Origin of the sequence: Lachnotalea sp. AF33-28 (assembly GCF_003477885.1) — a bacterium.
Taxonomy (GTDB): Bacteria; Bacillota; Clostridia; order Lachnospirales; family Lachnospiraceae; genus AF33-28.
This window is the reverse complement of sequence record NZ_QUEE01000006.1, coordinates 230,686-281,216: the sequence shown is the minus strand read 5'-3', so window position 1 is coordinate 281,216 and position 50,531 is coordinate 230,686. Positions and strand designations below refer to the sequence as shown.

The 50,531-nt window shown below is 51.8% G+C and carries 39 protein-coding genes, 1 pseudogene, 2 riboswitches and 2 other annotated features (1 of these 44 running past the window's edge); of the genes and pseudogenes, 7 read left to right on the top strand and 33 right to left on the bottom strand.

The genetic code is table 11. From position 1 onward, the window contains the following. Window positions 1-58 precede the first annotated feature (58 nt). Together DWZ56_RS10865 and DWZ56_RS10860 are read left to right on the top strand one after the other, a co-directional pair. Complete coding sequence (locus tag DWZ56_RS10865; RefSeq protein ID WP_118556657.1) at window positions 59-1,213, top strand: glycoside hydrolase family 88 protein; 1,155 nt, start codon at window positions 59-61, stop codon at window positions 1,211-1,213. Window positions 1,214-1,323: 110 nt separating this feature from the next. Next, window positions 1,324-1,638, top strand: coding sequence for a DUF1540 domain-containing protein (locus DWZ56_RS10860; RefSeq protein ID WP_118556656.1), 315 nt, complete (start codon window positions 1,324-1,326; stop codon window positions 1,636-1,638). A gap of 79 nt (window positions 1,639-1,717) precedes the next feature. Here the strand turns inward: DWZ56_RS10860 and thrS are convergent, their stop codons facing one another. The 10 genes from thrS to DWZ56_RS10810 form a co-directional block, all read right to left on the bottom strand. Continuing rightward, complete coding sequence (gene thrS / locus DWZ56_RS10855; protein ID WP_118556655.1) at window positions 1,718-3,676, bottom strand: threonine--tRNA ligase; 1,959 nt, start codon at window positions 3,674-3,676, stop codon at window positions 1,718-1,720. A 69-nt stretch (window positions 3,677-3,745) separates the two neighbouring features. Further along, window positions 3,746-3,947 (bottom strand) — a binding site (T-box leader). A gap of 68 nt (window positions 3,948-4,015) precedes the next feature. Next, complete coding sequence (locus DWZ56_RS10850) at window positions 4,016-7,615, bottom strand: hypothetical protein (protein WP_118556654.1); 3,600 nt, start codon at window positions 7,613-7,615, stop codon at window positions 4,016-4,018. Continuing rightward, the gene (locus DWZ56_RS10845; RefSeq protein WP_118556653.1) at window positions 7,612-7,878 is read right to left on the bottom strand and encodes a hypothetical protein; all 267 of its coding nucleotides are present in this window, start codon (window positions 7,876-7,878) and stop codon (window positions 7,612-7,614) included. The genes DWZ56_RS10850 and DWZ56_RS10845 overlap by 4 nt, the downstream gene beginning before the upstream one ends. A gap of 70 nt (window positions 7,879-7,948) precedes the next feature. Beyond that, complete coding sequence (locus DWZ56_RS10840) at window positions 7,949-9,955, bottom strand: serine/threonine-protein kinase (protein ID WP_118556652.1); 2,007 nt, start codon at window positions 9,953-9,955, stop codon at window positions 7,949-7,951. 56 nt (window positions 9,956-10,011) lie between these two features. Next, window positions 10,012-10,827, bottom strand: coding sequence for a PP2C family protein-serine/threonine phosphatase (locus tag DWZ56_RS10835; protein ID WP_118556651.1), 816 nt, complete (start codon window positions 10,825-10,827; stop codon window positions 10,012-10,014). Beyond that, window positions 10,824-11,843: an FHA domain-containing protein gene (locus tag DWZ56_RS10830; protein WP_118556650.1), complete on the bottom strand. Its 1,020-nt coding sequence runs from the start codon at window positions 11,841-11,843 to the stop codon at window positions 10,824-10,826. Before DWZ56_RS10830 ends, DWZ56_RS10835 begins: the two co-directional genes overlap by 4 nt. Window positions 11,844-11,876: 33 nt before the next feature. Next, the gene (locus DWZ56_RS10825) at window positions 11,877-12,170 is read right to left on the bottom strand and encodes a WXG100 family type VII secretion target (protein ID WP_118556649.1); all 294 of its coding nucleotides are present in this window, start codon (window positions 12,168-12,170) and stop codon (window positions 11,877-11,879) included. A gap of 38 nt (window positions 12,171-12,208) precedes the next feature. Beyond that, window positions 12,209-12,508, bottom strand: coding sequence for a WXG100 family type VII secretion target (locus DWZ56_RS10820; RefSeq protein ID WP_118556648.1), 300 nt, complete (start codon window positions 12,506-12,508; stop codon window positions 12,209-12,211). A gap of 18 nt (window positions 12,509-12,526) precedes the next feature. Beyond that, window positions 12,527-12,799 (bottom strand): hypothetical protein, encoded by a 273-nt coding sequence (locus tag DWZ56_RS10815; RefSeq protein WP_118556647.1) that lies wholly within the window; start codon window positions 12,797-12,799, stop codon window positions 12,527-12,529. 25 nt (window positions 12,800-12,824) lie between these two features. After that, on the bottom strand, window positions 12,825-17,231 hold the full coding sequence (locus DWZ56_RS10810; RefSeq protein WP_158584537.1) for an FtsK/SpoIIIE domain-containing protein: 4,407 nt from the start codon (window positions 17,229-17,231) through the stop codon (window positions 12,825-12,827). A gap of 671 nt (window positions 17,232-17,902) precedes the next feature. Here DWZ56_RS10810 and DWZ56_RS10805 point away from each other — a divergent pair. Next, window positions 17,903-19,045: a hypothetical protein gene (locus tag DWZ56_RS10805; protein ID WP_199679579.1), complete on the top strand. Its 1,143-nt coding sequence runs from the start codon at window positions 17,903-17,905 to the stop codon at window positions 19,043-19,045. Here DWZ56_RS10805 and DWZ56_RS10800 read toward each other — a convergent pair. The 4 genes from DWZ56_RS10800 to DWZ56_RS10785 all read right to left on the bottom strand — a co-directional run bounded on the left by DWZ56_RS10800 (window position 19,042) and on the right by DWZ56_RS10785 (window position 26,459). Continuing rightward, on the bottom strand, window positions 19,042-20,439 hold the full coding sequence (locus DWZ56_RS10800; protein WP_118556645.1) for an NAD(P)/FAD-dependent oxidoreductase: 1,398 nt from the start codon (window positions 20,437-20,439) through the stop codon (window positions 19,042-19,044). The genes DWZ56_RS10805 and DWZ56_RS10800 overlap by 4 nt on opposite strands. Window positions 20,440-20,503: 64 nt before the next feature. Then, window positions 20,504-20,599, bottom strand: a riboswitch (purine riboswitch). A 113-nt stretch (window positions 20,600-20,712) separates the two neighbouring features. Further along, complete coding sequence (locus DWZ56_RS10795) at window positions 20,713-21,576, bottom strand: helix-turn-helix domain-containing protein (RefSeq protein ID WP_158584536.1); 864 nt, start codon at window positions 21,574-21,576, stop codon at window positions 20,713-20,715. Window positions 21,577-21,951: 375 nt separating this feature from the next. After that, complete coding sequence (locus DWZ56_RS10790; protein ID WP_147369415.1) at window positions 21,952-24,285, bottom strand: hypothetical protein; 2,334 nt, start codon at window positions 24,283-24,285, stop codon at window positions 21,952-21,954. 62 nt (window positions 24,286-24,347) lie between these two features. After that, window positions 24,348-26,459 carry an efflux RND transporter permease subunit gene (locus DWZ56_RS10785; protein ID WP_118556642.1) on the bottom strand — a complete coding sequence of 704 codons (2,112 nt, stop codon included), beginning with the start codon at window positions 26,457-26,459 and terminating at the stop codon, window positions 24,348-24,350. A gap of 255 nt (window positions 26,460-26,714) precedes the next feature. Here DWZ56_RS10785 and DWZ56_RS10780 point away from each other — a divergent pair, with 255 nt between their 5' ends. Then, complete coding sequence (locus DWZ56_RS10780; protein WP_118556641.1) at window positions 26,715-27,320, top strand: TetR/AcrR family transcriptional regulator; 606 nt, start codon at window positions 26,715-26,717, stop codon at window positions 27,318-27,320. Between the two features lie 75 nt (window positions 27,321-27,395). On the opposite strand, the gene DWZ56_RS10775 is transcribed toward DWZ56_RS10780, so the two are convergent. The 5 genes and pseudogenes from DWZ56_RS10775 to DWZ56_RS10750 form a co-directional block, all read right to left on the bottom strand. Then, a complete protein-coding gene (locus DWZ56_RS10775; RefSeq protein WP_118556640.1) occupies window positions 27,396-28,421 on the bottom strand; it encodes an alpha/beta hydrolase in 1,026 nt (341 codons plus the stop codon). A gap of 84 nt (window positions 28,422-28,505) precedes the next feature. Further along, the gene (tyrS, locus tag DWZ56_RS10770; RefSeq protein ID WP_118556639.1) at window positions 28,506-29,711 is read right to left on the bottom strand and encodes a tyrosine--tRNA ligase; all 1,206 of its coding nucleotides are present in this window, start codon (window positions 29,709-29,711) and stop codon (window positions 28,506-28,508) included. Between the two features lie 166 nt (window positions 29,712-29,877). Continuing rightward, window positions 29,878-30,137: a binding site (T-box leader), on the bottom strand. A gap of 80 nt (window positions 30,138-30,217) precedes the next feature. Further along, entirely contained in the window at window positions 30,218-31,471 is a 1,254-nt protein-coding gene (locus DWZ56_RS10760; protein WP_118556638.1) for an HlyC/CorC family transporter, read from the bottom strand. A 93-nt stretch (window positions 31,472-31,564) separates the two neighbouring features. Next, window positions 31,565-32,428: a DUF368 domain-containing protein gene (locus DWZ56_RS10755; RefSeq protein ID WP_118556637.1), complete on the bottom strand. Its 864-nt coding sequence runs from the start codon at window positions 32,426-32,428 to the stop codon at window positions 31,565-31,567. Window positions 32,429-32,473: 45 nt separating this feature from the next. Further along, window positions 32,474-33,418, bottom strand: a pseudogene (locus tag DWZ56_RS10750) (Na/Pi cotransporter family protein); the annotation flags it as partial. Window positions 33,419-33,665: 247 nt separating this feature from the next. Here DWZ56_RS10750 and DWZ56_RS10745 point away from each other — a divergent pair. Both DWZ56_RS10745 and DWZ56_RS10740 read left to right on the top strand, forming a co-directional pair. Beyond that, complete coding sequence (locus DWZ56_RS10745) at window positions 33,666-35,210, top strand: DUF4118 domain-containing protein (protein ID WP_118556635.1); 1,545 nt, start codon at window positions 33,666-33,668, stop codon at window positions 35,208-35,210. Continuing rightward, on the top strand, window positions 35,200-35,901 hold the full coding sequence (locus DWZ56_RS10740; protein WP_118556634.1) for a response regulator: 702 nt from the start codon (window positions 35,200-35,202) through the stop codon (window positions 35,899-35,901). The genes DWZ56_RS10745 and DWZ56_RS10740 overlap by 11 nt, the downstream gene beginning before the upstream one ends. A gap of 140 nt (window positions 35,902-36,041) precedes the next feature. Here DWZ56_RS10740 and DWZ56_RS10735 read toward each other — a convergent pair whose 3' ends face one another. From DWZ56_RS10735 to DWZ56_RS10685, 11 genes are all read right to left on the bottom strand, one after another. Then, on the bottom strand, window positions 36,042-36,221 hold the full coding sequence (locus DWZ56_RS10735; protein ID WP_118556633.1) for an Arc family DNA-binding protein: 180 nt from the start codon (window positions 36,219-36,221) through the stop codon (window positions 36,042-36,044). Window positions 36,222-36,252: 31 nt separating this feature from the next. Further along, the gene (locus tag DWZ56_RS10730; RefSeq protein WP_118556632.1) at window positions 36,253-37,251 is read right to left on the bottom strand and encodes an SPFH domain-containing protein; all 999 of its coding nucleotides are present in this window, start codon (window positions 37,249-37,251) and stop codon (window positions 36,253-36,255) included. 254 nt (window positions 37,252-37,505) lie between these two features. Further along, window positions 37,506-38,921 carry a dihydrolipoyl dehydrogenase gene (gene lpdA, locus DWZ56_RS10725; RefSeq protein WP_118556631.1) on the bottom strand — a complete coding sequence of 472 codons (1,416 nt, stop codon included), beginning with the start codon at window positions 38,919-38,921 and terminating at the stop codon, window positions 37,506-37,508. Continuing rightward, window positions 38,908-39,924, bottom strand: coding sequence for a lipoate--protein ligase (locus DWZ56_RS10720; protein WP_118556630.1), 1,017 nt, complete (start codon window positions 39,922-39,924; stop codon window positions 38,908-38,910). Before DWZ56_RS10720 ends, lpdA begins: the two co-directional genes overlap by 14 nt. Further along, window positions 39,921-41,357: an aminomethyl-transferring glycine dehydrogenase subunit GcvPB gene (gene gcvPB, locus DWZ56_RS10715; protein WP_118556629.1), complete on the bottom strand. Its 1,437-nt coding sequence runs from the start codon at window positions 41,355-41,357 to the stop codon at window positions 39,921-39,923. The genes DWZ56_RS10720 and gcvPB overlap by 4 nt, the downstream gene beginning before the upstream one ends. Further along, window positions 41,354-42,688 carry an aminomethyl-transferring glycine dehydrogenase subunit GcvPA gene (gene gcvPA, locus DWZ56_RS10710; RefSeq protein ID WP_118556628.1) on the bottom strand — a complete coding sequence of 445 codons (1,335 nt, stop codon included), beginning with the start codon at window positions 42,686-42,688 and terminating at the stop codon, window positions 41,354-41,356. Before gcvPA ends, gcvPB begins: the two co-directional genes overlap by 4 nt. A gap of 61 nt (window positions 42,689-42,749) precedes the next feature. Then, window positions 42,750-43,127, bottom strand: coding sequence for a glycine cleavage system protein GcvH (gcvH, locus tag DWZ56_RS10705; protein ID WP_118556627.1), 378 nt, complete (start codon window positions 43,125-43,127; stop codon window positions 42,750-42,752). Between the two features lie 36 nt (window positions 43,128-43,163). Continuing rightward, window positions 43,164-44,252 carry a glycine cleavage system aminomethyltransferase GcvT gene (gene gcvT, locus DWZ56_RS10700; protein WP_118556626.1) on the bottom strand — a complete coding sequence of 363 codons (1,089 nt, stop codon included), beginning with the start codon at window positions 44,250-44,252 and terminating at the stop codon, window positions 43,164-43,166. A gap of 193 nt (window positions 44,253-44,445) precedes the next feature. After that, window positions 44,446-44,532: riboswitch (glycine riboswitch) on the bottom strand. Window positions 44,533-44,630: 98 nt separating this feature from the next. Continuing rightward, on the bottom strand, window positions 44,631-45,380 hold the full coding sequence (locus DWZ56_RS10695; protein ID WP_118556625.1) for a hypothetical protein: 750 nt from the start codon (window positions 45,378-45,380) through the stop codon (window positions 44,631-44,633). 35 nt (window positions 45,381-45,415) lie between these two features. Continuing rightward, window positions 45,416-46,267 (bottom strand): ABC transporter ATP-binding protein, encoded by an 852-nt coding sequence (locus tag DWZ56_RS10690; RefSeq protein ID WP_118556624.1) that lies wholly within the window; start codon window positions 46,265-46,267, stop codon window positions 45,416-45,418. Continuing rightward, window positions 46,264-46,638, bottom strand: a complete 375-nt coding sequence (locus DWZ56_RS10685) for a GntR family transcriptional regulator (protein ID WP_118556623.1) — start codon at window positions 46,636-46,638, stop codon at window positions 46,264-46,266. Before DWZ56_RS10685 ends, DWZ56_RS10690 begins: the two co-directional genes overlap by 4 nt. A gap of 394 nt (window positions 46,639-47,032) precedes the next feature. Here DWZ56_RS10685 and DWZ56_RS10680 point away from each other — a divergent pair, with 394 nt between their 5' ends. Next, window positions 47,033-48,415, top strand: coding sequence for an FAD-dependent oxidoreductase (locus tag DWZ56_RS10680; RefSeq protein ID WP_118556622.1), 1,383 nt, complete (start codon window positions 47,033-47,035; stop codon window positions 48,413-48,415). A gap of 167 nt (window positions 48,416-48,582) precedes the next feature. Here the strand turns inward: DWZ56_RS10680 and DWZ56_RS10675 are convergent, their stop codons facing one another. The 3 genes in view from DWZ56_RS10675 to DWZ56_RS10665 are tightly spaced (each overlapping or abutting the next) and all read right to left on the bottom strand, a layout consistent with a single transcriptional unit that may run on beyond the window. Next, window positions 48,583-49,995, bottom strand: a complete 1,413-nt coding sequence (locus DWZ56_RS10675) for a glycoside hydrolase family 32 protein (RefSeq protein ID WP_118556621.1) — start codon at window positions 49,993-49,995, stop codon at window positions 48,583-48,585. Further along, entirely contained in the window at window positions 49,992-50,456 is a 465-nt protein-coding gene (locus DWZ56_RS10670) for a C-GCAxxG-C-C family protein (RefSeq protein ID WP_118556620.1), read from the bottom strand. Before DWZ56_RS10670 ends, DWZ56_RS10675 begins: the two co-directional genes overlap by 4 nt. Next, window positions 50,440-50,531, bottom strand: partial view of a Gfo/Idh/MocA family protein gene (locus DWZ56_RS10665; RefSeq protein ID WP_158584535.1) — the 3' portion only. 958 nt of this gene lie beyond the right edge of the window; 92 of the gene's 1,050 nt are visible here — the last part of the coding sequence; its start codon lies beyond the right edge, outside the window — the gene reads right to left on this strand; its stop codon occupies window positions 50,440-50,442. The genes DWZ56_RS10670 and DWZ56_RS10665 overlap by 17 nt, the downstream gene beginning before the upstream one ends.

Genomic DNA, 50,531 nt, shown 5'->3' with positions numbered 1-50,531 from the left:
GAATAAGTTCATAAGCGATATTTCTTGCTTACAAACTTATTATACGAGGAGGTTCTATATGCTGAAAGAACAGGATATGCAGTGGGTAAATGAAACTGCGGACAAAATCATTCAGAAAATGGACTGGGTCAGTGATAAATCCAAACATAAGATCCCGTACACCACCGTTGACGGTGTGCATGATGACCGTTCCGATCAAAGCTGGGATATCCGCCACGATGACGGCATCGCCTGGTGGACCAACGGCTTCTGGGGCGGCATCATGTGGCAGCTCTATCATGAAACCGGCAATCAAAAATACGCGGACATCGCCCGGCATTCCGAGGAGCTTCTGGATACCTGCTTTGAACAGTTTTACGGCCTGCATCACGATTTGGGATTTATGTGGCTCCCGACCGCGGTGGCAGACTACCGTGAAACCGGCAGTGCAGATGGGCGGCGGCGCGGGCTTCATGCAGCGAATCTGCTGGCAGGACGATTCAACCCTGTGGGCCGTTTTATCCGCGCATGGAATGAACATGACAATGAGGACACCACCGGATGGGCGATCATCGACTGCATGATGAATCTGAATCTGCTTTACTGGGCCAGCGAAGAAACAAAGGATCCCCGTTTCCGCCAGATCGCGATGATGCACGCGGATACAGCGATGGCCAGCTTCATCCGCCCGGACGGTTCCACCAACCATATTGTGGAATTTGATCCTGAGACCGGCGAAAAAGTATGTACCTACGGCGGACAGGGATATGAAAACGGATCTTCCTGGACACGCGGACAGGCCTGGGCGCTGTACGGTTTTGTCTTAAGCTACATACATACCGGCAAACAGGAGTATCTGGATACGGCAAAACGCGTAGCCCACTATTTCCTGGCCAACATTCCGGACAGCGGACTGATCCCGGTGGATTTCCGGCAGCCGGCAGAGCCTTACTGGGAAGATTCCACCGCAGCGGCCATCGCCTCCTGCGGGCTGATCGAAATTGCCGGCTGCTGTAAGGAATATGAAAAGGGGCTTTATCAAAATGCTGCATTAAAGATGCTGAAAGCCCTGGAACAGGAACGCAGCCTCTGGGGAACGGAATGTGACTGCATCATACAAAACTGCACCGCCGCCTACCACGACCGGCATCATGAATTTAATATCATATACGGCGACTACTTTTTCATCGAAGCAGTCTTTAAATTAAAAGGCAGCGGCCTGTTTCTGTGGTAAAATAACGCAGCTGTACAGCCTTCTTTTCCGGTATATTCTGCGGCGGCCTGCAAATACTATCCGGGAACCCTGCGAATCTGCAAAGGCAGGAAATGAAGGAGGTATGAACCATGACCAATTTAAGATGTGATGTCACCAGCTGCATGCACAATGCAGACAAATGCTGCTGTAAGAACTCAATCCTGGTAGACGGATATGAAGCCTGTGACTGTGAGGATACAGCCTGCGCAAGCTTTGATAAAAAGAACGAAGCGCAGTTCACCAACAGCTACGAGACACCCAACACCGGCCTCACTGTGGAATGCGAAGCCTTTAACTGCGTATATAATGAAGACCGCATGTGCCGCGCACAGCGCATCGACATTATCGGCGGTCAGACATCCAAAGTGGACGGAACCGCATGCGCAACCTTTAAGATGAGGTAACAAAAAACATGCGGTTTCTGCCGCAGAGGTGAAAAAGCCTTCGGAGGTCACGCTCCGAAGGCTTTTTTCTGTTTACAGACTATTGGTTGGATACATTGATCTTTCTGATCTCTTTTGTGCGGATCTCTTTGCAGATATCATCGATAAACGATTCCAGATTCTTCTCCCCTTCATCCCCGTTAAACCTGCTTCTGACGGAAACTTTGTTCTCTTCCTCTTCCTTCTGTCCAACCACCAGCATATAAGGCACCTTATCCAGGCGGGCCTCGCGGATCTTATAACCGATCTTTTCTGAGCGTTCATCCACCGTGCTCAAAATATTGTTGGCCTTCAGCTCTGCATCCACCTTTTTCGCATACGCATGGTATTTTTCGGATATCGGCAGCACCCTGACCTGCTCCGGGCACAGCCAGGTGGGGAACAGGCCTTCATATTTTTCAATCAGGGTTGCCAGTGTGCGCTCATAGCAGCCCATGCTGGTCCTGTGAATGATAAAGGGACGCTTTTTCTCCCCGTCTTTATCCACATAATACATATCGAAACGCTCTGCCAGCGCAAAGTCCAGCTGAATCGTGATGATGGTGTCTTCTTTCCCATATACATTTTTGATCTGAATGTCGAGCTTGGGGCCATAGAAGGCAGCCTCGCCCTCCTCTTCCGTAAACTCCACCCCAAGATGTATCAGTATCTCACGCATGCGGTCCTGAGTCTTTTCCCACTGCGCCGCATCTCCCAGGTATTTGTCCTTGTTGTTCGGATCCCATTTGGAAAAGCGGTAGGTGACATCCTCCTCTATTCCAAGCGTCTTCAGACAGTATCTGGCCAGATCGAGGCATCCTGCAAATTCCTCTTCCACCTGCTCCGGAGTGACAATCAGATGTCCCTCTGAAATCGTAAACTGGCGCACGCGGGTCAGCCCATGCATTTCTCCGGAATCCTCATTGCGAAACAGTGTGGAAGTCTCCCCATACCTGCAGGGCAGATCTCTGTAAGACTTTTGGCTGGCTTTATACACATAATACTGGAACGGGCAGGTCATGGGGCGCAGCGCAAACACCTCGGACTCCGGATCGGACTCATCGCCCAGCACAAACATGCCTTCCTTATAATGGTTCCAATGATCGGAAATCTCATACAGATCCTTTTTGGCCATCAGCGGAGTTTTCGTCCTCATGTAGCCGCGGCGCTCTTCCTCATCCTCAATCCACCTCTGGAGAGTTTGGATGATTTTAGCCCCCTTTGGCATCAGAAGGGGAAGCCCCTGTCCAATCACGTCCACCGTAGTAAACAGTTCCATATCCCTGCCAAGCTTGTTGTGGTCACGCTTCTTGATATTTTCAAGATACTCCAGATACTCGTTCAGCTCCTCTTTTTTGGTAAAGGCGGTTCCGTAAATCCTGGTCAGCATCTTATTCTTCTCGCTGCCTCTCCAATAAGCGCCGGAAGACGAGATCAGTTTAAAAGCCTTGATCGGCCTGGTGCTCATCAGATGAGGGCCTGCACACAGATCCACAAACTCGCCCTGGCGGTAGAAGGAAATTACCGCATCCTCCGGCAGGTCCCGGATCAGCTCCACCTTATAGGGCTCCTGTCTGTCCTCCATAAATTTGACCGCTTCCTCCCGGGGCAGAGTAAACTTCTCCAGACGGGCGCCTTCTTTGATGATTTTCTTCATTTCCGCTTCGATTTTATCCAGATCCTCTCTGGTAAGCGGAGGCATGTCGAAATCATAATAAAAACCCGTATCAATGGAGGGGCCTATTGCCAGCTTTGCTTCCGGATACAGCCTTTTCACAGCCTCTGCCAGCACATGGCTCACCGTATGCCTGTATGCAGCTTTCCCTTTCTCATCCTGAAAAGTCAGAATGTTCAGCGCACAGTCGTCCTCCACCACGGTGCGCAGATCGGCCACGGCTCCGTCGATCTCACCGGCGCAGGCTGCTCTGGCGAGCCCTTCGCTGATATCCAGCGCAATATCGTATACAGATTTCGCCTCACCGTATTCCTTTACAGATCCATCCTTTAATGTAACTTTCATATCTAACATCCTTTCTGATTTAGTTAGCAGCAACTAAAAATCGCCCCTTTCTACATCTGCACCGATGTAAAAAGGGACGAATTTACTGCAAATCCGCGGTTCCACCCTAATTGATTCTTCCACTCATTTCAGCTGTAACGGAGCTGCCGGGCCCGATTAAGGGCCACTCGGAGATGGTTTTCGGTCAGGCGCCGGCAAGGAACTTCCAGCCTTAGGTTCCTCTCTCTGTGCCGCCAGACACTGTCCTACTCGTTCTCTTCATCGTATTGACTTAATTACAGGCGCCGGCTTGCGTTTTCCGGCCTCTGGTCTATTATTATATCACTTATACCTCTCTTGTCAAGGATTTGGCCGCGTCTTACGCGCCTGCCGGCGTGTCCGGGCCTTTATTCCAAAAAGGGCTGCCGCTCCCAGGAGCAGCAGTATCAAAGCTCCCCCTGCAAATACAACCCATCTGCGCATATCGGGCCTTCCTATATAAATCACTGCCTCCATACAGCCTTTATTGCCGGCGTAATCGCAGGCTCCGGCTGAAAGACGGCAGACTCCGCTCTCCCGGATTTCCAGCCGGATCACACCGTCTTCACCGATCTGATATGCCGGAGGGTCCAGAACTGCACCGTTTACCGAAACATAGTCCCATATGTCCGCCGTTTTATCTTTATAGATGCGCACAGACGCTCCGTCCGGATAACGTCCCCCATCCTCCACGCCGTCTATTTGTACCACCGGGGCAGACGTATCGATAATGAATTCCAGGGGGGCCATGGAATCTGTATTGCCGGCCGTGTCACACACTTCAAGCATAACTCTGTATTTGCCGTCCCGATGAAAGTCCTGCTCCGGCCACAGGACATTTCCTTCATAGCGGTACGGCGCGCTTTGACCGTTGACCAGAAAAGACAAAACCGTGATCTCATCCAGATTCGTCATACGGATTTTCGGCTGAAACCTGTGATTTAAATATGTGCCCTGGGGGTTCTGTTCCAGAAAGAAACTGGTGCCGGATTGGTTTACTGTAAAAAGCAGACTCTTCTCGGTCCGGTTCCCGGCAAGATCACAGGCCGTATATTCCAGGAGGTAACGGTCATCCTGATCGAATGTCCCAAAGGTGCAGATTTCTCTTCCCTCTACCTGACGCCACTCCCCTGCCCTTAAAGCGGTGCCGTTTACCAGTCCTTTTATGACAGCCCTGCGCGCATACCGATCCGGATGATCTTCTTCCACTTCCAACGATACCTCAACAGGCGAACTGCTCGACATCCATTCCGAAACTCCGCTTACCTTTATCGTCGGTGCGGTTGTATCCACTGCGAATACCTGCTCTAAAGGGATCATTGCATTGCCCGCCAGATCTGTTCCGGAAATCCGCACATCATACTCCCCGTCCTGCGTAAGAAGCACCTCCTTTTTCCAGGTCATACCCTCCTGTATCCAGCCGTTTTCACCCGGCCGGGTGCCTTTCACAATGCCTATCTCAAACAGGACATCTCCCTGTGAAAAATTTTGATCCGTCACCCAGACAGTCAGTCTGCCTTGCCTTGCATAGTAAGATCCGTTTCGCGCTTCACCTCCGTCATAGTAGAAACCGGCCTTGGGAGGGACCGTATCGATCCGTACTTCTAACCTTATATCCTCCGACGGATGACTCCGGTTGCCCGCCTCATCCGCCGTCCATACCGTCAGGCCGAATTCCCCATCTCCCGGAAGCTCTATCCGGTTTTGTTCCGGCTCCCATACCCGCCCGCCGTCCTCCTGCTTTGTATTGAGCTCCCATATCCTGCAGAAAACCTTCGCAGGACAGGCCCTGGCGGGCCTTTGAGCGGGCTTAATTGTTATATCGGGAATCTTTGTATACCATCCGCGTTCCCCGGGAGGGGCAAGATCCAGGGAAACATTTACCGGAAGTGTTTTCTGCACTTTAACAGCCAGCCCTTCGGAGGGTTCTCCCGGTATTCCCAGATTGCTGACTCCGCGAAAGTAATAGATCAGATTGGTGTCCGTTCCGATAGCCAAATCCGCTTTGCCTGCCTGGGCCGTGAGCAGCATCTCCGTCTGTTCTTCCCGTACACTCTGCTCTTTAGTCATGGGATGCCATTCCTCCAGGCCTGTGAGTTCTCCCTCTGCCACCGTGTATTCATATCCGCTTATACCGGCCAGTGATGCGCTGTCCTGAACGGACACCAGGACATCTTCCTTTGTCCAGGTTCCAGGCACATACCCGTTGGTATCCGCCTTAGGCGGACCGGGGACTCTGCCGTCAATAATCAGATAACCGCTCTGTTCCTCTATATAATACCCCGCTCTGTCCAATGCCCGCACTTCAGCGCGTCCCATCTGTCCCTCCTCTATCAACAGCGTCCCGGTATAGCTCCCGTCCGGCGTTCTCTGTGCAGCGATCTTTTTTTCCCAGTGAACCGGCCCGTGCAGGTCACGGCCGTCAAATTTACAAAAGAATTCCGCTATGCCCGCGGTCCTGTCATATGCGGACAGCTCAAGTGTTATGCTGTCACCGTATAATGCGTACAGCTGCAGATCTGCGTCAGGATACATTGTCCTCATATCGCAGTCAGGCTGCGGACTGACAATCTCAAGTCTCTCCGGCGCCTCAGTATCAATTATGAACTCACAGTCCTCCGGCAAAAAGGAAGAGGTATCCACAGGATTTCCCGCCTTATCCGTCCCGGTCAGCTCCAGACTGTACTTCGCATCCAAAGTAAACGCAATCACCTGTTCATATCCTGCCTCCGATTCTTTCCACTCCCCTCTCCGCATGGTATCCGGCAGCTCAACCGCGCCTCCGCTGCCATCTTCCGCCCATAGCCGCACCTCCGCCAGCGCAGGATCGAAATTTTCTTCTTTGATCGTAATATGAGCTGTCCGTACCGCATCCGTACCGGCCGCCTTAAGCTCTGCCGGTGACGCGGTGTAGATGCCGTCCGAGGACCGGCCGACGTTTTCGTAACGGATCTTTGCTACAGGAGCTTTCCGGTCAATATACACGGTCTGTTCAATTCTGGCGGAAACGCCCCCGCCCTCATTTTGCAAATAAAAGCCAAGCAGCACAGTCCCCTCTTTTGGCAGCTCAATCTTCACCCCGCTGCTTCCGTCTACCCAGCGTTCTTCCTCCCAGCTCTCATCCGGACGGTCCTTCGCAGAAAATGACAGCGCGATCCGCGCTCCCGGCTCTTTTGCCGTTATAAACGCCTGTCCTTCGTTTGTCCAGATCTGTCCCTGCCATAAGCCCGTATGGCTGATTTCATAAGCAATATCGGCTTCGTATACCGTAAAGCACGGTATATCCTCCTGCTGTCCGTCCGGATATATATAAAAATAATGTTCCGGCGCTCTGCCTCCCGAATAGCTTATGGGGTAGACGCCTGGGAGCATCCATTTGCTTTCCGCCTCGGCCTGTGCCTTTGGAAACTCCAGTGTCTTCAGAAATTCCTCATTACCGGCATCCCAATCCGCAAACCCTTTTGCACTAACGGCAATCTCCGGCGTAACCGTCCCATATTCTTTTGACAGCGGCCCTCCCGCCGCAATCAAAAGCGGACGCTTTTCCACGGTAAGTTCGATCACCCTATCCGTCACTTCACCGGCCAAGTCTCCCGAAAGCTGTTTTCTTCTTAAAAAAGTTATGCCGGTTCCTGTCGCCCAGGCTTTCCAGCAGCCCTCTTCCAGACACACGATTGCAATTTCACTGTCATCGCTGGTCCATATATATTCCCCTGGCTGCTCTCCGCCTGTCTGATCCATTGTCTGTGCCGCTTCAGGCGCCTCCTCCAGCAGAAGGAAATCCCCATAACGGGCTGTCATTGTCTCTGTAAGGCCGGCCGTATTCTCTTTGACAGGCGTGCTTTCCGCTCTGCTCACAAGGCCCATACAGACTGCGATTATCAAAAATACCGTTTTACACCAACTGATTCTGTCCGTCATGTCCGTTCCCTCCCCAATGGTATGAACTCCGTCGCAGCGGTGATCAGCACTGCCTGTCCCAATATAAATTCCTGTATATCCTTCCGTAATTCAGGCCATGCCGCCCCGTGATCTGTTTTGCAGACTGACCGCTTAAGACGCAACCGCTCTCCAACCGAACTCACCAGGGCCGGTATCCTGCAATGAAAGAACAGACAGACTGCCGCTGCCAACAGGACGGCTCCCACAGCCATTCCGCCCCAATACATCCATAGATACAGCATTTTTTCCCTCCCTTTATCCTTGTCATCAACCGCAGGTTGACGATCTGCGCACACTTTTGTATCACCTGTATCAGGTTCCGTCTGTATACGCCTCGAGCTTTTCACGCAGCACTTTCAGATTTCTGCTCTGTCCGCTGCCCGGCAGCGCCTCCGCCCTCTCACAGCAGTCTCTGGCAGTGGCGGCATCCGCCATAGCAGTCAGGGCAATGGTTCCCATTTCAGTGTACCCCTCAATACAGTCCGGAAACTCCCGGATGATCTGGCGGTATCTGCTGCATGCTTCCTGATAATCTTTCATCTCACCGCAGCAAAAGGCCGCCGCAAGCATCACTTTTTTACGCATTCCCAATGTTTCTGTCCGGTCTGCCAGGCTGTCATAAATGTGCAGTGCCTCTTTCAAAAGTTTCTGCCTGACTTCTCCCGGATCACTGTAAATTGCAGACAGACGGCAGGTCTCCCCCATCTTCAAACGGATTTCCTGCATCCATATTCTCGCGTCCCGCTCTTCAATCCTGTATTTCAGCGCGCTCTCCGCCTTCTCCAAGCTTCGCATCGCCCAGGCGAATGGGTCCTGCCCCTGCTCCAGAAGATAGCCGCGGTTAGCGAGACATACCTCCGCCAGAGACAGATAATTCTCCGCTTTTGTCCCATCATCCGCCATGCCGTCTATATAGTTTTCAAAGCCGGCCATTTCCTCAATAACCGCAGGCCAGTCAATCAGATTGGAGGGCATGCAGAGCGCCTGTGCGATTCCAAGGCAGTACTTTGCCTCCGGCACCTTACTCTGATCCGCTTTGGCGTAATACTGTGCCGCCCTTTCATAGTCCGGCTGCAGCTCATCACCGCCGGATATCCCGTGGAAATAAGCGTTAGCCGCCAGCATACAGAGCTTTCCGCTACTTCCCGCACCTTTCGGGTCACGGTTCAGGCAGGCGGTGAGCTTATCCATACCGTCCCCGATCTGCCCCATCCTTATATAATAGTAGAACATCCTCTGATAGGCTTCTTCCTCTAAGGGCAGCACCTCGATCGCACGGTCCAGCAATTCCACCGCCTCCTCTGAAAACTCGCCATCCGCTATGGAGGCAGATATACAGCTGGCTGCCTGACTGATCAGCTCACGGTAGGCAGAATGCTGTGTCCGCACCATACCCCGGCTGCCCGCCCACATTACGGCAAATGCGGCTGCGGCGCCTGCCGCCGCAAGCCCGAAAGATAGCAGGCCTTTTCTTTCCTTGTGACGGTACTCATCTTCCAATTCTTCAAAATGTGTAAGATCATATATCAGCTCTTCACAGCTCTGATAGCGTTTATCCGGATTCTGCATCGTACATTTCTGTATGATTTTCTCCAGACCTTTAGACAGTTCTGGGCGCAGCAAAGTAAGCGGGAAGCGTTCATAGGGCGGATCTGCCGGGTTATACCCGGACAGCAGATGATACATCGTCGTTCCTACGCCGTATATATCGGTCCGCGCATCGGTCTGCCCCTTTCCCCGAAACTGCTCCGGAGCAGCATAACCCAGGGTGCCCAAGGGCTGCGTATCCTCCGGTTTGCCGGGTTTATACCGTCTCGCAATTCCAAAATCCACCAGCTTCACTTTGCCGTCCATATTCACCATTAGATTCTCCGGTTTTACATCCCGGTAGATCACGGGCGGTTTCCGGCTGTGGAGATAGCAAAGCGCATCACAGACCTGCAGCATCCAGCCAATTACCTGCTCCTGGGAAAGCACTCTGTATTCGCCGATCAGCGTTTTCAGATTTTTGCCTTCCACGAAGTCCATGACGATATCCACCGTTTCTCTCTCATCATCTTCCAGGATATCCACAATTCTCGGCAGGGCCGGATGGTCCAGCTGCTTCAAAAGCTCCGCCTCTGTCAAAACGGATTTCAGTTCCAATGTCGGTGCAATAAGCTTCCCCTTAATCTCCTTCACCGCCCACTGCTTGTTAAGCCGGCGGTCTCTGGCCAGATAGACTTCGCTCATGCCGCCCCGGCCCACTAAAGCCAGAAGCTCATACTTACCGACCCACCTGGGCAGCGCCTCCGATGTTCCCATCGACTGATGTTCCACCCCATATCCCCCTTAAAACTGTCATCGGTTTCCTTTCTATGTGCTGCAAAGCTGTCTTACTGCCCTTCCGCTTCCGCGGTTCCGATCATGATGGCTGTAATATTATCCGGCTCACCCATGCGCACACATTCCTCCACTGCATCTTTGCATATCCCGGAAAAGTATGTTTCCGGCTGCCAGCTGCATTTTTCTTTCTTATCCTCAGTTCTTACAGAGCTTACGGCCACATGATTACGCACCTTTCCATCCTCCATATGATGCCAGAATCCGTCACTGCAGATCAGGAACATCCCCCCGGCCGATATGCTTCCACCATAAAATACCGGCCGGCACTTAGCGGATGCGCCTACGCACTGCAGCAGCACATTTCTTGCCGGATCCCTGTTCGCCTCTTCCTTTGTAAGCTGCCCAAGCATCATCTTGTGAACGGCTGCAGTCTGATCAACGGTCAATTGCGTCGGCATGGCTTCCATCGCATACACGCGGCAGTCGCCGACTTGCAGTATCCGATAGCTGTCCTTTGCCGCCATCATAGCCGTGACAGTGGTCCCGAGACGGCAGCCTGTGGTCTGTCCATAGGTGTAAATGGCACGGTTCAGCTCTCTGACAAGACCGCGCCATTCCGTCTCCAGCCAGTCCCAGTCCAGGCCGCGCCTGTAAAAGGTCTTAGCACCATGGGTAAACCATTCATGAAAGCCTAAGACAGCGGCAGCACTGGCCTTTTCTCCGTCAGCAAGGCCTCCCATGCCATCGCATAATACAATCTGTACCATATCACCGCCCGGATATTCAGCAAAACGAATGCTGAAACTGTCCTGATTAGGTCTTCCGCCCGCGCCGCTGCTGGTATAATACCCGCTCATAAATTTCATACCTCATTCTTCTCCTGTAAAAATTCAAATATTTCGCCAGCCAGAGACAGCTGATCCCCATTTGCCAGAGCCGTATCCTCTTGCGGTATCAGCTGCCGGCCATTTAATAAAGTTCCGTTTGTGGAATGTAAATCAGACAGCCAGCATTTCCCCTGGCTGCAGGTTATACGGGCATGCCTTCTGCTCACTCCACGGCTGCCGCCGATTACATAATCCGCGGTCCTTAAATCCGTCCCCAGATAAAAAGGCACATGATCCACCAAAATCCGTTCCCCGGTGAGAATTCGGATCAGGCTGATATGTTCTGCCAAATGCTCCTCTGCATTCTCTTCATTCCCACACATATTTTCAAGAAGGGTGGTCTTGTCCGCTTCAAGCAGAACGGTGGGGCAGTCCGTCTGCGGAGGACCGTTTGGCTGCCGGCTTTCCTCTGTCCTTCCGCAGCCGCCGGTCTGCACGGACGTTTTTCCGTTTTTTTGTTCCTGCAGATAATCCTTAAGATCCACTATGGAAAACACTTCATGTTCGTTTAGGTATCTAAGATAATCCTTTACATATTCCGTGCTCTCATAGGGGCTGAAGCTGCCGTTTAAAGCCAGGCTGAAAAATAACTGTTTCAGCGTTTCCGGCTGCTCATAATGCACAAAGGGCAGATAGATCACTCTCACCAACGCAGTTTTCGGATTTACAAAAATCCGGTCCGGACGTAAAACGATATTGCGGTAATCCAGGTTCTGATCCCGGCAGCTGCCCACGGTTTCCAGTATATGTCCGGCTATTCTCAAAAAAGTGCTGCGGCCCAGGACAGTATGTTCCAGATAATCCTTCAGGCTGACAAAATCCATCGTATAATAGACCAGGGAACCTGACTGCCTGCTGCGCCTTAAGGGGAGAAATCCGTTTATAATCCTGTCTGCGAGATAATCCCGCTCGCTTTCACATATCCGTTCCTTTCTCCCTGGTTTCACTGTAAGAACGCGCATCTCACCATGCCCTGAAAATCTGAATTTTGCCATAGTTCCCTCCGTACCGGCCAAAAGTTCATCTGTTTACAGTACCTTTTTCATCAAAGCTTCTGCTTCCCGATAGCTCATCGCCGTTCGCTCCAGAAACGCAGCATAAGCTTCCACCACTCTTTCGTAGTCATCAAATCTCTGTGAAAACTGCCGGAATCGGCTCTGCAGGGCATCTCCCGCCTCGCTCTGCCACGAACCGGCCAGCGCCTCTACCCTGTGCTTCATCTCCGCCAGCTGATCACAGAGCATGCCGTTCAGGCTGCGGATCGATCCGGCCGTTCTTTCCACCTCGTCTACCGATATAAGTATCTTTCCATCCTCTGTCATGAGTGATGCTCCCTTCTCCGGACTGTGCCAGAAATCTGTCAGTGAACAAGACGCCTTACCTGCGCCGCAATATCTTCCTGAGTTTTTCTGTAAACCGATGCGCTGCGAAACAAAAAATCCGCATAATCCCGCATGATCCCTTCCATCTGCTGAAAGTCATTCCGAAATCCTGTTATCTGCTGTGTAAATGCCACATTGTCCTTGCCCTGCCAAACCTGTTCCATCGTTTCCACTTCCGCGAAAAGCCGCTCATACAGACGCTTATACCCATCCGCTTCCTCGCCGATTTCCCTTCCCGTATGTTCCAGTACCGACGGCGTTACACTGATTGTTTTCATCCCTTACCTCCCATCTCATCAAACGATCATCAGCCTGCTTCCGTTTCTGAATACTTCATACGCCAATTTCCCACTTGGATATGGCATACCCGTATCGCGGTTCACAAGCAGGCTCCCCTCGCAGGATATATTTCCCGGATCGAGTCTCTCTACGAGTATCCCCAATTCTTTCTCCAATTCCTTCACCGTCCGGCCGGCAGGAATCCATACATCCCATTCCTGCCCGGCAGCCGGCACATATAATTCCACCAAAATCTCTTCTTCCCGCAACAACATTTTCTCCTGCAGCATCCCGTTCTCCTGCAATTTTCCCAGCTTAGCTGCTATACCAGGTATGGCAGTGGAGCACTTTTATATATGACGTTTTACCCTCACAAAGAAGATAGCCAAAGTCATCCGGGATTGGCCGGTACCACTCTGCCCTGCTTTCAGACGGCAGCAGCAGAAACTGTTCCATAAAGCCGCTGCCCAGCCAGATACCGCAGCCCTTCTTAACTCTGCTGCGATACCACTCCTCCATGCGCACGGATGTCAGTCCGTCAGTAAATCCAATCACGAAACTCCGATTTTTTCCCGCCGACAGGAGGCTTCGCCTCATTCTCTCCAGCTGCTCTTCCTTCCATTCAGCGCAGAATGCTTCCCAGTCCGGTATCAGGCATAGTCTGCGTATGACGCGTTCTTCCGCCACACATCCGCAGACAGTATCCAGCCTTTCATCCGCCCCGGCGCCACTTCCGGACATAAAAAGGGCTTCCACCTCCAGCCCATCCCATCCTGTGAGTGTCTGAACAAGTGCCTCGAAAAAATCTCTGATACACGCTGCATCTCTGCCGCATACGGGCATAATTCCGTATTTAAATGCATCCCATCCAACTGTTTTTATCGCTGCCTGGCTGACACCGGCAGGCAGAAGTCCTTGTCCTGGCATATTACCCCTCATATAAGCGGGATCCACCCGTTCCGGCATCACCTTTAAGGCAGGAGCACGCGCCCCTTCATTTTCCTTCTGGCATCTCCATACGGTTTCTTCTATCTCCCGGTCTATGCCGCGCATGCCAAAAACTGCCGTATGAAATTCCATCACCCGTTCTCTTCTTACAATACCGCGTCCCGCAAATCCGGCCGGATAAATACCGTCCGTGCTTCCGAACACTGTGGTATAATCACTTTCCTCGTTTTGCAGCAGCGAATATTTCTCCGGAAAGTACTGCGCAATTCCCCATTTTACCGTGCTTCCTGTTGCGGACATCACAAAATAAATGCCATAACGCGGGCCGCTGCGAAAAAGCCGCACCAGTTCTTCCTCTAATTCCGGAAAATTTTCCAAAAGCAGTTCACAGCTATGGATCAATGTCACTATTCTGCACCGTTCCTGTTTATCCTCCTCATTCTGCCTGTATACGAGCTCTTTTTTCAGCATTTCTATGAGCGCATGGGCTTTTTCCGTCTGTCCTGCTCCGATCAAACCGCCTACCTGAGGCGCGTCAAGCCAACAGCGCATTCCCACCGTCTCCAAATCCATCAGATAGAGATGGAGGCTTTTGCTGCCATACTGGTTTATCATAGAATAGATCAGGGTGTGAAGAAAAGTCTTTCTGCCGCTGCCGGGCCGGCCGTACAGCAGCACATTCCCCGAGTCTTCCAGGGGGACGAAAAAGGGCCGTTTACACTGGGACGCAGGGTCATCCAGCTCTCCCGCCAGAGGCGCAAGCTTTTGTGCAGTGTTCCTGCGCACTCCATACTTTTCTGCCAGCTCCTCCATCCATATCACGCCTGGCAGCGGAGGCTGCCAAAGGCAGATCGGTGTAATTTTCTCCTTAACGGCCAAATCCGCAAGATATTCAAGTACCGCATCCGCCTGTGTCGGACGGGTAGCCGGACCGGCGGTCTCACCGGCCGTATATGCAGCAACAGTGCGTCCGGACCGTTCTACCGCCCGGCAGTGCGATGCCCTTATCTGCCTGTTTAGTTCCCGGGAAGCACTGCACCGGCTCCATCCGGACTGCCCCATCTCACACAACTCCATCCCCACCTGCATATAGAATCTTCCCGCATGTTTCAGATAAGCCGCTTCGGACGTTTTGAGCACATCCATGCTATCGCTCTTCTCCTGCACTTTAAAACAGATTCGAAAGCGGCTGTTGCTCCAGATCTGATCATCCACAATGCCGGACGGCTTCTGTGTTGCTAAAATCAGATGGATTCCCAGGCTTCTGCCGATCCGGGCCGCACTGATCAGCTGTTCCATAAACTCCGGATGCTGCGTCTTTAATTCTGCGAACTCATCAGCGATAACAAACAGATGCGGGATCGGCTCCATGGCCAGCTGCTCCCGGACCATTTCCTGATACCTGTAAATATCCACCGAGCCTTCCCCGTTTCTTTGCCCCGCCTCCTTAAACAGCCGCTGCCTTCTGGTCAATTCGCTCTGCAATGATATCAGCGCCCGCTTCACGCTGGAGCCGTCCAGATTCGTCACAGTACCCGCCAGATGCGGCAGTCTCATCCCCTCCTTTTCAAAGCTCCCGGCCAGACCGCCTCCCTTATAATCAATCAATAGGACGGCTGCTTCATGCGGATGGAAATTGATTGCCAGCGATAGAATCAATGTATACAAAAATTCACTCTTTCCCGACCCTGTCATGCCGGCAATCAGGCCGTGGGGACCGTGGGCCTTTTCATGTAAATCCAGATACATAAGCTTTCCGCCCGCTCCGACCCCGATCGGTGTCTTAAGGGACAGGAAGGGACGGTTTCTGCTCCATCTCACATCCGAATTGAGATAGCTGGCCCTGTCTACAGAAAATAACTCAAAGATACTTTTTGCTTCCGGAAGCGCCTTACATGCCTGATCTGTCTCCAACTGCAGATTCGCCATGCAGACCGCCCATATTCCAGGCGTTTTACGGTCATCACCGTCATCCTCCTCATCCAGTCTGAAGATCTGCGGCCGCTTAGGACAATCTTTCAGATACAGACACCCCTGGCCGCCGTCGAGCTCCGCCGCCGCATCGCAGGACCGTGGCAGGTCCCCCCGGCTCTTCCCCAGCACAAGAACACTGACCCGCTCTTTTGCCAGCAGCGCACAGACGCTTTCTGCAGCGCCTGCAGGCAGCATCCCTGCCACAGCCAGCACATAATAAACAGGATGTTCCCGGCCGTCCTGATTGGCAATCGCTTCCGCGAGATCCGACAGCAATATCCGGTATTCACTGCCGGAAGCCAGATAGCGCCGCTCCCGCCCGCTGTCCCAGATGTGCGGCAGCAATCCGGCCCATTTCCACAGTTCTTCCTCCCCTTGCGGATACCACAGAGCAATTTTCAGCTCATCATACCCATGCAGCGTTGTGAGCTGAAGCACCAGCGTCTGAAGAAATGCCACGGATTTCTCACGCTGCGGGCATATAATGCCAAGCATGCGGTACGCCTTTAACGAACAGCAGACCGGCACTTCTTTCAGCGCCGGCGGTTCCTGAAAGAGCCTGTATACTTCCTCCGTCAGAACATCCCGTTCGACAGTGAACCTTTGTAAAGGCAGGTGAATTGTTCCCAAAAGCGGTATGCTGCCGGTCCCAAGCCGGAGGGTCAGAAACGCCTCGCCGGAAGGTTCCCGCTCCCACAGAGCCTCTGTATCCTCCATCGCTCTGCGCCGGCACTCCCTAGTATTCGGATAAAGTTCTCTAAGCCGCACTTCCTGCGCCTCGCAGTCCGCCGCAATCTCCCGCATCATCCGATCCAGATAGGCAAGATAGCTGCGCCGTCTCTCTGCTTCCTCTCTGTGCGCCCTTTTCTTCTCATAGCGCAGGCCGAACGCTGGCCACAGCATGCCTGATACCAGTATGCTGCTGGCCATAACCGCCCCCATCAAAAGCGCCCGGCCGGATGGATCTCCTTCTCCCGAGGCAGTCAGCGCCAGCATGGCAAAGGATGCTGTACCCATGGTGATTGCAGGTCCTACGGTCGATAGCAACGGAGAATTCTTCTGACTTACACAGGCCGGTGGCGCCTCAAGCGTCACTGACACCGGTTCCGGCCCTGTAAGAAAACAGGGGCTTCTGTGAAAATGGTGCAGACGCTGCCACTGTGGCAGTATGGGCTCGGTCAAATCTCCCTGGCTGTATTCATCCAGCAGCGTGATCACTTGCTCGGGCCTGTTTACAGCCAGAAAGCCAGCTCCCACTATGATCTTCATACCCATGACAAATATGCAGTCCCCGAACTCCAGAGCCTGTTGTTCACATCGTTTTCCGTTCACATAGGTTCCGTTTGCGCTGTCCAGATCCTTCATACTCCATTTGCCGCCCCCATACTGCAGCAGCAGATGCTTTCCTGATACAAGCGGGTTCGGGAAACAGATCTGATTGCTGCGGCTCCTGCCTATAGACAGCTCCTGTTTATCAGCCACCGCATATCGTTTAAATAACTGTGCATTTTCAGTTACAGTTTCCGTCAATACATAATACCGGGTATTCTGCCGGCTGTCCTTTACCTCATACAGGCATTCCGGGAACAGCATAACAGATGTTTCCCATCCGGTATGTCTGCCGCGCACAGTTTCACCGCTGCCGGCATAAAGCACCCAATGAACCCCGTCCGCCTCCGCCCGAAGCAGGCACTCCTGCGGCGCATCCAAAAGCGGATCCTGCAGCGTATACCTTCCCTGAATCCTGTCCGGAAGATGAATACAGCGCATGGAATTTCCGCCAAACAGAGTAATTTTCAAAATCTGCTCCTTCTGATCCGTGCAATCTTGATTATATTGATAACTTAAGGGGATTTGCTTCCAGGAATTTGGAAGACTTGTTGAAATGTGAAAATCAGTATAGCAGACAACTTGTAAATATGCAAGCATTTTTTAATTTTTTTCTGAGGTTTGATTAACCGCTGTAAATAACTGCTTGCTATCTAAGCCAAAGTGTGGTATTGTTAATTCACATTTCTTATCAGGAGCTTTCTCCTGAACCACGCGGCAGTTTCCAGCCGACTGATTCCCATTAAACTTGCAATACTGGTGGGGGATTTCTCAGACCTTTTAATTCTTTTAACACTTTTCCCCCTATATTGCGGCACTTAAGAGTGCACACATACTGTCTGCTTTTATCAACGTGTCAGTACACTAGTACAGCATTGCGTAAATAACTGTGCATAGTGTGCGTGATATCTGCGTCAGGTGTGCGTCTGCAAAGCGACGGCGTAGTGGACCCTACGGCTAGCTTTGCAGACATGCACCTGGCTCTTACTAAACGAATAAGCACCGGATATCAGCCGGTGAGATAAGGGGGGATCGCGATCCATCCACGAATTTTTATGGTTACTGTTCTAAGTTTAGCAGTTTTATCAGCTGCGCCCTTGCTTCATGCCCACATTTCAGGTAAAATAAAGGAGAGACTACAGATGGTCAAAGTGAACAAAAAGTATAAAGATCGGTTATTCCGCATGGTGTTTCACGAAAAGGAGGCGCTGCTTGCGCTTTATAACGCTGTTTCCGGCAGCTCCTTCACGGATCCGGACGAGGTTGAAATCGTCACATTGGACGATGTAATCTATATGGGCACCAAAAACGATGCCGCGTTTCTGATTGACGATATTTTAAATCTGTACGAACATCAGAGCACTCAAAATCCCAATATGCCCCTGCGCGGCGTGTTTTATATGGCCGATGAATACCGCAGGTATATTGACAAATACAGACTGAATGTCTACGGAAACAGCCTGATCCGCCTTCCGCTGCCGCAGTATTATGTGTTCTATAACGGGCTTAAGGAGGAGCCGGATCGGACGGAGCTTAAGATCTCGGATGCCTATTCAAAGAAATACCCCGATTTAGTACCTTGCCTGGAGTTTAAAGCCACGATGCTCAATATCAACATCGGGCACAACCAGGAGCTGATGGAGCACTGTCAGAAGCTGAAGGAATATGCGCAGTTTGTGGACGAGGTGCGAAAGAGGCTGGATGAGGGCGCGCGTCTGGAAGACGCGGCGGACGGTGCGGTGAACTGCTGTATTGAAAAGGGGATTCTTGCGGAATTTCTGATTGCACACAGAGCGGAGGTGAATGAAGTGGTCCTTACAGAATACGATGAACAGTTTCATATCGCCTGTGAGAAGGAAGAGAGCAGGCAGGAGGGCCTGGAGGAAGGGATGAAAGCTCTCGTTGAGACCTGTGCTGAGCTGGGCATTTCGAAGGCCGGAATCATCCAAAAACTGCAGGAAAAATTTGCGCTGTCTCATGAATCGGCCGAAAAGTATGCCGAGGAATGGATGCCGGTAAAGAAAGCCGGGCTCACACAGAGCGGTGAGAGCCAAACTCTTACGGAATATGACAGTCAGTTTCATATTTCCTGTGAAAAAGAAGACAGCAGGCAGGAGGTTATAAAGCAGGTCAGGGAACAGGGAATCAAAGCGTTAATTGAAGCTTATGCAGAGCTCGACATTCCCAGAGCCAGAATTGCTGAAAAAGTGGCAGAAAAGTTTTCACTGTCCAAAGATGCGGCCGAAAAGTATATGGAAACATGGTTTCAGGAGGGGCGGCATTAAATCAGCCGCCGCCCCATTAAAACGCCCATCACAGAAGCCATCATAAGGCCCCTGGTCCAGCCGCTGGAGTCACCCAGACAGTACAGACCGGGAATGTTTGTGTTGAAGTCTGAATCCATTTTCACCCGGTTGCTGTAAAATTTCAGTTCCGGTGAATACAGAAGAGTCTCCGGGCTCGCAAAGCCCGGGACTACGTGCTCCACCGCCTGTATAAAATTAATGATATTGATCATTGCCCGGTACGGCATGGCTGCCGTGATATCACCTGCCACTGCATCCGGAAGAGTGGGTTTTACATTGGAGCGTGCCAGCTCTTTCTGCCAGGTACGCTTGCCATCCAAAATATCGCCGAAGCGCTGCACCAGTATATGACCGTTGCCCAGCATATTGGTCAGCTCCCCTACTTTCTGCGCATAGGCGATCGGCTGGTTAAACGGATCGCTGAAATTGTGCGAGCACAGAATAGCCAGATTGGTATTGTTGGATTTGAGGTCTTTATAAGAGTGGCCATTGACTACAGCCAGGTCATTGTCATAATTTTCCTGGCTGACAAAGCCGCCCGGATTCTGGCAGAAGGTGCGGACTTTATTCTTAAAGGGTTTCGGATAGCCAATCAGTTTAGACTCATAAAGTACCTGATTGACAGCCTCCATCACTTCATTGCGGACTTCCACCCGGACACCGATATCCACAGTTCCCGGCTGATGGGCGATTCCATGTTCCTCACACAGCCGCTCCAGCCAATCGGCGCCGCGCCGTCCGGTGGCAACTATCGTGTGTTTAGCCAGGATCTCCAGACCCTCATTTGCATTGACGGCCTTTTCTGCGAAAACGCCCACACAGGAATCATTTTCCAGGATCAGATTCTTGCAGTTATATCCAAACAGGATCTCAACCCCCGCGTCGATCAGATAATTCTGAATCGCAAGATAGATCTCCTGTGCTTTCTCAGTACCCAGATGGCGGATCGGACAGTCAACCAGCTTTAAGCCTGCCTGTATGGCGCGCAGACGGATTCCCTTGATCTCCTCATTTTTTTCTACCCCTTCTATCCGGGTATCCGCTCCGAATTCCAGATAAATCTTGTCCGTATAATTGATCATTTCCTGGGCAAAATCTTCGCCGATCAGTTCCGGCAGAGCCCCGCCCACTTCATAGCTTAAGGACAGCTTTCCGTCAGAAAATGCGCCGGCTCCGGAAAATCCGGTGGTGATATGGCAGTAGGGCTTACAGCCCACACAGGTTTTTGTCTTGTTTTTGGGACATCTGCGTTCTTCCACCGGCCGCCCTTTTTCAACTATCACGATTTTTTTGCTGCTTTTGTTTTTCACCATCTCCAGTGCCGTAAATATACCGGCAGGCCCAGCCCCGATAATCACAACATCACAGTTCATTAAATTACCTCCTTGTTCCGTACAAAAAAAATACCAACCCCCATGCCAGCGGCTACAAGGGCCCCTGTCAAAGGGAACCGCTTATAGTCAACTATTATGGTAGTTGGTAGAAACATTCAACCGATTATGAATTTATATAAGCTCTTTCCACAATGTATAATTTAAACACATGAAACGTTTTCTGTCAAGCAAAATCACCGAAAATGTATCAACCCTGAAATGTATAAACGAAATGTATCACCGGAAATGTATCACCGAAAGCGGATAAGTGAATTACCGTGAGCGGATAGACGATATACAAAGGCAGATCACCCCTGCTGCCAGAAGGGCGCTACAGTTAATCAGCATATTCCAGAAGTTCTCCACAATATCGCTGTTCGCAAACGAGTTGCTTATCATGACAGTCGCAGCGCTGCCAAAGGCAAATGCGATGCAATACCAGCCGGCGGCCTTAAATACGCCGGGCTTAGTCTTCATGATTATCCAGGCACCGGCCCACAGAATGCAAAGCCAGATCAGCGTGATGGGCAGCGCAAGAGGCCAGAACCAATGCAGGTCCGTTCCCAGCAGCTGATTTGCCTCCCACTCTATGAAAAGGAGGTAGGGAAACAAAAGAACCGATCCGGTGAGCAGTCCGGCAAAAATCTTTTCTTTTTTAAGAAGGAAAAACGGTGTTATGACGACACCTGCCAGCAGACAGGAGGACGCTGTAATCAGCGACCATGTCAATGCCCGGCTGATTGCAAGGTCTACAATGAAACAAATCATACAGGCCAGAATCAGGGAACAGTCAAACAGCTCTGCCAGTACCTTTCCCACGCGGTGAGAACGCACTTTCATATTGGTCTGTGCATAGTTCATCGCGTTCAGAAGCATTTTTTCTTCTTTTTCCTCTTTTTCCTCTGTCTCATCCTCCATAACGAACTTCTCATCTTCGCCTTCCAGCAGTTCTCCGACAGTGATATCCAGTGCGGCAGCCAATTCCTTTATCAGACTGATGTCCGGACATCCCGCGCCTCTCTCCCACTTGGATACGGCCTTATCGGTGACTCCCAGGCGCGCCGCCAGCTCTGCCTGTGTCAAGCTCTTACTTTTTCTCTTGTCGGCTATGTAGCGGCCGATTTTCTGGTTATCCATGTTGTTCTCCTTTGGTAGTATGCGCATGATTTTCTACGGTAATTGTCCGCTCCGCGGACGAAAATCAGCGCAGGTATAATCTCTATCGATATTATGCTATGTCAGCAAGCTGACATGCCCCTCCGGGGGATGCGCATGATTTTCTACGGTAATTATCCGCTCCGCGGACGAAAATCAGCGCAGGTATAATCTCTATCGATATTATACCTTACCACACTCGAAAACTCAATCGACCTATGGATGAGTCCGCCCTTTAAAGCCGGGTAAACGCTGCGTAGAGCTGTTTTTCCAGCAAAATACGCCGCACGCAGCTCCTTTTATGGGCTGCTGTGCGGCGCTGTTTTGCTTCTCTCAAATCTCTTCTGTCTCAAACTTCTATCGAATCTCTGCTGTCTCGAATATGAACTTTACGGATCCTTCCATATCTTCACGTATTCCGCTGAAGGATTTATATTTCCCTGTATCCTCTGTAAGTGAATCCACTTTGTCTAACAGATCCTGGATATCACCGTCGAAGGTGGATTTCAGTTTCTGTATGCCGGTTTCATCGAATTCCTTCATGCCCGAAGCCAGCGTATCGGCTCCGTCCGCCAGGGCCAAAACCCCATCCCGCAGTGCGCCTGTTCCTTCTCTTAGCCGGCTGCCTCCATCTTTAAGCTGGCCGCTGGCAGCAGCCAGGCTTCCTGCCCCATCCTTCAATTTGCTGCTCTGTCCTGAAAGCTCATTTGCCCCGTCCTTTAATGCAGCGCTGTTGGAAGTGAGGGCTCCGGCTCCGTCCTTTAAAGCACCGCTGTTTTGCAGCAGCTGGTCTGCGCCGCTAAGCAGATCCGAATTATAGGACATCAGCTCATTCACACCGCTCTGCAGCTGTGTGATGGCTGCGGGCAGCTTAGATAGCCCGGGCAGCATGTTCATCAGCGGTTTTACTACCGGCAGGGCGGTTTGTAATGTGGTCAGCGCGGTTCCCAGGCTGCCAATACCGGCATTCAGGTCCGCAGCTCCGGCTTCCAGCTGCCGGCCAGCGCCCGATTCGCCCTGGATCGCGTTCATCAGACCGTTTACTCCCTGCACATAAGCCTCTGAATTTACAACTCCGTCCTTCACAGCCGGCGCTACCTGCGCCGCAATTCCCTCTGCCAGTGCCGGAACGGAACTGTTTAGCGCATCGTTAAGGCCAGCAGCCACCGCCGCTGCCTGCTCTGCGCTCAGTGTACCGCTGGTTACCAGTGTCTGCAGCACCTGGCTCACTGTGCTCTGCACCGCTCCCGGCACTGCCGATGCGATACCGGTCTCGACACCGCTCTTGATACCAGCCTCCAATCCGCTCTCCAGTCCGCCTGTCAGTTGAGTTAAACCTGCGGCCAGTCCCTGATTATACGCCTTCAGTCCGGCATCCAGATCTTTCGCACCATTTACCAGCGCTGTCAGCTGAACAGGATCAATCCCTTCCGTCAGCGCTGCCAGGCTGTTGATGGCATCCAGCTGTTCCTGGGACATTGTGAGTGCGCTGGTCTTATCCTTCAATTCACCGATCCCGCCGGCCACCTTTGATACGCCTGCCACATAGTCCTTAACACCTCCGGCAAGCTTCTGTGTGCCGTCCACATACTGATTCACACCGCCGGCCAGAGTATTGGCTCCGTCCACATACCGGTTTACGCCGTCTGCCAGGGTATTGGCCCCATCCGTATAAGCATTAACACCGTCTTTAAGCGTTCCGGCGCCGTTCTGAAGCTGATTCAGCCCGTCATTGAGCGTATCAATTCCGGAAGTGAACTCACCCGTTTTAGACTGCAGCGTATTAATGCCGTCCTTCAGTTCTTCAGAACCGTCCACCAGCTTTGCAGACGCATCCGATAATTCATCCAGCGCGTCAGTCAGCTCATCCATTCCCTCAAACTCATCCAGGTTCATATCATTTAAAAGCCCGCAGGAAGCGACGGTCATGGTCGGCCCCATTTCAAAGTCCGTCACGTTGGCAGTTATCGTAAACGAATCCGGAAAGTCAAGGTCTTCCTCGTCAATACCCAGGCTCTCTCCGAGTCCGGGAAGCCCGATGCCCACCACAATATCTGTCTTTCCGTCAGATATCAGCCGGCCGTTTTCCACCGTGATATCGCTGAAACGGTCGGACGGGAGCATTACGCCGGTCAGCATGGTGAAGGGCAGATCCGCCGCTTCATAACTCACCGTCATCTTGAAAGCCCCGCTTTTGCCGGAAAGTTCGGAAGGAGATATCTTCCTGCCGTCCAGCTCGTAGGTGATATTCATCGATACTGGAAGCTCTTGATCGGATGTACCCTGATAGTAGATGTCCGCCCCTTCTGTCTTCCAAACAAGATCCGTGCCGTTTTGTTCAAAGGTTTCATCACCCTTCACATTCTGTATTCCGGTCAGCTCCGAGACATCCTTAAGCTCCGCCTCCTTCCCGGCATTCTTCAGCCAGTCAGAAACAATAATCTTCTCCACACTGCCATCCGGCGCCATGGTTACATACACAGTTTCATCCTTATATACATCACCGGTAATTTCCTGCTCGGATTTGTTTTCCACCTCTTTCAAGGCTTCCATGATTTCCTGCCGGTTCTCATTATTACCGTCCGCCGCTGTTTCCGCATCCTGCTTTGCGAGACTGATATATCCGACAGCCATTGTACCTGCAAGCAGCACCGCAACACCTGCTGCCGTATATTTCTTCCACTTCTTCATAATTTTCTCCTCTTTTCTGTGCCGATGCACGTTCAATTCACAGCATTCCTGCAGTTTCCGCCTCAATTATGAGCAGTTTCCTGAACCGCTTTCACATTTCCATTTCTTCTTTTCGGTCCAAAACCAATAGAAGTGCTGCAGATCACTTTATCCAGTATGATAAACAGGGACGGAAGCACACAAATGACAATCACAGTGCTGATGATCGCACCCCTGGAGAGCAATGTACAGATAGAACTGATCATATCTATTTTGGAATACAGCCCCACGCCAAAGGTTGCCGCGAAGAAGCTGCATCCGCTGATCAGTATGGATTTCATGGAAGTCTCATGGGCAATTCCGATGGCTTCCTTCTTGCTCTTTCCTTTTCCCCTCTCCTTCTGATAGCGGCTGGTCATCAAAATCGCATAATCCACGGTCGCTCCAAGCTGAATTGTTCCGATCACCACGCTGGCCACGAACGGAAGTGTGGTCCCCGTATAAAACGGAATCGCCATATTCATGCAGATCGCAAATTCAATCACAGCAACCAGAATCACCGGCAGGGATATGGATTTAAACACAATCATGATGATGACAAATATTGCTGCGATGGATGCAATGCTCACATTCTTAAAATCCACCGATGTGACATCCTGAAGATCCTTGGTCAGAGGCGCTTCCCCCACCACCATGCCGCCCGGATTGTAACTTTTAACGATATCGCTTAATTCGGTAAGCTGTGTGTTCACCTCTTCCGTGGCAACCTTATAATCGGAGCACACGAACAGGATTTCATATTCATCACTTCTAACCTTATCCAGCAGTTCCTGCGGTATCATCTCCACCGGGAAGGAGGGGCCGACAAAACTGTTAATCCCCAGCGTATACTTGACGCCCTCCACGCCTTCGATTTCCCGGATCATATCGTTCTTCTCTTTATTGTCCAACCCGTTTTCCAGCATCACGATATGGATTGTGTTCATGTTGAAGTCTTCCCCCAGCTTTTTATTCGCAATGGAGCTCTCCAGCGTCTGTGGAAGTGACTGGTCAATGTTATAATAGACCTCTACGTTGTTATTTCCATAGACGGATGGGATCAGGAGCACCAGAAATACCAGGATGAATACTACGTAATGCTTCGTGATAAAGCGTGATATCATTCCCAGATCAGGAATCAGCGCCTTATGATGCAGCTTCTCGATCCATTTATCGCAGAGCAGTATCATGGAGGGCAGCAATGTGACACAGCACAGCACGCCGATCACGACTCCCTTAATCATAACAACACCGATATCCATGCCCAGCGTAAAGCTCATAAAGCAGAGCGCCGCAAAACCGGCAATAGTGGTAACAGAGCTTCCCGCCACTGATTTAAAGGTGTTGGAAATGGCATGAGCCATCGCCCTGTCCTTGTCATTTTCAAAGCGAAGCTTGTTATCCTCATAGCTGTTTAACAGGAAGATGGAGTAGTCCATCGTCACGCCAAGCTGGAGCACCGCGGCCAGCGCCTGGGTGATATAAGAGATCTCCCCGAGAAACAGGTTTGTTCCCATATTAAACAGTACAGCCACCCCGATGCTTAGCATAAACAGAAAAGGGGTGAGAAAGGATTCCATCGTCAGCATCAGCACCAGCATGGACAGAAGCACCGCAATCACTACATAGACCGGCATCTCCTGCAGAGAGAGGTTTTTGATGTCCGTCACCACTCCGCTCATGCCGCTGATATAACACTGTTTATCGCACAGCTTCCGCATCTGGCTGATGGCTTCCATCGTTTCATCGGACGATGTGGTATTGTCAAACAATGCAATCATCATCGTTGCATCCTGACTGTTAAAAGCATTTCGTATTTTTTCCGGTATCATTTCCATGGGGACAGTGATATCCATCACATCGTCATACCATATCACATCCGAAACGTGATCGATGGTTTTGATCTGGTCCTTCAGTTTAACCACATCCTTAGGCTGCATATTTTCCACAATCACCATGGAAAACGCGCCCATTCCCATCTGATCCACCATGATGTCCTGGCCTCTCATTGTCTCCAGTTCGCCTGGCAGGTAATTTAACAGGTCATAGTTCACTCTTGTACGGGCCATTCCGATTGCGGACGGAATCAGCAGAAGCATACACAGGATCACTATGAGCCGCTTATGTTTTACTATCTTCTTGGCTGCTTTTATCATGCTTCACCTACTCGCGCGGTGCGACGCGCTGTTTCTCTCTGACCGGATACGCATTTTTACCCGGCCCTTTTTCTTTTCAACCGGCGGCTGATACAAAAATGACCAACCGTCATTTCTTGCGACTGGAACTGTTATAACGCAGAAATGACCAATAGTCAATATTGTAGCCCGTAATTTTATACTTTTTTAATAATATTGACTTTTGGTCATTTTTGTTATTTAATAATATATGAGAGAGAAAGGCAGGCGTGTGCCATGAGTAAGCTGGAAGAAAATAAAAAGAAAAAAAAAGATGCCCTGTTCAGCACCGCGTTTGAACTGTTCACCACCAAGGGGATTAACAAAACCGCAATCTCCGATATAGTGGAAAAGGCAGGCGTGGCCAAGGGCACCTTCTATCTTTATTTTACGGACAAATATGATATCCGCAACAAACTGGTTTCCCATAAAGCTACGGAGCTGTTCGCCAGTGCCGAGGAAGCGATGGAGCACGCGGAAGGGGTATGTTCCTTTGAGGATAAAATGGTCTTTATCATAGACCATATTATCGACGAACTAAACAGCAATAAATCTCTGCTGGGCTTTATTTCCAAAAACCTGGGATGGGGTGTATTTAAATCCGCCCTCCATCTGCCTCCGGAAGACGACGGACCGGATTTCTATTCCAAATACCTGGCCACGGTAAAGGCGGACCAAACACAGTACCAGGACCCGGAGGTGATGCTGTTTACGATCATTGAACTGACCAGCTCCACATGTTTTAACTCCATCCTGCATGGAGAGCCGCTGTCCATCGAAGAGTATAAACCCCACCTGTACCGGAGCATCCGCGCGATCATTCGGGAATACGCGGTAAAATAGACGGCGGCAGCAACCGCACAAAAAAAGCTGAAACAGCGCATCCTCCGGCTGCTCCAGCTTTTTTATGCGGCTCTTTTAAAGAGCGGTATTTTCGATCCCCCTAAGCTGCTGATCCAGCTGATCCGCAGCATCCTTTTCCATGCCCAGCAGCCCCATGATATCCCGCAGGGTCATCCTGCTCACCAGCGACAGAAATTCTTCACTCCGTCCCATCTTTGCTGCCCTATTTTTCACCTGGCTGATCCAGGGATTTAAAATCTCCATCGCCGCCGCACTGCCCATCAGATGCTTCAGGCTGCAATCCGCCGACAGCCGGGGCTCACAGTCCCCGTTCACCCGGGCTCTGCATTTCGGCTCACTTAACACACCGTCCGCAAAATCGCCGAATATCTCCTTCAGCCACCCGATGCTGTCGTCTACCCATCGGGGAACCCGCTCACTAAAGCCGCCCAGGCTCTGTACAGAGGAGTCGCAGGTGGAAACGCCGTGGGGGCCGAAGCTGTAAATATGACTTTCAAAAGCAATGCCATGTTTTGCAAGAGCGGTCAAAAACCTGGTGGAATTATCCACTGGCACCACAGGATCCGTACGGGTTGCAAATACGAAACAGGGACAGGTCTTCGCATCCACAGCTGCGATTGCGTCGGGCGCGCTTAAATTACAGCCCTTCACATCTTCTCCCAGCACCGCGTAACCAAGCACCGCTGCGTTGGGCCTGTTATCCGCCATGGTGGCCGCACAGCCCGCCAGATGCCCTCCGGCCGAAAATCCGATCACCGCCACCTTATCCGGATAAAGCTTCCATTCTTCCTGCCTGGAACGGATCAGCGCCATAGCCTGTTCATAATCCTTCAGCGGGTTTGGCCAAACCGCATCCTGCATCACCGAATACCGCAGGATAAATACCTGGAAACCCGCTTTCAGATACGGCCAGGCCACCGGATCCGCTTCCCGGTCGGAGCACATGGAATATCCGCCTCCCGGCAGCACCAGCATGGCGGGCCGTCTGGGAATATTTCGAAATTCCCCTTCCACGTCCTGCAGGTAAGCGGTCAGTGTGACATTTCTCTCTTTGTTCAGGACAATCGTTTCTGATCTCATTGCTCTCCTCCTCACAGCCTCTGTTCACATTTGTCTAAAATATATTTTCAAGTATAACCGAGAGCCATGCCCAATGCAATGTCCCTATTTGACGATTCTCACAAAAACTTTCTTCCCGATTTTCAGCACATCCCCGTTTACCATCACCACATCCAGGTCCTCCGCCTTTTCCTGATTGATCGACACGCCGCCCTGCTTTAATACCCTCTTAAATTCACTGTTGCTGGCCGCAAAACCGTGCTCTGTAAGCAGCGGCACGATGTCCGACAGCCGGTCCTTTTCAGGATCGATCAAGAGTTCCGGGATCTGATCCGGGATCTTTTTTTGGCTGAATGCGCGGTCATAGTACTCCATGGCCTGCTGCGTCTCCTCATCACTGCTGTACAGACCGGTAATGATTGAAGCCAGGCGGTATTTCACATCTCTGGGATTTTTCCCCGTTTCCAGTTCTTTCTTTATCTCTTCGACCGTATCCGGATGTTCGTCCGTGGCCAGCTCAAAGTACCTTACAATCAGGGAATCCGGGATCTCCATCACCTTCTTGAATATAATATTGGCGGGCTCTGAAACACCGATATAATTACCCAGGCTCTTGCTCATCTTTTCCACACCGTCCAGCCCTTCCAGAAGCGGCATAAACATGGCGATCTGCGGTTCCATTCCCATGGCCTTCTGCAACGTTCTGCCCATCAGGATATTGAAAGTCTGATCGGAACCGCCCATCTCAATATCCGCCTTCAGCTCCACAGAATCATATGCCTGCATCAGAGGGTAAAAGAATTCATGCAGTCCGATAGGCACATTGCTGCGGTAGCGGTTCTGAAAATCATCCCTCTCCAGCATACGCGCGACTGTGGTCACCGAGGCCAGCCTTAAGATTTCCTCAAAATTCAGTCCGGCCAGCCACTCGCTGTTGTAACGCACAACGGTCTTCTCCTTATCCAGCACGCGGAAGATCTGCTCAAAATACGTCCTGGCATTCTCCTCAACCTGCTCTTTGGACAGCGCGTTTCTGCCCTTGGATTTGCCGCTGGGATCGCCGATCCGGCCGGTGAAATCGCCGATCACAATTACGGCAGTATGCCCCAGGTCCTGCATCTGGCGGATCTTTCTTAGGACCACCGCATGGCCCAGATGAATGTCCGGCGCGCTGGGATCCAGCCCCAGCTTTACCACCAGCCCTTTTCCTTCCTGTCTGGAGCGGATCAGTTTCTGGCGCAGCTCCTCTTCGTTTACCAGCATGTTTACGCCTTTTGTGATAATCCTCATCTCTTCATCCACTGTTTTCATTTTGATACTCTCCTTTGATTGATTTCTTCAGACAGAAAAGGATGTTGATGCCTGCGGCGGGTCGCTCTGGTGACAAAGTGCATTCCTGACGCAGTGCGATCCTAAGCGGAGTTTTTTTGTTCAATAAGCGTATGATTCTATAGAACAAAAAAACTCCCGTCCTATGCAAAAGGACGAGAGTCAGCTCCCGTGTTACCACCTTTATTTTACAGACAGCTCGCGCTGTCTGCCTCTTTGAGTACTCCATAGAAAATGGGTAATACTCTAGCACTATAACGTGTGCAGGGTTCCGTCACAGCCTACCGGGCAAGCCTTTCGGTGTGAAGCTCCAAGATGTATTCATAATCAGTATCCATGCACCTCTCATCAACCGGTCACTTTCTGTTCGGCATCCTGATCATTACTTCTTCTTTTCATCGCTTTTCTATCTCTGACGGCGGCAGCATGTCGCTGCCGCCGTTTCGCTATTCAGTTTTCTAAGATTATATCCGCTGTTCTTTCATTTGTCAAGCCGCATTTTCAGTTTCCTGAATTTTGACTAAAATCTCCTCTATGTGCTTGCTGTCCGATTTCGTTATAGTAATTTGAAGGTTTTTCCAAGTAAACTGCTCTCCCTGTGCGGGGATCCGTTCACAGAGCTTTGTGATCCAGCCTCCGACCGTGGCGGACTCTTCGTCCTCCTCCGTAACACCCAGCTCATCAAAAACCTTATCCAGGCTGGCAGCGGCCAGCACCCTGTATTCTTTGTCCGAAATTTTTACCATATCCAGAACCACCCGGTCATGTTCGTCCCAGATTTCCCCCACCAGCTCTTCAATGATATCTTCTAATGTGACAATACCCTCTGTCTGCCCGTACTCATCCAGCACAACGGCCAGATGGGATTTAGAGGCCTGTAAAAGCTTCATGAGCTTGGATATCTTGGTGGACGGAGGCACCAGCACAGGCGGCGTCATCGCATCCGCGATCCTCTTTTCGGAATGCAGCACATAATTATGAAAATCTTTTTCATGCAGGATCCCAACGATGTGATCGATATTCTGCCGGTAAACAGGGAGTCTGGAAAAGCCGGTTTCCCGAAAGATCCGTGCGACCTCCTGCTCATCCGCATCCAGCGGCACGGCCGCCACAGCGATCCGCGGGGTGATCACATCCACCACATCCAGATCCTTAAACTCGATGGCGCTGCGGATCAGCTCGCTCTCCTGTTCATTGATGCCACCGCAGTCTTCGGCCTCTTCCACCATGGTCAGCAGCTCCTCATCCGTGATAGATCTGTCATCCCCGGATTTAAAGAGTTTTGACAGCACCTTTTTCCACTGCATGAATATGTAGTTCACCGGTGATAAGAGCTTAAGCAGCACCCCCAGTATCGGGGCGGAAAACATGGCAAACCGGTCCGGCATATCCCTGGCGATGCTCTTAGGCGATATTTCCCCGAAGATCAGCACCAGAACGGTCATCACCACAGTGGATACCGTCACACCGGCGTCTCCGAAATACTTCGTGAATATAACGGTTGCCAGAGACGCCGAGGCGATATTTACGATATTGTTTCCGATCAGTATCGTGGAAAGCAGACTGTCGTAGCTCTCCGACTGCTTCAATACCAGCGCCGCTCTCCGGTTACCGCCCGCCGCCATGTTTTTTAACTTCAGCCTGTTAAAGGTAGAATACGCCGTCTCCGTGGCCGAGAAATAGGCCGACATCATGATCAGTCCTGCTAATACGAATATAAGGGGGATACTGTCACTTTCCATTATTTAAATCACACAATCCTTTCTTGTCACCAGCCGAAGGCTGATGACCTGCGCATACCTGAAAATCATTCCAACAACCCGGTACCAGTACATCTACTCGCCCAGCTTACCGGCCACAAAGAGCCCCGCGCAAAGCGCGGCAACGCCTGTCACCACCGGCAGCACGCTTAGGCCGGCCAGATCCGACTTCATCAAAATTGCGATGGGGGATGCGATAATCAGACCCAATATGGCATAATATGCCACGGTCTCCGCCTTTGAGAAAATGAACTCGATCAGCTTGGCGATCAGAAAGATCCCCAGCACCACTCCGATTCCAAAGGGCACAAGGATTCCCAGACCGTGCAAAATGCCTTCAACATTTCCGCCGGTCACGGAAAGTATAAACTGGTTGATCTCCTTTACCACCGGCATATAGTAGCCCATGATGGTCAGCACCATGGAACCGCTGACACCGGGAATCACCATCGTGGCCGAAGCGATAAGGCCCACAGCCGCGAGAATCAGACCGTCCAGTATCCCTGTCTTAAGCTCCACCTGCCGTCCGGAGGTGTTGCCAAACCAGGTCATGCCGATCACGAGCAGGAAGAATAGGGCAAACGCCAGCGCATATCCTGCATTGAACTTTTTCCCTTTCACCTTTTTCACTATAATCGGCAGACATCCGACGATCAAACCGATAAACAACATATTGGTCTGAAAGGGATAATGGCCGAAAAGCCATTCAATCACAAAGGACAGCCCCACTATTCCCAGCAGCATGCCGGCCAGATAAGGGCACAGTGTTTTTATGCTGTTCTTAAAATCCTTGAAGATATTTGTTATGGCAGAGATTAGTTTATCGTAAATACCCATGGACACTGCCATCGTACCGCCGCTGACACCCGGTATGATATTGGCCACTCCGATGATAATGCCTTTCATCAGTTCTTTTATAAGTCTTTTTGCTCGGTTCATAACTGTTTATTTTCTGCTCCTTCTTTTTGCTGTTTCCACTCTGTTATCCGGCGAGCGGTCAGGGAGAATTTTCACCGCCCAATCCGCCATCCGCTTCCCGAAGGGCAGCAATGCCAGAGTTGTCACCACATTAAATATGGTATGTATATTTGCGATCTGCATGGACGGATTTTCAGGCGACAGCAGACGCACGAGGTCTGTGAACGGTGTCAGAACACACAGGGCAATAAATATCACCGTTCCGATCACATTGAACAGCACATGGATCACCGTCGTCCTTTTTGCATCGGTGCTGGTGCCGATCGCTGCGAGCATTGCGGTAACGCAGGTACCGATATTCTGTCCGCACACCACATAAACCGCGTCCCCCAGGCCGATCATGCCGGAAGAAGCCAGCATCTGCAGTATCCCCACGGAAGCGGAGGAGGATTGTATCAGCGCCGTAAATACGGTCCCTGCCAGCACACCGATAAACGGATTTCGAAAGGTTGTCATCCACTTAAGAAACAGCGGGGAATTCTGCAGCGGCAGCATAGCGCGCCCCATAATCTCCATGCCGATCAAAAGCACGCCCAGCCCTGCAAACATCTCCCCTGCGCTTTTCGCGGCGGGCCTTTTCACAAATACTACCAGGATCACGCCGGTAAATGCCAGTATCGGAGCGAGTGCGCCCAGATTCAGAGCGATCAGCTGTCCTGTAACCGTAGTTCCGATATTGGCTCCCATGATGATCCACACCGCCTGATACAGCGTCATCATACCGCTGTTTACAAAGCCGACAACCATGACCGTCATAGCCGAAGAGGACTGGATGACCGCCGTCACCAGCGTGCCTATGAGCACGCCTCTCGCCCTCCCGCCGGCCAACACCGCAATCAGCTTTTTCATGCGGTCTCCCGCCGCCGTCAAGAGCCCCTCCTCCATCATCTGCATGCCGTATAAAAAGAGGGACAGGCCGGTCAGCAGCATTAAAAAATCTGCAGTTTTCATAGAAAACCTTTCCCAAAATAAACTCTTCTTTAACGTTTATTCGGGAAATCCTGCGCTGATACCTGTTTTGGGCAACTTATTGCGGCTTAAGCCATCCGTAACTTACCATCTTTTAACGGCCTTAGCAAGTGCTGCAGGCAATTCTTAACATGTTCTTTACGATCATTCCTTGGTCTTTCCCAAAAAAGGTAGTATAATGTTAGTGCATAAATTATGATCATCCGACTGTTCAGGAAAGGAACCCGCTATGTACGCTCTTTCAAAAAATATCCGGCAGCACAAGGCTTTCGATCCAGGTATCACCGCCGTATTGCTGGCCCTGGCAACCTTAATCTCCTATCTGTTTACGGAAACCACACAGAACACCACCAATGTAGCCGTGGTATACATGCTGTTTGTGGTGCTGGTCGCCCGTTATACCTCCGGACATCTCTGGGGTGTCCTGGCTTCTGTCGCCGGTGTCATCGGAGTAAATTTCTTTTTCACCTATCCCTTTATGCAGTTGGATTTCACCAGGAGCGGCTATCCCATAACCTTCATCGGCATGCTTGCCATCTCGCTGATTACGAGCGCCGCCACCGCACAGGTGAAGGAGCAGGCCCGCATCACCGCTGAACGCGAAAAGGTCATGCAGCAGCTCAATGAGATCAGCCGCAGCCTGCTCACCGCAGAAGATATACCCCAAATCATCACGCTTACGCTGGATTACCTGTACACATTCACCGGTTCCCCCGTCATCCTGTACACAGAGGATCCGATCATGAGTTCCGGGCCGGCGGCCCAGCCGCAGGCCCGGGGAGTTTCCTCCGTTTTTCTGCTTAAGGAAGAACGCCAGGCGGCCCATCAGGCCTATGTATCCGGCAGGCCGTCGGGTATCGGCACCGCAAATCCACTGTCATCTTCCTGCCTGTATCTTCCGTTTTTATCGGGCGAGGATGTGCTCAGCGTGCTGGGAATCGGCTGTGCGGCAGGCAAGCCGCTGCGCCCCGACGCGCTCACATTTTTAAACCTGATGATTCCCCAGGTTGTGATGGCTATGGAAAAGCAGCGCCTTTCGGACACGCACCAAAAACTGGCCATTGAAAGCGAAAAGGAAAAGACCCGTGCCAACCTTCTTCGCGCCGTATCCCACGACCTGCGCACCCCGCTTACCAGCATGATCGGCTCCAGCGCCACTTATCTGGAGGCGAAGGATTACTTAAGCGAATCCGACAAGGACGCGCTGATTGGCCAGATCCATGAGGATTCCAACTGGCTGTTAAACATGGTGGAAAACCTGCTCACTGTCACAAGGATCAACAATGAAAACGCCAATGTCAACAAACATCCCGAACCGCTTGAGGAGGTTGTATCCGAAGCGGTGCTGCGGCTGAAAAAGAGGCTGCCCCAGGCAGCGGTCACCGTGCATATCCCGGCGGATTTCCTGATGGTGTCCATGGATGCCACGTTAATTGAACAGGTGATCATCAATCTGCTGGAAAACGCGGTCAAGCATTCCCACACGGACCGTCCCATCGAGCTGAATGTAACAGAAATGAGTGATCATATCCGTTTTGAAGTGAAAGATTACGGCACCGGCCTGCGGGAAGATTTGCTGCCCACGCTGTTTGACGGAAGCGCCGGCTATGAAAGCGGCAGCAGCGACGCGTCCAAGGGTATGGGCATCGGCCTCTCCATCTGCAAAACCATCATCCATTCCCACGGCGGGACCATCACCGCAGCCAACCATCCGGACGGAGCAGTATTCACATTTACGCTACCCTATGAAGGAGAATCTGATTATGGCAAATAGAGTTACCATTCTGATCATCGAGGATGAACAAAACATCCGCAGCTTTATGGAGGCCACGCTTCGGGCCAACAGCTACAGGACTTTCGCCTGTGCTTCCGGACGTGAAGCGCTCTCCGTCATCACCTCGCACTGCCCGGATATCGTTCTGTTAGATCTGGGGCTGCCCGATATTGACGGAACAGAGGTGCTGAAGCAGGTCAGGAGCTGGTCAGGCATCCCGGTCATCGTAATCTCTGCCCGCACCCAGGAAAAAGAAAAGGTGGCGGCGCTGGATCTGGGCGCCGACGATTATATCACCAAGCCTTTCGGCACGTCGGAGCTGCTGGCCCGCATCCGCACCGCGATCCGCCACAGCCCGGATGCAGGAGGCGCCGGACGCCAGAAAAATATCTTTCAGGTGAAGGACCTTGTAATCGATTTTGACAAACGGATCGTATTTGTGGATGAAAAGGATGTCCATCTGACGCAGATAGAGTACAAACTCGTATCCCTGCTCGCCAAAAATGCGGGGCGGGTGCTGACCTACGATTCCATCATCACCAGGATCTGGGGACCTTACGCGGACCACAACAACCAGATTCTGCGGGTCAATATGGCCAACATCCGGCGTAAAATCGAAAAAAATCCCGGTGACCCCCAGTATATCTTCACGGAAATCGGCGTCGGCTACCGCATGGCGGAGGAAGACTGACAATCTGTCGAAAAGCCAATCCTCCCGCCTCAGTACGATCCTAAACGGAGCGTGTTTCATTTCATAAGCCGTACTTTCTTATAAAACAAATGAAAGACAGAGCACAGAAGTTATGTATACAGCTTCTGCGCTCTGTCTCTTTATTCGTCTTTCTGTTTCTTTCTCTTTTTCACACATTCCGTCAGCAGGTATTCGATCTGTCCGTTAATGGACCGGAAATCATCCTCCGCCCAGGCCGCCAGTTCATTCCACAGTGAGGGAGAGAGCCTAAGCAGAACCTGCTTTTTACTTTTCTCTTTATCATTGTTTTTTTCAGGCAATGCGCATCCCACCCTTCACTTTCTGATCGTTTTAATAAATAGAACCGCTGTTCACGATCGGCTGCGCATCCTTATTGCCGCACAGAACCACCAGCAGGTTGCTGACCATGGCAGCCTTTCTCTCCTCATCCAGATCCACCACGGCGTTCTGGCTTAACTGCTCTAACGCCATCTCCACCATGCCTACCGCGCCTTCCACAATCTTCTTGCGGGCTGCTATTATGGCAACCGCCTGCTGCCTCTGAAGCATGGCTGCAGCGATCTCCTCAGCGTAAGAGAGATGGGTGATGCGGGCTTCCGTGATTTCAATGCCGGCAGCTTCCACGCGGGACTGCAGCTCCTCTTTCATCTTATCGGCAATTTCCTGGCTGCTCCCTCTTAAGGATTTCTCGTCACTGTCCTCTTCGGATGCGTCGTAGGGATAAAGCCTTGCGATATTACGGACGGTGGAATCGCACTGGATGGAGAGGAAGGACTTATAATTATTGACATTAAAAACCGCTTTCGTCGGATCCACCACTCTCCAAATCACAACGGTACCGATGATAATCGGGTTGCCAAGCACATCATTGACCTTCTGCTTCTCATTGTTCAGCGTCATAGTTTTCAAAGATACCTTACGGCTTAAGGAAGATTCTCCCAGCGTCACGCTGGCGCCGCTTCCTCCCGCATTGACTGCGATAGCGCTGGCCTTCACCGTGGGATTTACAGCGGACACGAAGGGATTCACCCAATAGAATCCTTCCCGGCGCAGGGTTCCGTAATAATTACCAAACAGCACCAGCACGATCGCCTCTCTCGGATTGATCACCTTAAATCCGGGAAGAAGGAAACATAGAAGGACACACAGCACAATCCCTGCCGCCAGCAGCACGCCGCCCGGCACGTTTTGACCCTGCTCTAACAGGATACAGCTGAATACGATGGCGGCAATCGAGACTGCAAATCCAAGAATGACTCCGGCAAGCACCTTAAATCCGCTTACGGGATGCAGTTCCTTTTCCTCATAGTTCATTCTCTCGGTTTCCATAGAAGTTCCTCCTTGTAGTTGTCCGGCTTCTTCCGGTTTCATTTTATTATATAAATGATATCGTTTTGATATTAATTAGATAATACATCTCTATTTCATTCTTGTCAATAGGCAATATTAAATATTGACAGTTTAGCGCAATATGCTATTCTATAATCAGAGGATCTCGTAGGGCGCCGCACGGACGCACTTGAAAAATACCGGATGCTGATACACAGCATCCGGTATTTTGTGTCTTTCAGGAGTTACTGTCCTTATCTTCTCTTCCTTGGCGGCGCAATATGGATCGCTTCCCCCTTCGCGCTCTCTGCCGCTTCCGTAACGGCCTCATAAAATGTGGGATGAGCCCGCATCACCTTTACCAGGGCCGCATAATCCAGTCCGTTTTCAATTGCCAGGGCCAGCTCTCCGATCATATCCGTGGCGCGCGCGCACATCAGCTGGGCTCCCAGCAGGATCTCCGTATCCTTCTCAAAAACCAGTTTTATGAATCCGCGTTCCTGCTTTGTGAGCAGGGATTTTCCATTGGCGGACATCACAAACTTTCCGCACATTACTTCTCTGCCTGATTTCTTTGCTTCCTCCTCGGTAAGGCCCACACAGGCGATCTCGGGATCCGTATAGACGCAGCTGGGGACCAGGTTCACATCCACAGACCGCGGTACGCCGCACATGTCCTCCACGGCGGCGATCCCCTGGGCGCTGGCCAGATGGGCCAGCTGCATACCTGGAATCATATCGCCGATTGCATAGACGCCGTCCAGGCTGGTCTTAAAATGATCATCCACCACTATCCTGCCGCGGTCCGCAGCGATCTCCACATCTTCATCTGTTAAGCCTGTTAAACATGCGCTCCGGCCCACCGCTATCAGCACCCGGTCCGCGTAAAGATCCAACGCCTTCCCCTTAGAGGTCAGACGGCAGATACATTCTCCGCTTTCTTCATCCTTGCTGATTTCTTCCACGCTGCTATCGGTGTAAGAGGTGATGCCGCGTTTTTTGAGAATCATCTTCAGGTTCTGCGAAATTTCACGGTCCATGGCGGGCAATAGCTGCGCTTCTGCTTCCACAATGGAGATCTCCCATCCATAGGATGCAAATACAGTGGCAAATTCCACACCGATCACACCGCCTCCGATGATCACCAGCCGCGTCCCCTCCGGCGGCTCCCGCAGCAGATCGTCGCTGCTTACCACCTCCGCCAGCCCGGCGCCCGGGATCCGTATCTTTGCCGGAGCGGAGCCCGCAGCTAAGAGCACATGCGAGGCTGTGCAGCAGACAGTTTCTCCCTCCTCTCCGGCGATGCTGATCCTCCGGTCTTTATGCAGGCAGGCGCTGCCGCGGTACAGCGTCACACCGTTTTGTTCCAGCAGACTGCGCACGCCTTCCCTTAACTGCTTCACGCTTTCCTCTTTATACTCATAAACGGATTTCATGTCATAGCCGACAGCTGCTGCCGTAACTCCAAATCTGGCGCATTCCTTCACATCCCGGTAGACCTGCGCGGCATGAAGGAGCACTTTTGTCGGAATGCATCCCCGGTTCAGGCAAGTCCCTCCCACCTGCCCTCGCTCGGCCACCGCTGTCTTCATTCCCAGTTTTGCCGCCCTGATCGCCGCCACATATCCGCCCGGTCCGGCGCCGATCACAAATAAATCATAATGCTCCATTTTCTTCCTCCCCGTCCGTAAGAATCAGTTCCTGCAGGTCTGTTCTGATCCTTTCTTCCTCTGCAGAACCGGCAGTCAGCAATCCCAGCCTCGACGCCATTTCCTTCCTGTCAAATACACAGCCCTTTAAAATCTTCGCCGCCTCTTCCATCAGATCCGGATACATGGCGTCCGAATAGCACAGGGCATCGGCTATCCTCCCCCCCTCCGCCATCAGCTGCACCTCCGCGTTCCCCCAGGGAAAACGCCGTTGGAACACCCGCGTAAAAGGAATCTTTCTGCCATAAATCCATTCCCAGGATGCATATCGGCATTTCAGCCCGGCCAGCCGTTCCTTCTCAAACCGGCTTTCACTAAAACGCGCGGACGGCAGGCCATATACCTCCTCAAACGCTGCCACAAGCATCCTTTTCCAGTCCTCTGCCGTCATATCCGGCCGGTATGCCGACAGATTGGCCACCCTGGAACTCACCGAGGAGACTCCTTTGGATTTAAGCTTATCCGCAGAAACCTGCAGGTAGGCGGACAGTCTCTCCATATCCACATCCACTAACAGCGTTCCATGGTGGTAACTCCGGTCCTTCGCACTGTAAAATGCATTGCCGGAGACCTTCCGCCCTTCTGCCGTCACATCATTCCTTCCTGTTTTCTCCGCCGGTATGCCACAGGCTGACAGCGCCCGCAGTATCACTTCCAGCTGCCGGTCCACATCGTAATAATCCTCCCGTGCTAAAAAAGTGAAGTTTAAATTTCCCAGATCATGGAAGACCGCGCCGCCGCCGGAGGATCTCCTGGCCAGAACCCCCCCGTCTGCGATCAGCTTCTCCACCCTGCATTCCTTCCAGGCATTCTGATTGCGCCCGATCACCACGGTACTGCGGTTCTGCCACAGATACAGGATGACTTCCTCCGGTCCCAGAAGCTCCAGCAGATGTTCCTCCCGGGCCAGGTTCTCATAGGGATCGGTGCAGACGGTATCCGCAACGCTTAACTGCCTGATCATTCTGTTTCCGCCTCATATTTCAGTTTCGGATGCCGGGCCGCCGTGACTTCATCCAGCCGGCGCACAGCCGCAGTCAGCGGAAGCTCATGCATTGCCTCCGGTTCCCTGACCGCTCTCTCCTTTAATTTCCGAAATACCCGGATCACCTCATCCATCGTTTCTTTGGACTCCGTTTCCGTGGGCTCCACCATCAGAGCTTCCGGCACGATCAGCGGGAAATACATGGTCGGCGGGTGGATGCCGTCATCCAGCAGCCCCTTGGCTATATCCAGGGCAGAAACGCCGGTCTGTTTTTTCAGTTCTTCCAGGCACATGACAAATTCATGCATGCACAGGCCCGGACAGGCCATGTCATAGTCGCGTGAAAGCTCCGCTTTCATGTAGTTGGCATGCAGCACCGCATATCTCGCCGCATCCGGTATGCCTTCCCTGCCCAGGGTCAGAATATAGGCAAGAGCCCGGATTACAACCAGGAAATTGCCGTAAAAGGCTTTCACCTTTCCGATGGAATGCTCCGGTGTCTCCAGCCGGTAGGGGCCGTCTCCCTCCACCGTGGGACCAGGCAGGAATTCAGCCAAAAGCGCCTTGCAGCCCACCGGACCGCTTCCCGGACCTCCTCCGCCGTGAGGGGTGGAAAAGGTTTTATGCAGATTTAAATGCACCACATCAAATCCCATATCGCCGGGACGCACGATGCCAACCACAGCGTTTAAGTTGGCCCCGTCGTAATAATTCAGCCCTCCGGCCTCATGGACGATCTTTGTGATCTCCAAAATATTTTTGTCAAACAGACCCACCGTATTGGGATTGGTCAGCATCAGACCTGCCGTATCCTCTCCCACTGCTTCTTTGAGAGCCGTCAGATCCACACATCCGTCCGGCCCAGACGGGATGCTCACCACGGTAAATCCCGCCATAGAAGCGCTGGCCGGATTGGTTCCGTGGGCGGAATCCGGCACAATGATCTTTCTGCGCCCAAAATCCCCCCTGTGTTCGTGATAGGCCTTGATCAGCAGCAGACCGGTAAATTCGCCGTGGGCGCCTGCCGCCGGCTGGAATGTCATCCGGTCCATCCCGGTAATCTCACACAGCAGAGTCTCCGCCAGCTTCAGCGCGTGCAGGCATCCCTGAACGCTGCTCTCCGGCTGGAGAGGATGTATCTTCGTAAATCCGGGCAGCGCGGCTGCCGTTTCATTAACCTTGGGGTTGTATTTCATCGTGCAGGAGCCCAGAGGATAGCAGCCGTCGTTAACGCCAAAGGTTCTGCCAGCCAGCTTCGTGTAGTGCCTGCTGATCTCATTTTCCGATAGTTCAGGCAGAAGCAGCGTCTTTTTTCGCAGCAATTCATCCGGATAGCTCTTTACCGGCACATCGCAGGGAGGGAGCAGATCCAGGCGGTGTCCGCCGCAGCTCTTTTCAAATATCAGTTTCATAATCCGCCTCCTCTTTCTGTCATCTTCTTCAGCAGTCCGGTCAGCTCATCCATGTCCTCCCTGCTGTTCTTTTCCGTACAGCACCAGAGAATCCGGTCCTCTGCAAGCGGCAGACCGCCAAGGATGCCGACCTTTTCAAGCTGTTTCTCCACCTCTCCTGCCGGGATGGGCGATGTTGTGACAAACTCATGGAAGAAAGGGCGTGACCCGTACACAGGAAGGAACCCGGCTTCCTTCAGCCCATTTCTTAGATAGGCGGCCTTTGACGCGCACAGAGACGCTGCCTGCGCCATCCCCTCCGCTCCCATAGCCGCCATATACACCGCCATGGTCATCGCGCAGAGCGCCTGGTTGGAGCAGATATTGCTGGACGCCTTTTCCCTGCGGATATGCTGTTCTCTGGCCTGCAGGGTCAGCACGTAGCCTCTCCTGCCTTTTGCATCCACCGTTTCGCCCGCGATTCTGCCGGGCAGCTTTCTGGTCAGATCCGCCGTGCAGGCCATAAATCCCAGATAAGGGCCTCCATAACCCAAAGGCATTCCCAGAGGCTGGCCGTCGCCCACCGCAATATCTGCGCCGCATTCCCGCGGTGTTTTCAGTATGGCCGCCGCGATGGGGTTGATTCCCATGATATATTTGCCGCCGGCCTGATGTACCGCTGCTCCCAGCGTACCGGCATCCTCTATGAGCCCGTAATAGTTGGGCTGCTGCACATAAAGGCATGCGGTCTGCGCATTGCTGTAGGCGGCAGCAAATTCTATATCCGTCATCCCATCCTTTTCAGGTACCAGCAGAAATTCCATCCCGTTTCCAAAGCAGTAGGTGCGGATTGTGCGGATCGTATCCGGATGGGCCGTAGCGGATACCAGCACCTGATTTCTCTTCCTGTCCCTGCACATGGCGGCTGCTTCCGCAGCAGCGCTTGCGCCGTCGTACACGGATGCGTTGGACGCATCCATACCTGTCAGCCTGCAGATCATTGTCTGATATTCAAATATGGACTGGAGTACGCCCTGGCTTACTTCCGCCTGATACGGCGTATATGTGGTCAGAAACTCCTCTTTTGACACCACACTCTTTACGATCTGCGGTATGTAGTGATCATACGCTCCTGCTCCTCGGAATACGGACCGGAAAACCTGATTTTGTGACGCCAGGCGTTCCATATATGCGAGAACCTCCATCTCGCTGCGTCCAGGCGGCAGGTCCCATTTCCCCTTTTTTCTCACCTCGGACGGGATATCCGCAAACAGCTCATCCAGGCTGCCCACTCCCACCGACGCCAGCATTTCCTCTCTCTCCTGGACGGATGTGGCTATATAGCTTCCCATATCATACCTCATTTCTGCCCGGTTCTTTGATCCGCGCACACTTTCATCCGCTGAACCCTATTCAGCCTTCATTCTCCACAAAATCCTCATATTCCTTTGCTGTCATCAGCTCCTCGCGCTCTCCGGCGTCTTTTACGCGGATCAGCCAGGCCTCATAGGGGGATTCATTGATCAGCTCCGGAGCATCCAAAAGCTCCTCATTCACCGCATCCACCACGCCGGTCACCGGGCTGTACACATCGGATACAGCCTTGACGGACTCCACATCCGCGAACGGTTCCCCGGCCGCCACTTCGTCGCCTTCCATCGGCAGATTCACAAATACGAGATCTCCCAGCTGCTTCTGGGCGTAATCGGTCAGCCCGATCTCCAGACATCCGTCATCCGTCTCCTTCACCCATTCATGGGATTTTGTGTACTTCAGTTCCTTTAAGTCCATTTGCTTTCCCTCCATATATGTAGTATTAGATCAGGCTTATTTCGCCCTCTTATAAAACGGCAACGCCACCACCTCGGCATCAATCATCCTGCCCCGCACCAGGGCTTTCACAGCCGTGCCGGGCTGCGTATACGGCATTTCCAGCATGGCCATAGCCGCCGGATATCCCAGATACGGGCAATGGGTTCCGGATGTGGAGAACCCGATGCTGCGGTCCCCTGCAAAGATTTCTGCCTGTTCCCGGATAATACCTCTGCCCGTCACCTTAAGGCCCACGCGTTTTCTGGAAGGCTCCCCTTTTTCCAGAATCGCATTTTTACCGATAAAATCATCCTTTTTCATCTTCACCGCAAAGGGTAAACCCGCCTCAAGCGGCGTGATATTCTCATCCATCTCATGTCCGTACAGCGGCATCGCCGCTTCCAGACGAAGCGTATCCCGGCAGCCCAGCCCGCAGGGGATCAGGCCCTCTTCCCGTCCGCTTTCAAGCAGCAGATTCCACATTTCCTCAGCCCGGTCTGCCCCCAGATAAATTTCATAACCGTCTTCCCCCGTATATCCGGTCCTGGAGATCAGGCAGTCCGTTCCCTGAATATCCGCATGGAACTTTCCGTAGTAATACTTTTCCGGTATATCCTCTTTACCGGCTATTCTGCATAAAATGTCATGGGAGCGCGGCCCCTGAAGAGCGATCTGCGCCACGCGTTCCGATATATCCAGAATCTTGGCCTCACCGCCCATATGTTCCTTCATCCAGTCATAATCCTTATCCTTATTAGATGCATTGACCACAATCAGATATGCCTCTTCCTCTATCCTGTAGACGATCAAATCGTCCACAATCCCGCCGTTTTCACAGCACATGGGACTGTAGCGTGCCTGACCGTCCGCCATTCCTTTAAAATCATTGGTCAAAAGCATTTGCAGATTCTTCAAAGCATCCCTGCCGCAAATGATCAGTTCTCCCATATGGGAGACATCAAACAGGCCTGCTTTCTGCCGCACCGCCATGTGTTCGGCGATCACACCGGTCTCATACTGAACCGGCAGCAGGTAGCCTGCAAAGGGTACGATCTTGCCATGTGCTGCAACATGACAGTCATACAGCGGGGTTTTCTTTTCCATTATATCCTCCTTTCACTGTCACCAACTGAAAGATGATGACCCGCGCACACTTTCCGTGTGCTTCGCTTTGGCGGCGCAAACACCCTACCGCAAAAAAACAGGGGCAAAAAAGATCATTTTATATGATCTCTTTGCCCCTGTCTGTTTACCTGAAAGATTCACTTCGTCGGTACGTTGCCGTTTTCCAGAGTTTCGTCCAAATCTGATCCTTTTGCCTGAGAGTTTGTCGCGGCTTCCCCTTCGGCGCTGCACTTGCTGCAGTCTCTTTCAGATTCTTCATCCGAATATTCAATTCAGTTCACATACTGCCCAAATTCAGTATACGTTCCGCCGCCTTTTTTGTCAACCTGCTTTATCGGCAGCTGTGAATCATAGCAGTTACTTCACCACGGCTCTGCGCCCCAGCAGATACCACAGCCCATACAGTATGATCGAGACAGCAAGAAATGTTATAATAGCCGGAACCGGATTCCCCACATTAAACCCCAGCAGCCGAAACATCTGCTCCAGCAGAAAACGGCTGGCACGGTTATTCAGCAGCAGATCGTCCACCAGCGGAAATCCTACGAACGGGACACCCCACAATCCGATGGACAGGGCAATCTTACCCCTGCGCCCAATGCGGTAATACAGCATGGTGATGAAATATCCTGCACAAAAGGCTGCCAGGTATACGGCAAAAAACATCAGGAATTTCACCAGCAGCACCAGCACCGCATTATTCTGTAAAAACCAGTCCTGATACAGGCCCGCCAGGACGCTGGTGAAATACAGATTCGGCTGAATTCTGTGAAACAACCCTCCGATTGCCATCAGAATCATGTCAGCCACCGCCATAAACGCACAGAGAGAAAGAGAATATACCACCCTGCTCTTCCAGATGCTTTTCCTGGAAATACCGTTCTGCAGAAACATAAAAAACTGTTCTTTGAAGCTGTTTAACCCCACAACAAACAGGAAGATACCCGTACACATCTCCAGCCCGTTAAAGCTTGAATAGGTTTCGCCGTCGTTTTTCGTCAGCATGCCCACTATAAAAAAGAAGGCAACGACCAGTATAATTACGCTGTAATAGATACAGAGTGTCCTTTTCACATCACTCCATTGATACTTGATTGCTTTATTCATGAGTTCCTCCATCATAATAGAAATTTCAAGCGTTATCAGGAATTCGTCAGCTGAATGAACAGGCTCTGCAGATCCAGCGGTGAGATTTCCAGTCCATCCGGTACCGACGTTCTGTCACAGCGCTCCATAATATAGACTGATTTAAGCCCGCCTAACACGCTGCTGCCCAATACATTTCTGCCCTGTATATAGCGGTCCACAGCCGCTGTGCTGCCGCTTACGGTATATCCCTGGGAAAGGAGCTCCTCTCTGGACTGGTCTTTTAAAATCCTGCCGTTTTTAATGATGATAATGCCGTCAATTACGGCGGATACCTCTTCAATCAGATGGGTGGAGATCACAATCGTAGACGGATGCTCCGAATATTTCTCAATGAGCACCCGGTAAAACAGATCCCTGTGATTGGCATCCAGCCCGAGCACCGGCTCATCTAACAGCACATAGGGCGTGTTCACCGAGAGCGCCACAATCACTTTAAATATTGAGGCGTATCCGGTCGAAAGCTCCCGCGCCTTTTTCTTTACATTCAGCCCAAACTTTTCCGCCAAAAGCAGCGCATATTCCATATCAAACTCTGGATAAAACTCGCCAGTCCACTGAAACACCTCCCGGATGCGCATACTCTCCGGATAATAATTTTTCTCGCTCATCAGATAGACTTTCCTTAGGGCTTCATCATTTTCCCTGGCGGGCATACCGTCTATGGTAACCTGGCCGCTGTCCGCGAAGATTCGATTGGTAATGATGTTAAGCAGCGTGCTCTTTCCGGCGCCGTTCCTGCCCAGCAGTCCGTAAATCCGTTCCGGTTCAAATGTCAGGCTCACCCCGTCCAGCGCGCATGTATCACCAAAATTCTTTGTCACGTTATTTACTACAATTCCGCTCATACTATGTCCTCAAACCCTTTCTCTATCATTTCCTTAATCTCTGCTGCAGACAGCTCCAGCCTTCTGGCCTCTGCGATCATCGCTTCAATGTAATCCTGATAAAAAGTATCCTTTCTCTTCTGCCGCAGCTTCCTGACGGCTCCCTCCGCTACAAACATGCCAACACCCCTTTTCTTATACACAATCTCCTGATCCACCAGCAGGTTGATTCCCTTTAACGCGGTGGCGGGATTTATCTTGTAGTTTACGGAAAACTCTGTAATGGAAGGGATCTGGCTCTCCTCCGGGAAGGCTCCTGACAGGATCGAGTCCTCTATGCCTTCCGCAATCTGTATGAAGATCGGACGATCATCCTCAAACTTTATCTGCACTTAACACCCTCCTTGTCTTTTAGTTAGTTACTCAAGTAACTAACTAATAAGGATGATAACATAGAATGCCGGAACTGTCAACCGTGAATAGAAACAATTTTTGTATTAATTCACATCTGTCGTAAATTTCCCGCGCATGGCGGGAAAAATAGTGCAAAAGCAGGCGTTGAGCTTGCTCATAAGACGTCTGAACTGTTACGATATAGAAACAAAATTTAAATTTTACTGATTTAGCACTTGACATATTATACTGTTATAATTATAATAACAGTATAGAAACTGTTACAAATATTATAACAGTATAAATCAATACTCTAACAACACTTGACCGTCCATATATCGCGGTTAAGTGCTCACACAAACAGCGGTACATAACCGCAGAGAGGAGCTTTTCATGAAAAAAGCAGATGCAGTGATCATTGGGTTCGGTAAAGGCGGAAAGACGCTGGCAGGCGCCCTGGCAGGCGCTGGCAAGAGTGTGATTATGATTGAGAAATCGGAAGAAATGTATGGAGGAACATGTATTAACGTTGCCTGTATTCCTACTAAATCCCTCATACACAGCGCAGCGCTCTCCGCCGCCGCGGGCGGGGAATTTTCCGACAAAGCCGCAAGATATGCGGAGGCCATCGATAAAAAAAACCTCCTCACCTCTACTCTCCGGAATAAGAATTACCATAAACTGGCTGACCATCCGGGCATCACCGTGCTGACCGGAACAGCCTCTTTTACAGGGCCGCACAGTGTAAATGTGGAAACGGCTGACGGCACAGTTTTAGTGGAAGGCGGGCAGATCTTCATCAATACGGGGGCAAGGCCCTTCGTCCCCCCCATTCCGGGTTTGAAGGAAAGCAGATATTTCTATCTGAGTGAAACCATGATGGAGCTTAGAGAGCTTCCACGTCGTCTTGTCATCATCGGAGGCGGCTATATCGGCATGGAATTTGCTTCTATGTATGCAAATTTCGGCTCTGAAGTGACCGTTATCCAGGATGGGGAGGCTTTTCTGCCGAGAGAAGACCGGGAAATCGCACAGGCCGTTCTTTCGAGCCTTAACAGCCGCGGTATCCGTGTGCTGCTGTCCGTCCAGGTTGAAAAGGTGGAGGATCAGGATGATCAGGCAGTCGTCACGCTCAAGACTCCGGACGGATCCCTGGAGCTTACTGCCGACGCAGTTCTGGCCGCCACAGGCCGCCGTCCCAATGTATCCGGCCTGAACCCGGAAGCGGCCGGCGTTGAACTGACCTCACGCGGTGCGGTTCTTACCGATGCGCAGCTTAAAACCAGCGTGCCGCATATATGGGCCATGGGCGACGTGGCCGGCGGGCTGCAGTTCACCTATATCTCTCTGGACGATTTCCGTATCGTGAAATCGCAGCTTTTGGGTGACGGGAGCCGTACGACACAGAACAGGGGAGCCGTTCCGTACAGTGTATTTCTGGATCCACCATTTTCCAGAGTCGGGCTTACCGAGCAGGAAGCCCTCGAACAGGGATTTCATGTGGGCGTCGGCAGACTCCAGGTAGCGGCGATTCCCAAGGCATTGGTGCTGAATAACACCACAGGGCTCCTAAAGGCGGTCATCGATCTGGATACTGGCCGCATCCTTGGAGCACATCTCTTCTGCGAAGAGTCCCATGAGATGATCAATCTGGTCAAGCTGGCCATCGACGCAGGCCTTCCCTATACATTGCTGCGCGACAGTATCTACACCCATCCAACCATGAGCGAGGCCTTTAACGAACTGCTTACCAATATTGTACCCAGCCGCGTCTGACCCGCACCTATTGAAAAGAATCCCGCTCGCGGGATTTTCCGCCTGCGGCGGGTCGCCCTGGCGACATAATACCTTCCCGCCGCAGTGCGATCCTAAGCGGAGCGTTTTTGTTCAATAGAAAGGGCCGTCCATGAAAGTCATTCTTTCACGGACGGTCCCTTTACCGGTCACCTTTTTTCTTTTATCCGGACATGGCAGCTCATGCAGCGCACCTTTGCCTCATATACCGGGTCAGCCGGGTAAAATCTCGTACTGAACACGGTCTCCCCCTCATTTATAAAAATCTCCAAACTGGAACTGTCTGCAAGAATCCTCAAAGAATCCAGGCGGCCGATGAGCTTCTGCTTTCTCTTTCTGCCGGCGCCGAGCCTGGAATCCGTAAATTCAACCGCAAACAATCCCTGTGCCGCGGCATAGCTGATCTTAAGGTCTCCCGCCAGCACCAGGCTAAAATCCGCATTTTTTATGGAGTCTATGCCCATCTCATATAAGACCAGGCCAGGTATGACATGCTCTTTCGAGCACTGTACGCTGCGCGCCGCATTCCAGAACCCATCCAGCTCTCTGGCCGGCTGCTGCAGGATGTGCCCATGGGACGCCCTCAGTTCCCGCAGAACTGTGAGCGCATGCTCCCATCCCCTGGCTGCTGTCGGATCTTTATACTCCCTGCTGTCCAGCCCCATGCGCGCGATCAAAAGCCTCCGGCCGTCTGCGGTTAACATGGTCTGCGGGGCATAGAAATCAAAACCCTCATCCCAATCCGTAAACCCTGACAGACGGTACTCACTGTCTAAATCCCCTTCCACCGTAAAATATCCGGACCGGTCGGCTGATGCCCACGGAGTCTCCCCTAATCCGGCGCCTCTGCAGGACACCGACAATATACGCTTATGATCCATCCAGAACATATCGGCATGTTCCCACTGATAGCCAAATTTCTTCTCCGGGGCCAGCTCATTTGTAAAGCTCCAGTCCATGCCGTCCTCCGACCTAAAGAGCAGCGCAGCGCCTCCCCTCTGACCCAGAGAAGCTCCCATAACCATGTAAAAGCTTTCGCTTTCCTTCCACACCTTCGGATCGCGCGCACAGCCCCGGGCGGCCTTAAGAAGCTGATTCTCAACCATAACAGGCTGCTTACCGCCAAACAGCCTGCCGTCATGGCTCGCCGCCAATATGGTGGTAAGCTTATGCTGCGAATCCTGCGCGCTGTCTGCGCCTTCTCCGGTATAATAAAGTCTCAGGATGTCTTTATCTTCCAGCGCGGAACCGGAATACAGGCCGCGGCTGTCAAATGGCTGGTCCGGCAGCAGAACCGGGCCCTCATCAGCCCAGTGCACCAGATCGCGGCTGGTACAATGTTCCCACAGATGGGAAATCTCCCTTTCTTTGAGCGGAGCATAACACAGAAACACGTGATACAGCCCTTGAAACTGGCAGAAACCGCAGGGGGCTTCCAGGCGTCCGAAAGGGGGCATTATATGAAACTGAAGACGATAGGAATCCCTTCGCACGGTTTTTATATTGCAATGCATGACAGCGCTGAACTGTTCTTTTAGTTTATCATGAAGCTCGCCGTTCATTTACCCACCTCTTCCGATTCCATTTCAAAATACTGTGTCAATATCTCGGCAGCTTCCTGTACCAGGCGCTTGCAGGGACGCTTTTTATAGTAATCGACGGTGCGTTCCTCCGGCCTGGCACTCTGCGGGGCCCGGTCCAGTCCCAGCAGTTCCCGGCAGATGATCGTACCGTTATTTTCCCGAAATCGGCCCGCCAGTTCCCGCATCACTTCATAATTGTGCTTTTTCGCATCGCTGTCCCTGCCGTCTGTGCTCCCGGTCTCCAGCCCACAGACCAGCGCCATGCCGGAAACCGTACCGCATACCTCGCGCATCCTCCCCATACCGCCGCCAAAAGATGCGGATATCTTAAGTGCCGTCTCCCGGTTCATCCCATACCGGTCGCAGAACGCAGCAAATACACTCTGGCAGCAGTTATATCCTTCTTCGAACAGACTCACGGCCTCATTCACTCGGTCCATCTTCAAACTCTCCCTTCCCGCAAAGCGGCTGCTGCGCCTTGCAGTCCGCCGCAAAGATGATGCCGGCAGACCGGC

What these genes read in the sequence shown, in the direction of transcription:
- DWZ56_RS10760 (WP_118556638.1), bottom strand. Translation starts at nt 31,471, where the DNA reads ATGGAAAGTGACAGTATCCCCCTTATATTCGTATTAGCAGGACTGATC.
- lpdA (WP_118556631.1), bottom strand. Translation starts at nt 38,921, where the DNA reads ATGGAGCATTATGATTTATTTGTGATCGGCGCCGGACCGGGCGGATAT.
- DWZ56_RS10780 (WP_118556641.1), top strand. Translation starts at nt 26,715, where the DNA reads ATGAGTAAGCTGGAAGAAAATAAAAAGAAAAAAAAAGATGCCCTGTTC.
- DWZ56_RS10745 (WP_118556635.1), top strand. Translation starts at nt 33,666, where the DNA reads ATGTACGCTCTTTCAAAAAATATCCGGCAGCACAAGGCTTTCGATCCA.
- DWZ56_RS10695 (WP_118556625.1), bottom strand. Translation starts at nt 45,380, where the DNA reads ATGAATAAAGCAATCAAGTATCAATGGAGTGATGTGAAAAGGACACTC.
- DWZ56_RS10835 (WP_118556651.1), bottom strand. Translation starts at nt 10,827, where the DNA reads ATGAAATTTATGAGCGGGTATTATACCAGCAGCGGCGCGGGCGGAAGA.
- DWZ56_RS10730 (WP_118556632.1), bottom strand. Translation starts at nt 37,251, where the DNA reads ATGGAAACCGAGAGAATGAACTATGAGGAAAAGGAACTGCATCCCGTA.
- DWZ56_RS10675 (WP_118556621.1), bottom strand. Translation starts at nt 49,995, where the DNA reads ATGAACGGCGAGCTTCATGATAAACTAAAAGAACAGTTCAGCGCTGTC.
- thrS (WP_118556655.1), bottom strand. Translation starts at nt 3,676, where the DNA reads ATGAAAGTTACATTAAAGGATGGATCTGTAAAGGAATACGGTGAGGCG.
- gcvH (WP_118556627.1), bottom strand. Translation starts at nt 43,127, where the DNA reads ATGGACTTAAAGGAACTGAAGTACACAAAATCCCATGAATGGGTGAAG.
- DWZ56_RS10850 (WP_118556654.1), bottom strand. Translation starts at nt 7,615, where the DNA reads ATGACGGACAGAATCAGTTGGTGTAAAACGGTATTTTTGATAATCGCA.
- DWZ56_RS10830 (WP_118556650.1), bottom strand. Translation starts at nt 11,843, where the DNA reads ATGGCAAAATTCAGATTTTCAGGGCATGGTGAGATGCGCGTTCTTACA.
- DWZ56_RS10690 (WP_118556624.1), bottom strand. Translation starts at nt 46,267, where the DNA reads ATGAGCGGAATTGTAGTAAATAACGTGACAAAGAATTTTGGTGATACA.
- DWZ56_RS10670 (WP_118556620.1), bottom strand. Translation starts at nt 50,456, where the DNA reads ATGGACCGAGTGAATGAGGCCGTGAGTCTGTTCGAAGAAGGATATAAC.
- DWZ56_RS10865 (WP_118556657.1), top strand. Translation starts at nt 59, where the DNA reads ATGCTGAAAGAACAGGATATGCAGTGGGTAAATGAAACTGCGGACAAA.
- DWZ56_RS10720 (WP_118556630.1), bottom strand. Translation starts at nt 39,924, where the DNA reads ATGATCAGGCAGTTAAGCGTTGCGGATACCGTCTGCACCGATCCCTAT.
- DWZ56_RS10800 (WP_118556645.1), bottom strand. Translation starts at nt 20,439, where the DNA reads ATGAACTGTGATGTTGTGATTATCGGGGCTGGGCCTGCCGGTATATTT.
- DWZ56_RS10860 (WP_118556656.1), top strand. Translation starts at nt 1,324, where the DNA reads ATGACCAATTTAAGATGTGATGTCACCAGCTGCATGCACAATGCAGAC.
- DWZ56_RS10775 (WP_118556640.1), bottom strand. Translation starts at nt 28,421, where the DNA reads ATGAGATCAGAAACGATTGTCCTGAACAAAGAGAGAAATGTCACACTG.
- DWZ56_RS10815 (WP_118556647.1), bottom strand. Translation starts at nt 12,799, where the DNA reads ATGCTGCAGGAGAAAATGTTGTTGCGGGAAGAAGAGATTTTGGTGGAA.
- DWZ56_RS10825 (WP_118556649.1), bottom strand. Translation starts at nt 12,170, where the DNA reads ATGACAGAGGATGGAAAGATACTTATATCGGTAGACGAGGTGGAAAGA.
- DWZ56_RS10740 (WP_118556634.1), top strand. Translation starts at nt 35,200, where the DNA reads ATGGCAAATAGAGTTACCATTCTGATCATCGAGGATGAACAAAACATC.
- DWZ56_RS10805 (WP_199679579.1), top strand. Translation starts at nt 17,903, where the DNA reads ATGGTCAAAGTGAACAAAAAGTATAAAGATCGGTTATTCCGCATGGTG.
- tyrS (WP_118556639.1), bottom strand. Translation starts at nt 29,711, where the DNA reads ATGAAAACAGTGGATGAAGAGATGAGGATTATCACAAAAGGCGTAAAC.
- gcvPB (WP_118556629.1), bottom strand. Translation starts at nt 41,357, where the DNA reads ATGAAACTGATATTTGAAAAGAGCTGCGGCGGACACCGCCTGGATCTG.
- DWZ56_RS10820 (WP_118556648.1), bottom strand. Translation starts at nt 12,508, where the DNA reads ATGAAAACAATCAGTGTAACGCCGTCGGTACTGGAACATACGGGAAGG.
- DWZ56_RS10795 (WP_158584536.1), bottom strand. Translation starts at nt 21,576, where the DNA reads ATGGATAACCAGAAAATCGGCCGCTACATAGCCGACAAGAGAAAAAGT.
- DWZ56_RS10755 (WP_118556637.1), bottom strand. Translation starts at nt 32,428, where the DNA reads ATGAACCGAGCAAAAAGACTTATAAAAGAACTGATGAAAGGCATTATC.
- DWZ56_RS10790 (WP_147369415.1), bottom strand. Translation starts at nt 24,285, where the DNA reads ATGAAGAAGTGGAAGAAATATACGGCAGCAGGTGTTGCGGTGCTGCTT.
- DWZ56_RS10845 (WP_118556653.1), bottom strand. Translation starts at nt 7,878, where the DNA reads ATGCTGTATCTATGGATGTATTGGGGCGGAATGGCTGTGGGAGCCGTC.
- DWZ56_RS10785 (WP_118556642.1), bottom strand. Translation starts at nt 26,459, where the DNA reads ATGATAAAAGCAGCCAAGAAGATAGTAAAACATAAGCGGCTCATAGTG.
- gcvPA (WP_118556628.1), bottom strand. Translation starts at nt 42,688, where the DNA reads ATGGGAAGCTATATAGCCACATCCGTCCAGGAGAGAGAGGAAATGCTG.
- DWZ56_RS10680 (WP_118556622.1), top strand. Translation starts at nt 47,033, where the DNA reads ATGAAAAAAGCAGATGCAGTGATCATTGGGTTCGGTAAAGGCGGAAAG.
- gcvT (WP_118556626.1), bottom strand. Translation starts at nt 44,252, where the DNA reads ATGGAAAAGAAAACCCCGCTGTATGACTGTCATGTTGCAGCACATGGC.